This is a genomic window from Hafnia sp. CBA7124 (genome assembly GCF_002355555.1).
Taxonomy (GTDB): domain Bacteria; phylum Pseudomonadota; class Gammaproteobacteria; order Enterobacterales; family Enterobacteriaceae; genus Hafnia; species Hafnia alvei.
The window spans coordinates 2934465-2992135 of sequence record NZ_AP017469.1; the positions used below are offsets into that span (position 1 = coordinate 2934465).

General features: G+C 49.3%; 58 protein-coding genes and 1 pseudogene (2 of these 59 cut by a window edge). 15 read left to right on the forward strand and 44 right to left on the reverse strand.

All coding sequences use genetic code 11. From position 1 onward, the window contains the following. Both CPY98_RS13560 and CPY98_RS13565 read right to left on the reverse strand, forming a co-directional pair. Positions 1–522 carry the 5' portion of a LysR family transcriptional regulator gene (locus CPY98_RS13560; protein ID WP_038502366.1) on the reverse strand. Its footprint begins 429 nt before the window's first position, so 522 of the gene's 951 nt are visible here — the first part of the coding sequence; its start codon is at positions 520–522; its stop codon lies beyond the left edge, outside the window. 364 nt (positions 523–886) lie between these two features. Beyond that, complete coding sequence (locus CPY98_RS13565; RefSeq protein ID WP_096388083.1) at positions 887–1570, reverse strand: TVP38/TMEM64 family protein; 684 nt, start codon at positions 1568–1570, stop codon at positions 887–889. A 156-nt stretch (positions 1571–1726) separates the two neighbouring features. Here CPY98_RS13565 and CPY98_RS13570 point away from each other — a divergent pair, with 156 nt between their 5' ends. Beyond that, a complete protein-coding gene (locus tag CPY98_RS13570; RefSeq protein WP_096388085.1) occupies positions 1727–3037 on the forward strand; it encodes a rhodanese-like domain-containing protein in 1311 nt (436 codons plus the stop codon). 55 nt (positions 3038–3092) lie between these two features. Here CPY98_RS13570 and CPY98_RS13575 read toward each other — a convergent pair whose 3' ends face one another. Further along, positions 3093–3713 carry a CDP-alcohol phosphatidyltransferase family protein gene (locus CPY98_RS13575; protein WP_096388087.1) on the reverse strand — a complete coding sequence of 207 codons (621 nt, stop codon included), beginning with the start codon at positions 3711–3713 and terminating at the stop codon, positions 3093–3095. Then, entirely contained in the window at positions 3706–4296 is a 591-nt protein-coding gene (locus CPY98_RS13580; protein WP_025797884.1) for a carboxymuconolactone decarboxylase family protein, read from the reverse strand. The genes CPY98_RS13575 and CPY98_RS13580 overlap by 8 nt, the downstream gene beginning before the upstream one ends. A gap of 299 nt (positions 4297–4595) precedes the next feature. Here CPY98_RS13580 and CPY98_RS13585 point away from each other — a divergent pair, with 299 nt between their 5' ends. Next, a complete protein-coding gene (locus tag CPY98_RS13585; RefSeq protein WP_025797882.1) occupies positions 4596–5816 on the forward strand; it encodes a pyridoxal phosphate-dependent aminotransferase in 1221 nt (406 codons plus the stop codon). 114 nt (positions 5817–5930) lie between these two features. Beyond that, positions 5931–6536 (forward strand): 5'-deoxynucleotidase, encoded by a 606-nt coding sequence (gene yfbR / locus CPY98_RS13590; protein ID WP_040046426.1) that lies wholly within the window; start codon positions 5931–5933, stop codon positions 6534–6536. Between the two features lie 798 nt (positions 6537–7334). On the opposite strand, the gene CPY98_RS13595 is transcribed toward yfbR, so the two are convergent. The 4 genes from CPY98_RS13595 to yfbV all read right to left on the reverse strand — a co-directional run bounded on the left by CPY98_RS13595 (position 7335) and on the right by yfbV (position 11199). Continuing rightward, on the reverse strand, positions 7335–9167 hold the full coding sequence (locus CPY98_RS13595) for an SLC13 family permease (RefSeq protein ID WP_025797878.1): 1833 nt from the start codon (positions 9165–9167) through the stop codon (positions 7335–7337). Between the two features lie 157 nt (positions 9168–9324). Beyond that, the gene (locus CPY98_RS13600; protein WP_040046443.1) at positions 9325–9978 is read right to left on the reverse strand and encodes a sugar phosphatase; all 654 of its coding nucleotides are present in this window, start codon (positions 9976–9978) and stop codon (positions 9325–9327) included. A gap of 15 nt (positions 9979–9993) precedes the next feature. Then, positions 9994–10488, reverse strand: a complete 495-nt coding sequence (locus tag CPY98_RS13605) for a YfbU family protein (protein WP_025797874.1) — start codon at positions 10486–10488, stop codon at positions 9994–9996. A 255-nt stretch (positions 10489–10743) separates the two neighbouring features. Next, on the reverse strand, positions 10744–11199 hold the full coding sequence (yfbV, locus tag CPY98_RS13610) for a terminus macrodomain insulation protein YfbV (protein WP_025797871.1): 456 nt from the start codon (positions 11197–11199) through the stop codon (positions 10744–10746). A gap of 404 nt (positions 11200–11603) precedes the next feature. Between yfbV and ackA the strand changes: the two genes are divergently transcribed. Both ackA and pta read left to right on the forward strand, forming a co-directional pair. Further along, the gene (gene ackA, locus CPY98_RS13615) at positions 11604–12803 is read left to right on the forward strand and encodes an acetate kinase (RefSeq protein WP_025797869.1); all 1200 of its coding nucleotides are present in this window, start codon (positions 11604–11606) and stop codon (positions 12801–12803) included. A gap of 151 nt (positions 12804–12954) precedes the next feature. After that, on the forward strand, positions 12955–15105 hold the full coding sequence (gene pta, locus CPY98_RS13620) for a phosphate acetyltransferase (protein ID WP_096388089.1): 2151 nt from the start codon (positions 12955–12957) through the stop codon (positions 15103–15105). A gap of 81 nt (positions 15106–15186) precedes the next feature. Here the strand turns inward: pta and CPY98_RS13625 are convergent, their stop codons facing one another. The 5 genes from CPY98_RS13625 to CPY98_RS13645 form a co-directional block, all read right to left on the reverse strand. Further along, entirely contained in the window at positions 15187–16161 is a 975-nt protein-coding gene (locus tag CPY98_RS13625; RefSeq protein WP_096388091.1) for a transketolase family protein, read from the reverse strand. Continuing rightward, a complete protein-coding gene (locus tag CPY98_RS13630) occupies positions 16158–16988 on the reverse strand; it encodes a transketolase (protein ID WP_096388093.1) in 831 nt (276 codons plus the stop codon). Before CPY98_RS13630 ends, CPY98_RS13625 begins: the two co-directional genes overlap by 4 nt. Positions 16989–16997: 9 nt before the next feature. Further along, positions 16998–18383, reverse strand: coding sequence for a PTS ascorbate transporter subunit IIC (locus CPY98_RS13635; RefSeq protein WP_043494179.1), 1386 nt, complete (start codon positions 18381–18383; stop codon positions 16998–17000). Between the two features lie 40 nt (positions 18384–18423). Further along, positions 18424–18693 (reverse strand): PTS sugar transporter subunit IIB, encoded by a 270-nt coding sequence (locus tag CPY98_RS13640; RefSeq protein WP_025797857.1) that lies wholly within the window; start codon positions 18691–18693, stop codon positions 18424–18426. A gap of 85 nt (positions 18694–18778) precedes the next feature. After that, positions 18779–19222, reverse strand: coding sequence for a PTS sugar transporter subunit IIA (locus CPY98_RS13645; protein WP_043494182.1), 444 nt, complete (start codon positions 19220–19222; stop codon positions 18779–18781). Between the two features lie 308 nt (positions 19223–19530). Between CPY98_RS13645 and CPY98_RS13650 the strand changes: the two genes are divergently transcribed. Further along, positions 19531–20550 carry a LacI family DNA-binding transcriptional regulator gene (locus CPY98_RS13650; protein WP_043494184.1) on the forward strand — a complete coding sequence of 340 codons (1020 nt, stop codon included), beginning with the start codon at positions 19531–19533 and terminating at the stop codon, positions 20548–20550. Between the two features lie 19 nt (positions 20551–20569). Here the strand turns inward: CPY98_RS13650 and yfcD are convergent, their stop codons facing one another. The 3 genes from yfcD to yfcF form a co-directional block, all read right to left on the reverse strand. After that, positions 20570–21187 (reverse strand): NUDIX hydrolase YfcD, encoded by a 618-nt coding sequence (gene yfcD, locus CPY98_RS13655; RefSeq protein ID WP_046360224.1) that lies wholly within the window; start codon positions 21185–21187, stop codon positions 20570–20572. A 128-nt stretch (positions 21188–21315) separates the two neighbouring features. After that, positions 21316–21864, reverse strand: coding sequence for a phosphodiesterase (gene yfcE, locus CPY98_RS13660; protein WP_043494185.1), 549 nt, complete (start codon positions 21862–21864; stop codon positions 21316–21318). 154 nt (positions 21865–22018) lie between these two features. After that, positions 22019–22669: a glutathione transferase gene (yfcF, locus tag CPY98_RS13665; RefSeq protein ID WP_096388095.1), complete on the reverse strand. Its 651-nt coding sequence runs from the start codon at positions 22667–22669 to the stop codon at positions 22019–22021. Between the two features lie 211 nt (positions 22670–22880). Between yfcF and yfcG the strand changes: the two genes are divergently transcribed. The 3 genes from yfcG to CPY98_RS13680 all read left to right on the forward strand — a co-directional run bounded on the left by yfcG (position 22881) and on the right by CPY98_RS13680 (position 24966). Continuing rightward, positions 22881–23507, forward strand: a complete 627-nt coding sequence (yfcG, locus tag CPY98_RS13670) for a GSH-dependent disulfide bond oxidoreductase (protein WP_025797844.1) — start codon at positions 22881–22883, stop codon at positions 23505–23507. 101 nt (positions 23508–23608) lie between these two features. After that, the gene (gene folX / locus CPY98_RS13675; RefSeq protein ID WP_040046415.1) at positions 23609–23986 is read left to right on the forward strand and encodes a dihydroneopterin triphosphate 2'-epimerase; all 378 of its coding nucleotides are present in this window, start codon (positions 23609–23611) and stop codon (positions 23984–23986) included. A gap of 74 nt (positions 23987–24060) precedes the next feature. Next, positions 24061–24966, forward strand: coding sequence for a TIGR01777 family oxidoreductase (locus tag CPY98_RS13680; RefSeq protein ID WP_025797840.1), 906 nt, complete (start codon positions 24061–24063; stop codon positions 24964–24966). Between the two features lie 606 nt (positions 24967–25572). Here CPY98_RS13680 and hisP read toward each other — a convergent pair. The 17 genes and pseudogenes from hisP to CPY98_RS13765 all read right to left on the reverse strand — a co-directional run bounded on the left by hisP (position 25573) and on the right by CPY98_RS13765 (position 41394). After that, positions 25573–26346, reverse strand: a complete 774-nt coding sequence (gene hisP / locus CPY98_RS13685; protein WP_046457591.1) for a histidine ABC transporter ATP-binding protein HisP — start codon at positions 26344–26346, stop codon at positions 25573–25575. A 10-nt stretch (positions 26347–26356) separates the two neighbouring features. After that, complete coding sequence (locus CPY98_RS13690) at positions 26357–27073, reverse strand: ABC transporter permease (protein ID WP_046457592.1); 717 nt, start codon at positions 27071–27073, stop codon at positions 26357–26359. Then, positions 27070–27756 (reverse strand): histidine ABC transporter permease HisQ, encoded by a 687-nt coding sequence (hisQ, locus tag CPY98_RS13695; RefSeq protein WP_063586767.1) that lies wholly within the window; start codon positions 27754–27756, stop codon positions 27070–27072. The genes CPY98_RS13690 and hisQ overlap by 4 nt, the downstream gene beginning before the upstream one ends. Before the next feature lie 77 nt (positions 27757–27833). After that, the gene (hisJ, locus tag CPY98_RS13700) at positions 27834–28616 is read right to left on the reverse strand and encodes a histidine ABC transporter substrate-binding protein HisJ (RefSeq protein ID WP_040046410.1); all 783 of its coding nucleotides are present in this window, start codon (positions 28614–28616) and stop codon (positions 27834–27836) included. A 371-nt stretch (positions 28617–28987) separates the two neighbouring features. Continuing rightward, entirely contained in the window at positions 28988–29563 is a 576-nt protein-coding gene (locus tag CPY98_RS13705) for a UbiX family flavin prenyltransferase (protein ID WP_046448594.1), read from the reverse strand. Further along, complete coding sequence (locus CPY98_RS13710; RefSeq protein WP_025797828.1) at positions 29560–29940, reverse strand: type II toxin-antitoxin system HigA family antitoxin; 381 nt, start codon at positions 29938–29940, stop codon at positions 29560–29562. The genes CPY98_RS13705 and CPY98_RS13710 overlap by 4 nt, the downstream gene beginning before the upstream one ends. Next, a pseudogene (locus CPY98_RS13715) lies at positions 29941–30246 on the reverse strand (type II toxin-antitoxin system HigB family toxin). It lies immediately after the preceding gene. Positions 30247–30477: 231 nt separating this feature from the next. After that, a complete protein-coding gene (gene purF / locus CPY98_RS13720) occupies positions 30478–31995 on the reverse strand; it encodes an amidophosphoribosyltransferase (protein ID WP_040046408.1) in 1518 nt (505 codons plus the stop codon). 21 nt (positions 31996–32016) lie between these two features. Continuing rightward, positions 32017–32532 carry a colicin V production protein gene (gene cvpA / locus CPY98_RS13725; protein ID WP_025797824.1) on the reverse strand — a complete coding sequence of 172 codons (516 nt, stop codon included), beginning with the start codon at positions 32530–32532 and terminating at the stop codon, positions 32017–32019. A 278-nt stretch (positions 32533–32810) separates the two neighbouring features. Next, positions 32811–33623 carry a cell division protein DedD gene (gene dedD / locus CPY98_RS13730; RefSeq protein ID WP_025797822.1) on the reverse strand — a complete coding sequence of 271 codons (813 nt, stop codon included), beginning with the start codon at positions 33621–33623 and terminating at the stop codon, positions 32811–32813. Positions 33624–33638: 15 nt separating this feature from the next. Continuing rightward, positions 33639–34913: a bifunctional tetrahydrofolate synthase/dihydrofolate synthase gene (gene folC / locus CPY98_RS13735; protein WP_172863867.1), complete on the reverse strand. Its 1275-nt coding sequence runs from the start codon at positions 34911–34913 to the stop codon at positions 33639–33641. 241 nt (positions 34914–35154) lie between these two features. Then, positions 35155–36063, reverse strand: a complete 909-nt coding sequence (gene accD / locus CPY98_RS13740) for an acetyl-CoA carboxylase, carboxyltransferase subunit beta (protein WP_043494206.1) — start codon at positions 36061–36063, stop codon at positions 35155–35157. A gap of 398 nt (positions 36064–36461) precedes the next feature. Beyond that, positions 36462–37127: a DedA family protein gene (locus CPY98_RS13745; RefSeq protein WP_025797816.1), complete on the reverse strand. Its 666-nt coding sequence runs from the start codon at positions 37125–37127 to the stop codon at positions 36462–36464. 62 nt (positions 37128–37189) lie between these two features. Continuing rightward, positions 37190–38053 carry a tRNA pseudouridine(38-40) synthase TruA gene (truA, locus tag CPY98_RS13750; RefSeq protein ID WP_052439947.1) on the reverse strand — a complete coding sequence of 288 codons (864 nt, stop codon included), beginning with the start codon at positions 38051–38053 and terminating at the stop codon, positions 37190–37192. Next, entirely contained in the window at positions 38053–39063 is a 1011-nt protein-coding gene (locus CPY98_RS13755) for an aspartate-semialdehyde dehydrogenase (protein ID WP_043494208.1), read from the reverse strand. Before CPY98_RS13755 ends, truA begins: the two co-directional genes overlap by 1 nt. Before the next feature lie 308 nt (positions 39064–39371). After that, positions 39372–40499 carry a 4-phosphoerythronate dehydrogenase PdxB gene (gene pdxB / locus CPY98_RS13760; protein WP_096388099.1) on the reverse strand — a complete coding sequence of 376 codons (1128 nt, stop codon included), beginning with the start codon at positions 40497–40499 and terminating at the stop codon, positions 39372–39374. Positions 40500–40617: 118 nt separating this feature from the next. Further along, positions 40618–41394, reverse strand: coding sequence for a helix-turn-helix transcriptional regulator (locus CPY98_RS13765; RefSeq protein ID WP_043494222.1), 777 nt, complete (start codon positions 41392–41394; stop codon positions 40618–40620). Positions 41395–41546: 152 nt separating this feature from the next. On the opposite strand from CPY98_RS13765, the gene CPY98_RS13770 reads away from it, so the two are divergent. Then, positions 41547–42476, forward strand: a complete 930-nt coding sequence (locus CPY98_RS13770; RefSeq protein ID WP_043494224.1) for a DMT family transporter — start codon at positions 41547–41549, stop codon at positions 42474–42476. A gap of 673 nt (positions 42477–43149) precedes the next feature. Here the strand turns inward: CPY98_RS13770 and CPY98_RS13780 are convergent. Genes CPY98_RS13780 through CPY98_RS21025 form a run of 4 tightly spaced genes read right to left on the reverse strand, consistent with a single transcriptional unit; the run spans position 43150 to position 46876 of the window. Further along, a complete protein-coding gene (locus CPY98_RS13780; protein ID WP_043494226.1) occupies positions 43150–43650 on the reverse strand; it encodes a protein disulfide oxidoreductase in 501 nt (166 codons plus the stop codon). Further along, positions 43647–44378 carry a DsbA family protein gene (locus CPY98_RS13785; protein ID WP_226930212.1) on the reverse strand — a complete coding sequence of 244 codons (732 nt, stop codon included), beginning with the start codon at positions 44376–44378 and terminating at the stop codon, positions 43647–43649. Before CPY98_RS13785 ends, CPY98_RS13780 begins: the two co-directional genes overlap by 4 nt. Positions 44379–44418: 40 nt before the next feature. After that, a complete protein-coding gene (locus CPY98_RS13790; RefSeq protein ID WP_096388103.1) occupies positions 44419–46446 on the reverse strand; it encodes a protein-disulfide reductase DsbD in 2028 nt (675 codons plus the stop codon). A 52-nt stretch (positions 46447–46498) separates the two neighbouring features. Next, complete coding sequence (locus tag CPY98_RS21025) at positions 46499–46876, reverse strand: hypothetical protein (RefSeq protein WP_046360212.1); 378 nt, start codon at positions 46874–46876, stop codon at positions 46499–46501. A gap of 202 nt (positions 46877–47078) precedes the next feature. Between CPY98_RS21025 and CPY98_RS13800 the strand changes: the two genes are divergently transcribed. Together CPY98_RS13800 and asr are read left to right on the forward strand one after the other, a co-directional pair. Further along, complete coding sequence (locus tag CPY98_RS13800; protein WP_043494230.1) at positions 47079–47444, forward strand: DUF4186 domain-containing protein; 366 nt, start codon at positions 47079–47081, stop codon at positions 47442–47444. Positions 47445–47612: 168 nt separating this feature from the next. Next, the gene (gene asr / locus CPY98_RS13805) at positions 47613–48050 is read left to right on the forward strand and encodes an acid resistance repetitive basic protein Asr (RefSeq protein WP_040046397.1); all 438 of its coding nucleotides are present in this window, start codon (positions 47613–47615) and stop codon (positions 48048–48050) included. 678 nt (positions 48051–48728) lie between these two features. Here asr and CPY98_RS13810 read toward each other — a convergent pair. Beyond that, positions 48729–49127, reverse strand: a complete 399-nt coding sequence (locus tag CPY98_RS13810) for a VOC family protein (RefSeq protein ID WP_096388105.1) — start codon at positions 49125–49127, stop codon at positions 48729–48731. Between the two features lie 216 nt (positions 49128–49343). Between CPY98_RS13810 and CPY98_RS13815 the strand changes: the two genes are divergently transcribed. After that, a complete protein-coding gene (locus CPY98_RS13815; RefSeq protein ID WP_025797788.1) occupies positions 49344–49565 on the forward strand; it encodes a YgdI/YgdR family lipoprotein in 222 nt (73 codons plus the stop codon). A gap of 64 nt (positions 49566–49629) precedes the next feature. On the opposite strand, the gene fabB is transcribed toward CPY98_RS13815, so the two are convergent. Continuing rightward, a complete protein-coding gene (gene fabB / locus CPY98_RS13820) occupies positions 49630–50844 on the reverse strand; it encodes a beta-ketoacyl-ACP synthase I (RefSeq protein ID WP_025797786.1) in 1215 nt (404 codons plus the stop codon). Positions 50845–51017: 173 nt separating this feature from the next. Between fabB and mnmC the strand changes: the two genes are divergently transcribed. Next, entirely contained in the window at positions 51018–53036 is a 2019-nt protein-coding gene (gene mnmC, locus CPY98_RS13825; protein ID WP_096388107.1) for a bifunctional tRNA (5-methylaminomethyl-2-thiouridine)(34)-methyltransferase MnmD/FAD-dependent 5-carboxymethylaminomethyl-2-thiouridine(34) oxidoreductase MnmC, read from the forward strand. A 142-nt stretch (positions 53037–53178) separates the two neighbouring features. Here the strand turns inward: mnmC and CPY98_RS13830 are convergent, their stop codons facing one another. From CPY98_RS13830 to CPY98_RS13845, 3 genes are all read right to left on the reverse strand, one after another. Next, positions 53179–53454 (reverse strand): YfcL family protein, encoded by a 276-nt coding sequence (locus tag CPY98_RS13830; protein ID WP_025797782.1) that lies wholly within the window; start codon positions 53452–53454, stop codon positions 53179–53181. Between the two features lie 18 nt (positions 53455–53472). Then, the gene (locus tag CPY98_RS13835) at positions 53473–54018 is read right to left on the reverse strand and encodes an elongation factor P hydroxylase (RefSeq protein ID WP_025797781.1); all 546 of its coding nucleotides are present in this window, start codon (positions 54016–54018) and stop codon (positions 53473–53475) included. 257 nt (positions 54019–54275) lie between these two features. Next, a complete protein-coding gene (locus tag CPY98_RS13845; protein ID WP_043494243.1) occupies positions 54276–55088 on the reverse strand; it encodes a sulfite exporter TauE/SafE family protein in 813 nt (270 codons plus the stop codon). Positions 55089–55433: 345 nt separating this feature from the next. Between CPY98_RS13845 and CPY98_RS13850 the strand changes: the two genes are divergently transcribed. After that, positions 55434–56171: an aspartate/glutamate racemase family protein gene (locus CPY98_RS13850; protein WP_043494245.1), complete on the forward strand. Its 738-nt coding sequence runs from the start codon at positions 55434–55436 to the stop codon at positions 56169–56171. On the opposite strand, the gene hypT is transcribed toward CPY98_RS13850, so the two are convergent. Together hypT and iadA are read right to left on the reverse strand one after the other, a co-directional pair. Then, positions 56154–57050 carry a hypochlorite stress DNA-binding transcriptional regulator HypT gene (gene hypT, locus CPY98_RS13855; protein WP_043494248.1) on the reverse strand — a complete coding sequence of 299 codons (897 nt, stop codon included), beginning with the start codon at positions 57048–57050 and terminating at the stop codon, positions 56154–56156. The two genes, CPY98_RS13850 and hypT, sit on opposite strands and share 18 nt — an antisense overlap. Before the next feature lie 78 nt (positions 57051–57128). Continuing rightward, on the reverse strand, positions 57129–57671 hold the end of the coding sequence (iadA, locus tag CPY98_RS13860) for a beta-aspartyl-peptidase (protein ID WP_096388111.1). It continues 621 nt past the right edge of the window; only the last 543 of its 1164 coding nucleotides appear in the window; its start codon lies beyond the right edge, outside the window; it ends in the stop codon at positions 57129–57131.

Sequence of the window (57671 nt, forward strand, 5' to 3'; positions counted from 1 at the left end):
GAACCATACGGTCGGAGAGCGTCTTAAAGTTTCATAAGAGAACTCATCAAACCCCATCGTAGTAACGGCAAGATCAATTTCTCTGTCTTTTAGTAATTGCCTCATGTCTGGACTGCGCTTAACCCTAACGTCGATTTCCAGCTTGGGATACAGGCTGGTAAAGCGACTTAGAAGAAATGGCAGGATGCTATCGGCAGTATCATCAGTGGCGCCGATAATCAGTGAACCCTGTAGATGGTTGTAAATCAATGAACTACAGGCTTCATCGTTGAAGCGCAAAATTTTACGCGCATAACCTAATAGCTGGACTCCGTGTTCAGTCAGTTGTTTGTTACGCCCATGGCGAGCAAAAAGCTCTTTACCCACCAGTTGCTCCAAACGTTGCATTTGCTGGCTCACCGCCGATTGTGTTCTTTGCACCACAATGGCAGCAGCAGCAAAAGTCTTCACATCGGCAACAGCTACAAAAGTTCGTAGCAAATCTAAATCTAAGTTAATCGTAGGACGATGTGTGTTTATCATATCTATTTCTCATTATTAGTCAGCGACTATAAACCCTGGTATTTAAAACGTATTACTACTCAGATAAACGTCATCCTCCCCTCATTACTGTTAGCTGCAACTGAAAATACTTAATTCAAATTTTCCGCAAGTTTAATTATGGCTTAAAAACAAATTTAAAGCATAAAATACGCGAAAAGATTTACATTGTTGAGGATCCCTTATTAATTAGGTCAGATAGTTAACTATCAATCAACTAAAAGATTGTTTTACAATGGCTTTATAATGACAGTAGTTTTATTCTTCTTGTGGTTATCTACCGTGACTAATAAATAAATTAATAAATCTAATGTAAATAAAATAACAGAGACCGGTTTCATTAAGCTTAGCTGTTGTTTCCTCGAGAGTGTTTTTTGTTTTTTAATGCAAAAATCAGAATACTCAAAGAAAACATAATTAATAGCCCTGTGATAAACCACCGTAGACCTCCCGTAAGCATCCCGCCCACATAAGAGTAAACTAGGGTTGCAGGTAGCTGCCCTATTCCGGTGGCCATTAGGAATACACTTACTTTAATTGAGGTTAAACCTGCTGCATAGCTAATAATGTCAAACGAGATGAAAGGTAACAGCCGACATATCAAGATGGTGTGCTTGCCGTAACGTTCAAAAAAACGATCGCTGCTGTTCAAAGCCTTTTCTGAGACGAATTTCTCGATAGTGTCTCGGCCCAACCATCGCGCCAACACAAAGCACAGCCACGCCGCGACCATTGAACTGCACCATGACAACAAAGCACCTTGCCACCAGCCAAACAGAGCAGCGTTCGCAAACGTGATCAAAAAGGCCGGTAGCGGCGCGGCAACTGCCTGAAAAATCATCAACAAAAATGAGACAGCCATTGCCCAAGGCCCGAAGCTGCGCAAATATTCCATCATCACATTCACGTCCAATGATGAAAAAAGTCCCCATAACGTTTTCAGCTGGTGGCGTACAGGCTCAAACCACATCATCGCGCCCCCTATCAGACACAATAAAATGACGATATTCCTCTGACGGCGCTTAAACATGACGACTTCATTTCCTCATTAGTTAAACTATTAATAGAACAGCGAATTTATATTATCACCTACGTAATAATGTAAAACATTGTGCGTTCGCACAAAGAACGCGACAAAATATTCAGCCAAAATAGGTCTCTCACCTTTTCTTCGCTAGGAAACTTAATGAAATTCTCTTTCCAGTTAGCCACTTCTGCGCTTTTGCTCGGCTGGCTACAGGTGGCAAACGCTGCTGCCATCCCCATGACCCAAACCACGCTGGCCGATGTCCAATCTCAAAAAGGTGCGGTTATTGATACTCGCCCTAGCGCATTCTATAACGGTTGGCCACAGGTCGTTGACGGTGCCTCCGGCCATGAGCCTCAGGCAGTCAATCTCTCGGCTGGCTGGTTAAGCGAAATGAACGATCAGCAGTTGCAGCAATGGGCAACTCAACACCAAATCACGTCTGACCGCAAAGTGGCCCTTTACGGGACGGCAGCACAAACGTCTGCGGTGCAAGAACGTTTAGCTAAACTCGGCTATGCCAATATCACATTACTTAGCGATGCATTAGCGCAGCCTAAGCGCTTGCAGCGTATGCCGCACTTTGAACAATTAGTGTATCCAAAGTGGATTTACGATCTCCAGCAGGGTAAAGCCGTTGCCGCCAAACCGGCTGGTGAATGGAAAGTGATTGAGGCTGCATGGGGTGCACCTAAAAAATACCTCATCAGCCATATTCCCAATGCAGGCTACATCGATACCAATGACGTCGAAAGTGAACCGCTATGGAACAAAGTCTCTGATGACAAACTGAAAGCCCTAATGGCTAAACAGGGCATCAAGCACGATACCACCGTGATCCTATACGGTCGCGACGTTTACGCTGCGGCCCGTGTAGCTCAAATTCTGCTCTATGCGGGAGTCAAAGACGTTCGCTTACTGGACGGCGGTTGGCAGACTTGGTCAGCGGCGGGATTACCGGTTGAGCGCGGACTGCCGAAAGAGGCAAAACCAGCGCCAGATTTCGGTGCAGCTATTCCTGGACAGCCTCAGATCATGCTGAATGAAGAACAGGCGCGTGGATTATTACATCGTAAAGATGCTTCTTTAGTCAGCATTCGTTCATGGCCTGAATTTACCGGCGAAACCAGCGGTTACAGCTACATCAAGCCAAAAGGTGAAATTGCTGGCGCGCGTTGGGGACATGCTGGCAGCGATTCCACGCATATGGAAGATTTCCATAACCCAGATGGCACCATGCGCTCAGCCGATGATATTGCTGCAATGTGGAAAGAGTGGCATATCACGCCGGATCAACACGTCTCTTTCTATTGCGGCACCGGCTGGAGAGCGTCAGAAACCTTCATGTATGCCCGCGCGATGGGCTGGCCTTCCGTTAGCGTTTACGATGGCGGTTGGTATGAATGGAGCGCAAATCCGAAGAACCCAGTGGTTACCGGAGAACGTGGGCCGGATAGTAGCTGGAAGTAAGTCGTAAAATGTTTCCCCATCCCTTATGCCGGGGATGGGGCTACCAGAATGAAACCTAAATCTTCTCCACTCTCTTCAACGTGTTATATCCCCCCCAAACGCGAGTCAGCGTCGTAAACCAGCACAGGCCACCAAATAGCCATGCAATCAGCGGAAAATAAGCGGGGAACAGACAAAAAAGAATAAACACCAATATGGTTTCCGCTCCCTCGGTGAGCCCACCAAGGTAATAGAATGACTTATGCGGGTAATCCAGATTTTCTAACCGATACTTATCTGCCACTGCCGCAAAAGCCAAAAAGCTGCTGCCGGTGCCGATAAAGGCGAATAGTAGCCAAGCCCCCGCAACCGCATTCAGCTCGGGAGAAGCCAGCACAAAACCGAACGGAACCAATGCGTAGAACAAAAAATCTAACGCAATATCTAAAAAACCACCGGCGTCTGAAAGTCCTCTTCGACGCGCCAAAGCGCCATCCAATCCATCACATAGCCGGTTGATGACGATGACAATTAAAGCGGCGTAGTACCACTGCATAGCCAGAAAAGGCAGAGCCAAGACACCAACCACAAATCCGCCCAGACTTATTCGATCCGGCGTGATCGCAGGACGATCAAGATGCGCAACCATCTGATTAAGCAGTGGCTTAACCCGAGGATGTAAATAACGGTCAAACACGTGGTGCTCCCTTACGTTTTACCGCGGTTTCAGGCACACAAAGCCCCTGTGAAGGAATGTCCAGCGCAGCATTAAAGCGCGCTGATAAATTCTGAAACGCAATCAGCGCCGTAAGCTCGGTGATCGCTTTTTCATTGAAATGAGATTTCAGCTCTGTTTTCAGACTATCGTCAATGCGCGGCGGCGTCGCCGTCATTCCATCGGCGTACGCTAACGCGGCTCGTTCCTGCTCGTCAAAACAATCCGCGGCCTGCCAGTTCTGAACAGACATTACTTTATCTAGCGAACCACTGCGCTCGGCTAATCTCAAACTATTCGCATCAATACAAAAAGCGCAATCACACTGCTGGGATACGCGCGTCATCACCAAAGCCCGTACCGTAGGCGTTATCCCCGAGCCTCTTCTTTCCAAAAATCCAACGAAAAAAGCCACCAGCCAGAACAGAAAAGGAAATCGCCCCCACCAACGCGTAGGGTTCAAAATTTGCCCATAATGTTTCTCTTGTGCTCGAACGATAGGCGTTAAGACCGTAGGGATTTTTTTCAGCGGTGAGATCCACGGCTGGTTATCGTTATTTTTCACCCAACATCTCCTGTTATGTGGCGTTATTTTTACAACCCCAATGAATTTTCATGGAGTTTTTAACTGCATTTTCATTATTGTTAAGTTTTAAACGCTAACAAACAAGCCATTATTACGCGTTATCGGTTATGGCTAACGGATAAGCTAACGTTTTGCACCAAAAACCGCCTGAACCCTTCAAAACCCCTGCCGCGGGGAGTACATTATTTTACATCGCAGTGTTCTACTCGTATGGACACGCATTTCCACGCGCAATGCCGAATTTTATTCTGGCTACGTATTATTAAGGCTGCTGTTTTATGTCCCCTATTGAAAAATCCCGCAAGCTCGATCACGTTTGCTATGACATTCGTGGGCCAGTGTTGAAAGAAGCAAAACGACTCGAAGAAGAAGGCAATAAAGTCCTGAAATTAAACATCGGCAATCCGGCACCGTTCGGTTTTGAAGCGCCCGATGAGATTCTGGTGGACGTCATTCGCAATCTACCAACGGCGCAGGGCTACTGTGATTCCAAGGGGCTATATTCCGCGCGTAAAGCGATCATGCAGCACTATCAAGCGCGTGATATCCATGATGTTACCGTTGAAGATATCTATATTGGTAACGGCGTTTCAGAACTGATCGTGCAGTCGATGCAAGCACTGCTCAACAGCGATGACGAAATGCTAGTACCCGCCCCAGATTACCCATTATGGACCGCAGCCGTTTCGTTGTCAGGCGGCAATGCCGTGCACTACCGTTGTGACGAAGAGGCCGACTGGTTCCCCGATCTGGACGACATTCGCAGCAAAATTACCCCGCGCACGCGTGGTATCGTTATTATCAACCCGAATAACCCAACCGGTGCGGTCTACAGCAAAGAGTTGCTGGAAGAGATCGTCACTATCGCGCGTGAAAACAACCTGATCATCTTCGCCGATGAGATTTACGACAAGATCTTATACGACGACGCAGAACATATTTCTATCGCCTCATTAGCACCTGACTTGCTGGTTGTCACCTTTAATGGTTTATCCAAAACCTACCGCGTAGCGGGATTCCGTCAGGGTTGGATGGTTCTGAGCGGGCCGAAAAAGCACGCCAAAGGCTACATTGAAGGTCTGGAAATGCTGGCATCGATGCGTTTGTGCGCTAACGTTCCAATGCAACATGCGATTCAAACCGCTATCGGCGGCTACCAGAGTATCAATGAGTTTATCCAACCGGGCGGTCGTTTGTATGAACAGCGTAACCGTGCTTGGGAACTGATTAACGAAATCCCAGGGGTATCCTGCGTGAAACCACGCGGCGCTCTTTATATGTTCCCAAAAATTGACGCTAAGCGCTTCAACGTTCACGACGATCAGAAGATGGTTCTCGACCTGTTGCTGCAAGAGAAAGTGTTATTAGTTCAGGGTACCGCGTTTAACTGGCCTGAGCCGGATCACTTCCGAATCGTCACGCTACCTCGCGTGGATGACCTAGATATGGCGATCCACAAGCTGGGCCGTTTCTTCTCTGGCTACCATCAGAAATATTGATTTTTTCGCATCACCCAACGGCACCTTTTGGTGCCGTTTCTTATTTGCATCCTCCCCCATCACCGCCCACAATAGACTTCGTCTTTCCACTACCTGTTTTATTGAGAGAGCGTTATGAGCCAGAATCAAAGTCACTTTTTTGCCCACCTGTCCCGTTTAAAACTGATTAGCCGCTGGCCGCTAATGCGCAACGTTCGCACCGAGAACGTCTCTGAACATAGTTTGCAGGTCGCGTTTGTCGCTCATGCCCTCGCCATCATTAAAAACCGCAAGTTCAATGGCAATGTGAACCCTGAACGCGTCGCGCTACTGGCGATGTACCACGACGCCAGCGAAGTGCTGACGGGCGATATGCCTACGCCTATCAAATACTACAACCCGCAAATTGCGCACGAGTACAAAAAAATTGAGAAAGTCGCGCAGCAAAAGCTGATCGAAATGCTGCCACCAGAGTTACAAAACGATTTCCGCCCGCTGCTGGATGAGCACTACTACACCGAAGATGAAAAGTTAGTCGTCAAACAGGCTGATGCGCTGTGCGCCTATCTCAAATGTTTGGAAGAACTGTCAGCCGGAAATAATGAATTTAAGCTGGCCAAAGCACGCCTCGAGAAAACATTGGATATGCGCTCAAGCCCTGAGATGGAATACTTTATGGAAGTCTTTATTCCGAGTTTTAGCCTGTCGCTGGATGAGATTAGTCAGGATGAGGTGATGTAGGGTTTCGTTCGCCAAGTGCCTATGCGGCCTTGGTGTAAGATTTCGAGCGCCAAGTGTTTATGCGGCCGTGGTGTAAAGTTTCGTCCGCCAGAATTTACTAAATCGGTGTAAGGTTTCGTTCGCCTGCTCGCAGTTGTGTTTCCATGCAATATCCGAGGTAGGCGACCGATGAGGGGCGCCAGCGCGCGCCCCTTCAATCCTCGCGCTTTTATCCGAGACGCCATCTCCGCACCGGGTCGGCATGCGCCATCCTTGGCGCCTCCTCCCCTCGTGAAAACATCCTGTTTTCACTGCTCTAAATACCAATACTTAAACTAAAAAACAGATAAAGTTTTTGTCTTTTGTCTTTTGTCTTTTGTCTTTTGTCTTTTGTCTTTTGTCTTTTGGGTTTGAGCTTATCCGGCACGTTACCGGACAGCCGAGTGAATCATGCAGGTTAGGATTCGCCTACAGGGATGTAGGCGAAAGAACGGAGGAGCCAGGATGGCGATTGCCGTTCGTTCCGTTAAGACCGGAATGATGAAATGAGGGCACCCGCGTAGCGGGCTGGAAGGGGGTGCCAAGCCGGGTTGTTAGGGGGCGGCGATTGGCCCCCTAACACGGACGCCTGCACGGTTTAAATGTGGAGCTCAATGTTTTAGGCGGACGTAACCTTTCACCACACTTAAGCTATAAAGGCGATTGAGCCGCCTTGCTCGGACGCCTGCACGGTTTAAATGTGGAGCTCAGTGTTTTAGGCGGACGTAATATGCACCGTATCTAAATGATCACTTGCTCCACCAAACAATATCATCCCCATCAAAACGGAAACAACCACGGCACCACAATAACGCTGGCAATCATCACCAAGATAGTGAACGGCACACCGATCTTAACGAAATCACCAAAGCTGTAATTCCCCGGCCCCATCACCAGCGTATTCACTGGCGAGGATACCGGTGTCATAAACGCTGCCGACGCGGATATCGCCACGATCATGGCGAAAGGATACGGCGAAAGGTGCATCGCATGCGCCGTTGCAATCGCTATTGGTGCCATAAGCACCGCGGTTGCCGTGTTAGAAATAAATAGCCCCGTCACCGCGCAGAACACAAACAGGCTTAACAGCACAATCCTTGGCCCCATGCCGCCGACTAAATCCATCAGCACATCAACCGCCAGCGTGATACCGCCGGTTTTTTGTAAAGCCAAAGCAAACGGCAGCATTCCCACAATTAATATCAGGCTTGGCCAGTGGATAGATTTATAGGCGCTTTCCATATCAATGCAGCGGAATTTGCCCATTAACATACAGGCAATCAGCGCAGCGATGGCGTTCGGCACTTCATCCGTCAGCATCATGGCAATCATCAGCGCTAAACAAAATAGCGCATGCGGTGCCTGACTTATCGCCGGAGCAACATCATCCACCTCTGCCGGAAGATGCAACACAATGAAATCACGAGGTTGTAGCTGGAGCTGGCGTATCTGCTTCCAATTACCGATGACCAGTAGAATATCACCGAGCTGGAGCGGTTCATTCACTAGCTTACCTTCCATCGGCACGCCGTCGCGGCGAATACCGACCACATTCAGCCCATAGCGGGTACGAAAAGTCATCTCACGCAGCGTTTTTCCAATCAGATCAGAGTCCGGCACAATCGTAACTTCAGCCATGCCAACGTCACGCGCCTGCTCAGAAAAATACTCGCCACGCAGCACCATCGGTTCAAGCATCTGCTCAGCGCAAAATTCGCGTAAATCCACTTCTGAATCTGACATGTCAATCAGCAATACGTCGCGGTCTTTCAGCTCGGTGTTACCAATGGCGCTCACCATCACGCGACGAAATTTACGCCAGCGCTCAATGCCTACCACGTTGGCACCATAGCGGCTACGTAAGTGCAGCTCATCCAGCGTATGACCGATAAGCGGTGAGCCACTGCGCAGCGCCAAACGGCGGGCTCGCCCTGTAAGTTTATAGTCACGGATAAGATCACGGAAGGTACGGCGTTTCCAGCTGTCTTTATCGTTATCGTCCTTGCCACTTGCCAGCCAATTTCTCGCCACCAGCATGTAACCCACGCCCATCAGCAAAACGATAATCCCTACCGGAGTGACGCTAAAGAAGCTTAAGCCGTGAAATCCTTCACGAACTAATTCACTGCTGACGATCATGTTTGGCGGCGTTGCGACCAGCGTCATCATGCCGCTAATCAGTCCAGCAAAACTCAGTGGCATCAGTAAACGTGCCGGTGATATTTTCATCCTCGCGGCCACGCTGAGCACCACAGGAATGAATATCGCCACCACGCCGGTAGAACTCATTACCGCCCCCAATGCAGCGACGGTGATCATCAGTAAAACCAGCATCTTAGCTTCGCTGTCGCCCGCAACTTTCACCAGCCAATCGCCAACCTGGTAGGCAACACCGGTGCGAACAAGCCCATCACCGATAACGAACAATGCAGCAATTAAAATAACATTGGGATCGCTAAATCCGGCGGTTGCCTCGCTAAGGGAAAGCGTTCCGCTTAGCACAAAGGCAATAATGATCAACAATGCTACGACATCCATGCGTAACTTGTTGGTAGCAAAAAGAACAATGGCAATCAGCAATAACGTCAAAACCCACAATAATTCGCCGTTCACGACATCTCCCTTTGTGAATTTACTCCGGTAAACTTTGTACGCCAGTGGCCGCATTGATGGACAGCAATGCCGATGGCATGGGATAGAAACAGCTTAAGAATGCCATAAAAAAAGCCCCGTAATCACGGGGCTTAATCATATTTCGATCGATTACTATTTATAACGCATGGATTACCGCGTAATCCCCTTCCTTCTCAATACGGATTTGCGTAAGCGAAGTGAGGTTGAGATCGACTAAATCCAGTTTGGGTGCATCCTGAGGTGCATTAACCGCAATCACCTGACAACCCGCTGACAGCCCAGAAAGGATCCCTGCCGCAGCATCTTCAACGACCACGCAATCACTCACCGCCAGACCCAATTTTTGCGCCCCTAGCAGATAAGCATCAGGTTCAGGTTTGCCGCGAGCGACCTGCTCTGCCGTGATGAACACGTCCGGCTTTGGCAACTGGCCTGCAGCGCGGCGGGCGTAGGCCACAGGAATCGATCCCGATGTCACAATCGCCCATGGGATGTTGAGCTCATCTAAACGATCCAGCAATGCCTTCGCGCCCGGCAGCGCCGTAACGCCATCCGTATCGCGTGATTCAATTTCTTCCAACCAATCATATTCTTGTTGAATACGATCTTCGCTCTCACCAGACATAAAATGCCGCAGCGAGGTGATGGCCTGTTTGCCATGGATAAAATCTAGAACCTCTTGTGGGTCCACGCCCTGACGTTTCGCCCAGTTTATCCACGAGCGTTCAACGACCGGCAGCGAATCTACCAGTGTTCCATCCAAATCAAACAAAAAACCTTTGCACTTCACAGGCATTCCTCTGTTTTACGCGTTAATAATTTGTGCAATTTCCACTGCGCTCAGATGATACTGGCGCGGGCATGATTGCCAGATTGACAGCATACGCTGGTATTTGTCCCACATTTTAGTCTGGGCATTAAAGCCGTGCGTACCTGAATCAAAGTGAGTGTAACGCCCTTCGGTACCCACCATAAAGCGTACATAGCTGAGATAGCGTGATTCCGTAGCCGCATCAAAGCCTAAGAACTCAAGACGACGCGGATCAAGGTCTTGTTTTTCTTTTAAATTATTGAAAGACACCTGTAGTGCATGGTGCATTTCCATAATATTGATAATCGTGCGGCAGGTATCTTCGCTCAGCTCGCCAAAATCACGATCGAGTTCGCGCATTTGTAGGCCAAAACCGCGTTCGATGATGGTTTGCAAACGACGATAACGCTCGGCGTTATCCGGATCCATCATGGTCATCATCTTGTATTGGTTAGAAAGAATCAGGCGTTGCGCGTTAGTCATTTCCATCTTTGATATCCTCATCGAGCGGCGAAGGTCTACCTAGGCCGGGGTCAAGTCATGTAAAAGGTGAACTGTATGTTTCGCAGCATGGCATAAGCCTGACATTCTAAATAGTGCTGAACATCACTTTTTTGATTTGGAACGGGGTTTCACGAACGAGAAACTGCGGTAAATTGCTGACTGAGTATTTTTTTAGCAAAAGAAGTGTGTTTTAGCTACAAATCGATAACTCTGGCGCGCAAAAAACACACTTCTTATTGTTCAAATATCATCCAGGAAAGTTTTATCCAGCTGCTTAAATGCGCGCTGCAAAACATCGGCCAGTGACTGATAGGTTGGTGTCCCTTCTACCGGCGCCTGCGCTTTTCCGGCTTCCACCAGCTTAGCGCGAATTTCATGAAACCATTGCAATAAGGTTGGCGGCAGCGGCGTCACAGAACGTTTACCTAACCACCAAAGCCCTTGCATCGGCAAACTACAGGCAAACAGCGCGGTGGCAATCGCAGGGCCCAGTTGGCCACCCAGAGCAATCTGCCACGTTAACGTGAAAATGGCGATCGGCGGCATGAAGCGCACGGCAAATCGCGTCACCTTCGCAATACGATTTTCAGGAAACATCGGTGCCAAGCGCTTATCACTCGGCCACGTCTTCATATATGTCTGGCCGCGTTGAAAAATCTGGAACCACCCTACGTGGCCGGTTGGCTTAGATGTCATAGGAACCTCAACTTCATTTATAAAAAATCAAAAAACAGTGTAAAATCACAACGTATACTTAGCGGTCTTAAATTTATTTTGTTTTTGGCATCCGCAATCGGTATCCTAGCGCGGCCTTGAGGCCTGTAGAAGCAAAAACAACGTTAATAAAGTGTTTCATTAACGACTGCTTCTTAAAGCTAAGTTTTCAGCATTAAGACCCTGTACAATCTGACAGCGTCTGGCGAAAACCTTGCCGGCAACGCAATGCTTTTTCGAGCACCGCGGTTTTTTGATGCGATGTTCTTCATCATGACGAATTAGCACTACGCATGATGTTAATCATAAATGTCGACGACATATTACGCTACGCTTAATGTCTGATTGACTCAATTTCTAACCACGCATAACAAGTAGGTACTTCCATGTCGAAGCTGGTACTGGTTCTTAACTGCGGCAGTTCATCACTGAAATTCGCTATCATCAACGCAGCCAACGGTGAAGAACACCTGTCTGGTTTAGCTGAATGTTTCAGCCTGCCTGAAGCCCGTATTAAATGGAAAATGGACGGCGCTAAGCACGAAGAAGCCTTAGGCGCTGGTGCAGCTCATAGCGAAGCCCTGAACTTCATCGTTAATACTATTCTGGCACAGAAGCCAGAACTGTCTGCATCTCTGACCGCTATCGGTCACCGTATCGTGCACGGCGGCGAGAAATTCACTGAATCAGCACTGATTACTGATGAAGTACTGCAAGGTATTAAAGATGCAATCCCGTTTGCGCCTCTGCACAACCCTGCTCACCTGATCGGTATCGCTGAAGCATTCAAATCTTTCCCTAACCTGAAAGACAAAAACGTTGCGGTATTTGATACTGCTTTCCATACCACTATGCCGGAAGAGTCTTACCTGTACGCCCTGCCGTACAGCCTGTACAAAGACCACGGTGTACGTCGCTATGGCGCACACGGCACCAGCCACTTCTTCGTTAGCCAAGAAGCGGCGAAAATGCTGAACAAGCCCGTTGAAGAGCTGAACGTGATCACCTGCCATCTGGGCAACGGTGGTTCTGTGACTGCAGTTCGTAACGGTAAATGTGTTGATACCTCTATGGGTCTGACTCCGCTGGAAGGTCTGGTAATGGGTACTCGCTCTGGCGATATCGACCCAGCTATCATCTTCCACCTGCATGACTCTTTGGGTATGAGCGTTGAGCAAATCAACAAACTGCTGACCAAAGAATCTGGCCTGTTGGGTCTGACCGAAGTCACCAGCGACTGCCGTTATGTTGAAGATAACTACGAAACCAAAGCTGACGCTAAGCGCGCAATGGACGTATTCTGCCACCGTCTGGCTAAATACATCGGTGCTTACACTGCGCTGATGGATGGTCGTCTGGACGCAGTCGTATTTACCGGCGGCATCGGTGAAAACGCGGCAATGGTACGTGAACTGACTCTGGATAAACTGGGTCTGCTGGGCTTCGAAATCGATCACGAACGCAACCTGGCTGCACGCTTCGGCAAATCTGGCACCATCACTAAAGATGGCAGCCGTCTGGCCGTAGTTATCCCAACCAACGAAGAGTTGGTTATTGCACAAGACGCCTCTCGTCTGACTGCATAAGACGCATCTCAACACCGTCAGCCAAGGCTGGCGGTGTTATTTAAGCTCCAAAGTTTAAATCAAGCGTAGAAATTCTAACCTATCCGACCAAGTTCACCGCGCTGTATCACCCATTGTTCAGCCAGTTGAACAACCGTAAAGAGGTTTTATCGTGTCACGTACAATTATGCTGATCCCCACCAGCACCAGCGTTGGCCTGACCAGCGTTAGCTTGGGTGTCATTCGCTCTATGGAGCAAAAAGGTGTTCGTCTGAGCGTCTTCAAACCTATCGCACAGCCACGCACCGGCGGCGATTCTTTAGACCAGACCACCACCATTATCCGCGCTAACTCTTCTATTCCTGCCGCTGAACCGCTGCGCATGTCTTACGTTGAAACGCTGCTGAGCTCTAACCAGCAAGACGTGTTGATGGAAGAAATCGTTGCTCGTTACCACGAAAATACCAAAGACGCAGAAGTTGTTCTGGTTGAAGGTCTGGTTCCAACCCGCAAACACCAGTTTGCTAACGCGTTGAACTACGAAATTGCCAAAACCCTGAACGCTGAAATCGTCTTCGTTATGGCGCTGGGCAACGACTCCGCTTCTCAGGTTAAAGAGCGTATCGAACTGGCTCGTTCTAGCTTCGGTGGCAGCAAAAACAAAAACATCACCGGCGTTATCATCAACAAGCTGAATGCACCGGTTGACGATCAGGGCCGTACTCGCCCAGACCTGTCTGAAATCTTCGATGATTCCAACAAAGCCAGCATTGCTAATCTGGATACTGCACAGCTGATCGAAAATAGCCCGCTGCCAGTTCTGGGCTGTGTGCCTTGGAGCTTCGAGCTGATTGCAACACGTGCCATCGATATGGCAAATCACCTGAAAGCACGCGTCGTGAATGAAGGTGATATCAAAACCCGTCGTATTAAGTCTGTGACTTTCTGCGCGCGCAGCATTCCTCACATGCTGGAACATTTCCGCCCGGGTTCACTGCTGGTGACTTCCGCTGACCGTCCTGACGTTCTGGTTGCCGCTTGTCTGGCAGCAATGAACGGCGTGGAAATCGGCGCAATCCTGTTGACCGGCGGCTACGATATGGACGAACGCATTGCTAAGCTGTGCGAACGTGCATTCCAGACCGGTCTGCCAGTCTTCATGGTTGATACCAACACGTGGCAGACCTCGCTGAGCCTGCAGAGCTTCAATCTGGAAGTTCCTGCTGACGACCATCAGCGCGTTGAGAAACTGCAAAACTACGTCGCAAGCCACATCGACAGCAAGTGGATTGATTCCCTGTCTGCGGCTTCTGAGCGTTCACGTCGCCTGTCTCCTCCAGCGTTCCGTTACGAACTGACCGAACTGGCGCGTAAAGCATGCAAACGCGTTGTTCTGCCAGAAGGTGATGAGCCACGTACCGTTAAAGCAGCAGCTATCTGTGCTGAACGCGGCATCGCTGAATGTGTTCTGCTGGGTAACCCAGAAGAAATCCAGCGCGTTGCAGCAGCTCAGGGCGTTGTTCTGGGTAAAGGCATCGAAATCGTTGATCCAAACGTAGTACGTGAACAATACGTTCCACGTCTGGTTGAACTGCGTAAGAGCAAAGGCATGACCGAAGTTGTTGCTCGCGAACAGTTGGAAGACAACGTTGTTCTGGGTACGCTGATGCTGGAACAAAACCAGGTTGACGGTTTGGTTTCTGGTGCGGTTCACACCACGGCTAACACCATTCGCCCACCGTTGCAGCTGATCAAAACTGCACCGGGCAGCTCTTTGGTCTCTTCTGTGTTCTTCATGCTACTGCCTGACCAGGTTCTGGTTTACGGCGACTGCGCGATCAACCCAGATCCAACCGCAGAACAGCTGTCTGAAATCGCTATCCAGTCTGCAGACTCTGCGGCTGCATTCGGTATCGAACCTCGCGTAGCCATGATCTCCTACTCAACCGGTAACTCTGGTGCGGGTAGCGATGTTGAGAAAGTTCGCGAAGCAACCCGTCTGGCTCAGGAAAAACGTCCTGACCTGATCATCGATGGTCCGCTGCAGTATGATGCGGCTATCATGGCTGACGTAGCTAAGTCTAAAGCGCCTAACTCTCCAGTTGCGGGTAAAGCGACCGTGTTCATCTTCCCAGACTTGAACACCGGTAACACCACTTACAAAGCGGTACAGCGTTCTGCTGACCTGGTCTCTATCGGACCAATGCTGCAAGGCATGCGTAAGCCGGTTAACGACCTGTCTCGTGGCGCATTGGTTGACGATATCGTCTACACCGTTGCTCTGACTGCGATTCAGGCTGCGCAAGCTGCCGCTGCTAAGTAATCTCGGATTACACGTTAAAAGGCTCCCACTTGGGAGCCTTTTTTATTGTTGGAACAGTCCGCTATTCTGGTAGCAAGCGAATCAGCGTTTGATAGGATTATCTTCCAGCAATCCCATCGCCTGTTTCACAATATCCTCTGCCGTCAGTTCATATTCCTGCATCAGAAAATCCTGTGTCCCCACCTGCCCATAACGTTCTTTAACTCCTACGCGCCGCATCGGCACCGGATGGTTTTCCACCAGCACTTCTGCCACGGCTGAACCAAGCCCGTTATGAATGCTATGGTTTTCGCAGGTAACGATTCGCCCTGTTTTCGCCGCGTATTCAATAATCAAATCTTTATCGATAGGCTTAAGCGTAAACATGTCGATTACCGCAGCGCTGTAACCTTGCTCAGTAAGCATTTGTGCAGCTTGCAGAGCCTCAGCTACCATAATCCCATTGGCGATCAGCGTGATGTCTTTGCCATCTTGTAAAACCTTGCCTTTACCAATGGTAAATTCTGTACCGCTAGGATAAATCGTGTATGCCTGCTTACGGATGGTTCTCACCCAGTGGAAACCTTTTAAATTCACCAGCTGGTGTAGAATATTTTGGAACATCGTGGCATCCGTCATTTCCATCACCACGGAGTGAGCAAGACCGCGCACGATCCCCATATCTTCAAACGACATGTGGGTTCCACCGTTATGACAAGCGCTAACGCCAGCATCTGATGCAATCACCTTCACATTGTTCTTTTGATAATCAACCGACATAAACAGCTGATCAAAACAGCGGCGACTCGCGAAAGCGGTAAAGGTATGCACAAACGGAATACGTCCGGCTAAAGAGAGCCCTGCCGCAGTACCGATAACGTTAGCCTCCATAATTCCGCAGTTGATAACCTGTTGGGGGAAATCACGGTGAACGCTGTCCATGGCCATAGAGCTCATCAAATCGGCCTCTAAGGCTATCACCGGCGTATTAGCGATAAACTGATCGCGCATCGCTTGGGCATAGACCTTGCGCATTTCCATTTTGTCTTTCTGTAACGGCAGGAATTCATGGCTCATAGCGTTGCCTCCAGTATTGCGATCGCTTTCTGCATTTCCGCTTTTATATCGTCAGTTAAGCGCAGGTGATGAGAATTGGGCAGTTGCTCAATATAGGGAACGCCCTGACCTTTGATACTATCGAGAAGCACGACTCTCGGACGCTGTTCACCGCTTCGAACTGGGGCAATAGCCTCGTAGATAGCCGTAATATCATCACCTTTCACGCTGACGACATCGAAACCAAATGCGCTAAATTTCGCGTTGAGATCGAATGGTTTGATGACCTCATCTAAGGTGCCATCCAGTTGTTGCTTGTTGTAGTCAATAAACAGCGTCAGATTGTTCAGGTTATGGTGAGCGATGAACTGGAAGGCTTCCCAGCACTGACCTTCATTCAGTTCACCATCACCCAAAATGCAGAATACGCGGTTTTTACGCCCTGCCAGATGATGTGCCAGCGCCATCCCTGTCGCAATTGAAACTCCCTGCCCTAACGAGCCCGTTGTCGCATCGACGCCACGAGTGAGCAAACGGTCAGGATGGCTGGGGAAATGGGTTCCATTTTCGTTTAGCGTGGCTAACGCTTCGCGAGGAAAATAGCCTTTTAGCGCCAAAGCGCTATATAACGCAGGCCCGGCATGACCTTTAGACAACACAAAATTATCGCGCCCCGGCCATTGTGGCTGGACGGGATCAACCTTCATCACTGCCCCATACAGCACCGCCAGCGTTTCAACCACCGACATTGAGCCACCGTAGTGACCAAAACCCAGATTCGTTAACGCTTTTAAGGTTTCTACGCGAATTTCTGTCGCGTAACGTTGAACCTCTTTCAGGTTAAGCATAGTTACCCCTTATTTGTTGGCGCTATCAGCGGAGGTGGATGGAGAAATCTTGCGAGAGAAGAAGTAGTTATGTGCTACAAGCGCCACGAAGATGGCGATAATGACGGCCATAATCATGTCTTTATTCATAAAGCGCGCCATGTTGCCTAGCACAATACCGATGCCGCCAAAATCGGCGTCTGAGAAGGTGGTATTGGCAAAGCCGAGCGCGCCTAATACCGGCAACAAGAGAACCGGCAGGAAGGTAATCAGCAGGCCATTAGCAAATGCGCCAATCATCGCACCACGACGGCCACCGGTCGCATTGCCGAAGACCCCAGCCGTTGCACCCGTAAAGAAGTGGGGAACAACGCCAGGTAAAATCAGCACCAGATTAAATTGGCCTAAGAGGAACAACCCGACCAGCCCACCGAGGAAGCTGAATAGGAAGCCGATCAACACCGCATTAGGGGCATAAGGGTAAACCACGGGGCAATCAAGCGCGGGACGTGCATTAGGGACCAAACGCTCAGAAAACCCCGTAAATGCAGGAACGATTTCAGCCAAAATCAAGCGCACGCCTTGCAGAATAATGAACACGCCAGCCGCAAAGGTGATTGCCATAATGATGGAATAAACCAAATAGTTCTGGCCGGCGCTATAGGTGGCTTCGACAAAATCGGAACCTGCGCTCACCGCCATAATCAGGTAAATCACCATCATGGTCAGAGAGATGGAAATGGAACTGTCGCGCAAGAAGCTGAGGTTTTTAGGCAGGTTCATCTCTTCGGTTGAGCGCGATCCTTTACCTACTCGCCCGCCAATCCAACCGGAAAGGATATAGCCTAATGTACCAAAATGACCAAACGCGATATCGTCATTGCCGGTAATTTTCCGCATATAACGCTGCGCCAAGGCAGGAAAAAAGGCCATGACTAAACCGAGCGTCAATGCTCCCGTAAAGACTAATTGCACACCTTCAAATCCGGCAACGGTCAATATAATGCCGATCATACACGCCATATAAAACGTGTGGTGCCCCGTTAAGAATATGTATTTAAGCTTGGTAAAACGTGCCACCACAATATTGGCAACCATGCCGAATGCCATAATTAGCGCAGTCGCAGCGCCATATTTTTCTAATGCAATAGAAACAATTGCCTCATTGTTAGGAATGATGCCCTGTATATTAAAGGCATGTTCAAACATACCTCCCAACGGATTAAGTGAGCTGACAAGAACCCCTGCCCCACCGCCTAAAACAATGAAGCCAAGAATTGTTTTTACGGTTCCTTTCACGACATCGCTGAAAGATTTTTTCTGAGCCAATAAACCGACCAAAGCAATAATCCCGACGAGAACCGCAGGAACTTTCAATATATCAACGATGAACTTCAGCGTTTCTTGGATAAACATATCCGCCTCGCTAATTATCTAAGATAAGTTGTCGATTATTTTATTTATTGAAATAAGCCCGTAGCTTTGTTTCAAGTTCATTAATATCAATAATATTGGTAATAACGATTAGCTGGTTATCTGGAATGCTAGCACTGGCAGCAATATCTTTCGCCATCACAAACAGATCGGCTTCGCTAGGGATCGCCGATGAGAGGTCAGAGTGCTCAACGTCTGCCTCAACACCCATCTTCTTGAGCACTTTTTTGATATTCATTTCCACCATAAAACTGCTGCCTAAACCTGAACCACATATCGCCATAATTTTCATTATTTAATCCTCGGTGAGTTTTTTAAAAACAGAGATCCCACAGGGAGTCCTGTTATTTTTATAGAGTGATTGATTTAAATAAGTATTAAAATTTCTCGATGATGGATTTAATCTCCTCTAGGGTAGCGGCACTATGAATTTTTTTTACCGCATCATCATCTGAGAAAAATTCTGCCAGATGAGAGATTAATTCAATATGGCTATGGCTGTCAGGCGCTGAGAGCATCACGACTAAATTAACCGGATCGTTGTCAGCAGAATGAAATAAAACGTCTTGTTTCACGCTCAGCAATGAAAGTCCTAAAGACTTAGCACCTTCTTCTGGCCTTGCGTGTGGCATCGCAATACCCGGAGCCAAGACATAATAGGGGCCCAGCTTTTCATGTTGCTGATAAATAGCGGCAAGATAATCAGGAGTAATAATACCCTTCTGTAATAACGGCTGCGCACTGAGCCTCACAGCCTCTTGCCACGTATCCACACTGTCGCGAATTTGTATGGTGTCATCAGTTAACCAAGTATTCAGCATTGTCTCTCCTAAGCGGATGACCTCTGTCGATAACCATAGCTGCCAGTCTGTTTGACCGTCGATTATCAGCAAATGGGGTGGTGTAAAGAGACATTACCTTTAAAGATAGCGCTACCAAAAACGCTATCTGTTGGATTTGTGATAGCGCTATCAAAAATAGATGTTTATTCTATGACCAGAGATGACGTACATCTCATAACGCCCATAGCGTGGCAATATCGCTAACAAAGCCCGTAGTAGTTTTATGATTAATCGCTTTTTTTAGCTAAAATAGCGCCATTGCAGCCTAGGCTCCGTTAGGAACAAGCATGCCCATCATTAAAAAACGACGTAGTACCGGCAGAGTCACGCTGGCCGATGTAGCCCGCCATGCCGGTGTTGGTTCAATGACCGTATCGCGTGCTCTACGTACGCCCGATCAGGTTTCGGACAAGCTAAGAGAAAAAATTGAGTCTGCCGTTAGCGAACTGGGCTACGTGCCAAATCTTGCCGCCAGCGCTTTAGCATCTGGGGCTGGACGCACGATTTCGGTGGTGGTTCCCTCGTTTACCGAGGCAGGCTGCGCCCAGATGCTGGCAGGGCTGCAAAGCGTACTACAACCGGCAGGATTCCAGCTGACGCTCTCCGAATCCCAACGTGATGAAGAACGCGAAGCTAGCATGCTAGAAAACCTGCTCTCAGCCAGTCTGGCCGCGGTGGTTTTACTCAGCACCGAGCAAAGCGATAACACCCGTCAGTGGCTGAAAAATGCAGAAATTCCGGTGGTGGAAATCGGTGCCATGCGCGAAGACCCTATCGATATCAATATCGGGATAGATTATGCCGATGCGATGTTTAATCTGACGCGCTATGTCATCGATCGAGGATATGAAAACATTGGTTTGCTGTGTGCGAATCAAGAGCCGTGGATATTTCAGCAGCACCTTCATGGTTGGCATCAGGCGCTGCTACGCAGCCATTTCTCACCACATCGGGTCATTAACGCCGCTGAACCCGCCAATTTTTCCACCGGCGCAAACGTATTACCTGAATTTATTCTGGCTTGGCCGGAAATTGATGCGCTGATTTGCGCGTCTGACGAATTAGCCTGCGGAGTGTTGTATGAATGCCAGAGAAGGCATATTCGCGTGCCAAGTCAGCTAGCCGTGGTGGGTTTCGGCAATCGAGATGTCAGTCAGGTATGTCAGCCGCCGTTAACCACCACAGCCGTACCTTTTAAAGAGATTGGCATTCAGGCTGCCAACGCTCTGTTGGCCCGCCTGAATCAACAGACAACCAAAGCGACGATCCCTGTCAGCTCAGTGCTATGCAAACGGAACAGTTGCTAAGCTGACAGTCTACAGATCGCTACTCTTCGCTTTCGTTCTGCGGCGCATCGCTTTCCGCTTCAGCTTCGCTAGGTGCTTTCGCCGATGGTGTGGTCTTTTGGATACACATCGGCTGATAGTGTTTATCGCTGTTACGCGTCATCCACAGAGAGAGCGCTTTCAGTGAATCAGGAGTGAAGCTGTCGCACTCCGCCGTGATTTCCTCAGGGGTCATCCAGCGAACCGACTCAACTTCTTCTTCCTGTAGCGCAAACGGGCCGTGAGAGACACAGCTAAACAACCCTCCCCACACGCGGCAATTGTCTTGTTCAAAATAGAACATGCCGTGATCGGCAAAGGGAACGCCAGCAATACCGAGCTCTTCTTCTGCTTCTCGGCGCGCTGACTCCAACATATTTTCACCACTTTGCACCACACCACCGGCGGTAGCATCGAGCCATCCTGGGTAAAAATCTTTGTTTTCAGTACGTTTCTGAACTAGGATCTGCCCCATTCCATTGTGAACCACGATATAGGTTGCACGGTGACGCAGACATTGCGCGCGCATCTGCGCGCGAGTTGATTGCGCGATGACATCATTGTTTTCATCAACAATATCAACCCACTCCAACCCGGTGTTGAGCGTTTGTTCCACCATCCTCTGAAACCTTTTTCTTAGCGTACTGCTGTACGCGGTTTGTTCATCGCACCTGCTTTATGTTTCACATCTGTACACGCGACAGCGGTGAAAGCAGATCCTACCGAAAATGCCATAAAATAAAACAATCAGTCGATTGCGACTTCTGCCAGTATCTCTGTACCGTACAGGGCGCAGACTTTTAGGACCCCGTTGTCAAATAACCCAAAACTCGGCACATTTCCGCCTTTGGGTAAGCTAACTGAGCCAGGATTGAAACAGTAGATATCACCACGTTGTTCTGCCACCGGCAGGTGTGTATGTCCGTAGACCAGCACATCTTTTGGACTTAATGGCGGTAACTCAGCAGGATGATAAAGGTGACCATGGGTTAAAAACAATCTTTGATTATCGAGCAAAATTTGCTGCCAAGGCGCCATCATCGGGAATTTCAGCAGCATCTGATCGACTTCACTATCGCAATTGCCGCGAACAGCGATGATCTTGTCAGCAAACTTATTTAGCTGCTCTGCGACCTGCGGCGGATTATAGCCTTCCGGTAGCGGATTTCGTGGGCCGTGATTGAGCACATCCCCCAGAATAATCAGCCATTGGCTTTCGCTTTGTTCAAACAACTCAAGCACGCGCTGGGTCGCGGTGAGAGATCCATGGATATCAGAGGCAAACATCAGCTTCATATACGGTTCTCGTTAAATAAGAATAATCCCTATGGCGTAACAAATGCCCATAGTGTAGCGAATGGCCATAGTGTAACGATGGCTATCGTCGCCCGCCAGCATACAACGCACTGTTTGCCTACTTTTAACCTGATTGGTCCATCGGTTGCTGCTTTTAACGTCGCTTGGCCGCCGATAACGCCAGCCATTGGCACACTGAAGCGCGCTGCCATTGGAAATGCGCATAATCCGCAATACGTTCTGGTACTGGATCTCCTGCCATCACTAAACGATTTAGCATTAAAGCTAAGTCTGTATCCGCAATGCACCACTCTCCGAATAAGTTCTGATGCCCATCAATCAACAACCGTTCAACGCCTGCAATTAGCTTGGCTGCCGCATATTCGCCTTCTAGGCTCAACGCGGGCGGCTTGAGCCCAGCAAAAATAACTTCAGTGGAACGCTCTTGCCGAATTGGCATCAGATCGCTGCGCAGCCACGCTTGGATTTCACGCGCCTTAGCTCTTTTTTGCTTATCTCTTGGATAAAGAGAAGCAAAGTCAGGCGCAGCAAAAACCTCATCAAGATATTCAGTGATAGCTGAAGACTCAGAAAGAGAGAAGTTTTCATGTAATAGCGTCGGCACTCTGCGCGTTAGTGAGAGCTCGGCATATGCCTCCTGCTGGTTCTGGTTCTCGCTCTCAGCTAAGTCAACCGGCTCCAGCTCAAACCTAACGCCCTTTTCTTTTAAAGCGACATAAACAGACATCACATACGGGCTGAAAAAGTGACTATCAGAATACAGCGTAATTTTCGGCTGGCTCATCTTCTCTCCTGTCGGCACTTGGCAATCATTGGGATCTCAGTATTACACGTTTGTGTATTTTTGCAGCGCTGAAGTTATCCCGGTTTAGGTGATATTTCACACTGTCTGAATTATACATTTTTGCAACATCACCGCTTTCGCCACCGAGCCTTTTGGACTATAGTCAGAGAGATAAGCTTCCTCTTACCGCTTGATTTTTCTGGGAGACATCATGATCGACCTGTATTACGCACCAACCCCAAACGGCCATAAAATTACTCTTTTCCTCGAAGAATCTGGCCTTGCCTATCAAATTCATCGCGTCGATATTGGCGCTGGCGATCAGTTTAAACCTGAGTTTTTGGCCATTTCTCCTAACAACAAAATTCCGGCCATCGTAGACCGACAACCCGTAGATGGTGGCGCCCCCCTGAGCCTGTTTGAATCAGGTGAAATACTGCTTTATCTCGCAGAAAAAACCGGCAGATTCATGAGCCAAGAATTACGCTCACGTGCCGCCACGCTACAGTGGTTGTTCTGGCAAGTCGGCGGTTTTGGACCAATGCTTGGGCAAAATCATCACTTCAATCACTACGCGCCTCAGCCCGTTCCCTATGCTATTGAACGATACCAGGTTGAAACTAAACGCCTCTATACCGTTCTCGACAAACAGTTGAAAAAGCATGCCTATGTATCGGGCGATGAATACAGCATCGCAGACATGGCGATTTATCCGTGGGTGGTACCACACGCCCGTCAACGCATTGACTTAGAAGATTTTCCTGCCGTACGTAACTGGTTTGAACGCATCTCCGCCCGTCCTGCAACGAAGAAAGCTTACAGTTTGTCGCAAGACTAATCGACAGAGGCCAGCGCTCATGCTGGCCGCTTCTTCTCTATTATCATCGTTATGCTTTCCCTGTATGCTGAATGCGACATCGCATTTGATAAGGACACCCTATGAGCTTTTTACAGCCTGATGCCATTATTCGTATTAAAAACCTGCGGCTGCGCACTTTCATTGGGATAAAAGAAGAAGAAATCAAGAATAAACAAGACGTTGTTATCAACGTTGTGATCCATTACCCAGCAGAACAGGCGCGGAAAAGCGAGAATATTGCCGACGCGCTTAACTATCGTACGATCACGAAACGCATCATTGCCCACGTTGAGGATAATCGTTTCGCACTGCTGGAAAAATTAACTCAGGATGTCCTCAACATCGCTTGTGAACACCACTGGGTCACCTATGCTGAAGTAGAGGTCGATAAGCTTTACGCCCTGCGCTATGCAGATTCCGTCTCGATGACCATGCGCTACCGTAAAGCGAGTGAATAGCGACATATACCCTAAATAACTCGTGTTATATCAAGGGTGAAGGATAGACATATCCCTGATCTTGGAGAAGGCTTATGCGTATTTTTATCACTGGCGGAACGGGGCTTATCGGCAAACCTCTTTGCCAACGTCTGTTGACGCTGCACCACGAGCTCACGGTTTTAACCCGCGATCCGCAGAAAGCGAGGGAAAAGCTCGGCGATAACGTTCACTACGTAACGTCTTTGGAAGCGCTTTCAACGCTGGACGGCTACGACGCCGTGATTAATCTGGCCGGTGAGCCTATCGCAGATAAACGCTGGACGGAAGAGCAAAAGCAGCGTCTTTGTCATAGCCGTTGGGATATTACCGAGCGTCTTGTTGAACTGATTCATAACAGCGCTACGCCACCTTCTGCGCTGCTATCAGGTTCGGCCGTGGGATATTATGGCAACCAAGGTGAAGCGCTGGTCACCGAAGACGATACCCCGCATCATGAGTTTACCCACGATCTCTGCGCACGCTGGGAAGGCATTGCGTTACAAGCTTCCAGCGACAAAACACGCGTCTGTCTAATGCGTACGGGCATCGTTCTTGCGCCCGACGGCGGCGCATTAAGTAAAATGCTTCCTCTTTTCCGCCTCGGTTTAGGCGGTGAAATGGGCAATGGCCGGCAGTATATGCCGTGGATCCACATTGATGACATGGTCAACGCCATTCTCTATTTGTTGGAGTGCCCAACGCTCAACGGCCCGTTCAACATGACTTCGCCCTATCCCGTTCACAATGAACAATTTATCGCCACATTAGGCGAGATTTTGGGTCGCCCTACGGTGGTCCGTACCCCTGCATTTGCGATAAAAACCCTCATGGGTGAAGCCAGCGTGCTAGTCCTCAGCGGACAGCGAGCTATTCCCAAACGGCTGGAAGAAGCTGGATTTGGGTTCAGGTATTTCGAGTTGGAAGATGCGTTAAGGAATGTGTTGGGGAAGGAGTTTTAGGCGTAAAAATACTTTCTAGAACTCTGAATGGTTTCATCTGCCAAGTGTGTATGCTGCTATTGTGTAAGGTTTCGTTCGCCTTTTCATAACGGCATTCACATATAAACTGAGTTGTAGGCGACCGATGAGGGGCGCCAGCGCGCGCCCCTTCAATCCTCGCGCTTTTATCCGAGATGCTATCTCCGCGCCGGGTCGGCATGCGCCATCCTTGGCGCCTCCTCCCCTAGTAGAAACATCCTGTTTCTACTGCTCTATCTACCAAGACTTAAACCATTAAAAGATGAGAAGGCAAAAAATGTCTTTTGTCTTTTCCCTTTTTTATGTTTAAAGAATGCATTTTAGAGCCGCCAGCAGGGACGCTGGTGGCAGGTTGAGGGCGTACAGGATGTACGCTCCGAAACCGGTCGGCCAAACAACTCGGTGAAAAGCGCGAGAGTCGAGAGGTTGCGCGCCAGCAACCTTTCGTCGGACGCCTACACCAACAGCTTCATAAAAATGCAAATGTTAAGAGGCGTACGAAACCCTTCACAGCGATTACATTAAAGGGTCTGGATGTCATCAGCATACGAAACCTTTCACCTTAGCCATATAAACAATCATTGCCCCCTACTTCATTGCCCCCGACAAAAACTGCTGCAACCGCGTACTCTTCGGGCTGCCAAATACCAACTCCGGTGGCCCCTGTTCTTCAATCACGCCCTGATGCAAAAAGATGACGTGGCTAGAGACATTACGGGCAAAACCCATTTCATGCGTCACAACCACCATCGTTTTTCCTTCCTCGGCCAGTTTTTGCATAATACGCAACACCTCACCAACCAATTCAGGATCGAGCGCAGACGTTGGCTCATCGAACAAAAGCACCTCAGGCTCCATCGCTAATGCACGAGCGATGGACACTCGCTGTTGCTGACCGCCAGAAAGATTAATCGGGTATTTACCTCGCGCCCTTTCATCAATCCCCACTTTTTCCAGATAGCGAATAGCCCGCTCGCGTGCTTCTGATTTACTCAACCCAAGCACTTGGATCGGTGCTTCCATCACGTTTTCCAACACCGTCATGTGACTCCACAAATTGAAATGCTGGAATACCATCGTCAAACGCGTACGCAGCAAGCGTAATTGCTTTTTATCACCCACTTTTAATTGACCGTCAGTATCTCTTACTAAGCCGATATCAGTACCGTTGATAGCAATCGATCCTTCGCTCGGTTTTTCCAGAAAATTAATACAGCGCAAAAATGTGCTTTTCCCCGATCCGGAAGATCCGATGATGCTAATCACATCGCCTGCCTGAGCGGTCAGTGACACGCCTTTAAGCACTTCATGATCGCCATAGCGTTTATGCAATTCGATAACGTTAAGTTTTGTTGGATTCATAAACGGCAGCTCAGTGAGTTAACGAAGGATTCACGTGCGCCATCCAGCGTTTTTCCGCTTTACGAAACAGCCGAATGAGCACATAAGAGATGGTCAGATACAGCACTGCGGCAATACCGAATGCGGTAAATGGCTGATAGGTTGCAGAATTGATATCCCGTGCGACCTTGAGCAGATCGGGCACCGTGGCAGTGAACGCCAACGCCGTTGAATGCAGCATCAGGATGACTTCATTGCTGTACGCCGGTAACGCCGTGCGTAATGCCGATGGCAAAATGATGCAGCGGTAAAGTTTAAAGCGCGAAAACCCATAAGCATTAGCGGCTTCGATTTCCCCATGCGGCACCGCACGGATCGCTCCGGCAAAAATTTCCGTGGTATAGGCGCAGGTATTCAAGGTTAATGCCAGCAGCGTACAGTTAAGCCCGCTGCGGAAAAACGCGTTCAGCAGCTCGGTTCCTTTCACAATCTCCAGCGTGTACATGCCTGAATAAAATACCAACAGCTGAACGTACAGCGGCGTTCCGCGAAATATCCATGTGAAACACCAAACCGGCGTTGAAACCCAACGATTCGGAGAGACTCGCGCCACGGAAAGCAAGACGGCAAGTATGCCCCCCATCACCACCGAGGCAATCAGCAACCACAGCGTGATGGCTATCCCTGTAAAACGAAAACCGTCGGTCCAGAGCAATGATTTCCAATACTCATGAATAATCTCGTTCATAGCTCGGCCCTTCTCACGCCCGCTGAATAACGTTTCTCGAGCAGCAACAGCACGCCGTTCGATAGCGTGGTAAATAGCAGATAGATCACGCCAGCCACAATAGCGAAGTAAAACGGCTGCCAAGTTCCCTTGCCTGCAATCTGAGTGGCCTTGACCAAATCATCTAAGCCAAGCAATGAAACCAACGCCGTCGCTTTGAGGATCACCTGCCAGTTATTACCAATCCCCGGCAGGGCATATCTCATCATCGCGGGAAACAAAATACGCCGGAAAATCTTGCTGCTGGAAAAGCCGAGGGAGGTGGCCGCCTCTATCTGACCTTTTGGCACCGCCATAAATGCGCCGCGAAAAGTCTCGGTAAAATAGGCACCATAAATAAACCCCAGCGTGATCACTCCGGCAACCAACGGATCGATATTAAACTGCGACCAGCCTAATAAATCGGTCAGCTGATTTAACATCATCTGTAGGCCGTAGAAGATCAGCAGCATTAGCACCAGATCGGGAACGCCGCGGATCAGCGTGGTATAACCTTCAAAAATCGTCGCAAGAACGGGTGAACGAGAGAGTTTAGCGGCGGCCCCAATTAAACCGATTGCAACGGCAAGCAGCACCGAGCTCACGGCCAGTTCCAGCGTAACGAGGGCACCATTAAGAATTAGTTGGGAGTAGCCTTGTAGCATTATTCAACCTGCCATTTCATAGCGTACCACTTAACTCACAGGCACCCGCCTCAACACGGTGAGTGCCTGACCTCGGATTAACCGCCGTAAACGTTAAAATCAAAATACTTTTTGGCGAACTTATCGTAAGTGCCATCTTTACGCATTGAATCGAACGCTTTATCCAAGGCAACTTTCAAATCAGTTTCATCTTTACGTAATCCCATTCCGGTACCCACGCCAAAAATAGCGTTATCTTTTACCGAAGGCCCCGCAAATGCATAATCCTTACCGGCTGGCTGCTTCAAGAAGCCTTCGCTCGCAGCAACTTCATCCTGAAATGCGGCATCAATTCGGCCCGCGGCTAAGTCAGCGTAGATTAAATCCTGATTTTGATAAGGCACCACGTCAACGCCTTGCGGACGCCAATGCTGGTTGGCATAGGTTTCTTGCGTTGAGCCTTGCAATACGCCTACATGCTTACCTTTAAGAGATTCCAAGGTAGGCTGAATCGGCGACCCTTTTGCTGCCACGAGGCGAGAATCTGCCGCGTAGAGCTTTTCAGTGAAAGCGATTTCTTTCTGGCGTTTTTCGGTAATCGACAGGGAGGAAATGATGGTGTCAATTTTCTTGGCTTTCAGTGAAGGGATCAGCGCGTCAAAATCGCTCTCCACGAAAGTACATTGAGTATTGATTCGTTTGCACAGCTCTTTAGCCAAATCAATATCAAACCCAACGAGCTGACCTTGCGGATTTTTAGAGGAAAACGGTGCATAGGTTGGATCGGTACCCACACGGATATGATCGGGAACCGCAGCAAACACGCTGGAAGAACCTACCATCGCCAAAAACAGAGATACCGCTAGGACATGCTTCTTCATACTTTACCCTCAAGAAAACGGTTTATGGTCGTGATGTTTTTGTGTTGACTGCATCGCAGTGAGGCAGCGTGTCGAACTCAATGGTTAGACTTAAAATTGTTATAGGCTTGCAAGCGAGGCGTGCACCGGAATCTTTAGCAGGTTTCATGCCATACCGCATTTCACGGCGAAACGTTCAGCACGAATGACGCTGAGAATACGCAGCACAACGCGACACAACCGTCTTCAGAGGAGTGAGCTACTCTGCCTCGCTTTAGCAAAGATAGAGCAGCAATAGCAAAACGACAGGTTCAGGAGAGGGAAAAGCAGACTTTATGCACCAAAGGTGATCAATGTTGCAAAAATGCACTAATGTTGCACGAGTGTTACTATTATTTATGCCCACCGCCCCAGCGGGTGAACAGATCTTCAGGCATTTCAATATCAAACTGATCGATAACACGATTGACGGTTTGATCGATAATATCTTGCAGCGTTTGCGGGCGATGATAAAACGCGGGGACCGGTGGCATAACAATGGCCCCCAATTCGGCAGCGGTCGTCATCATTCTCAAATGCCCCAGATGCAACGGCGTTTCTCGCACACAAAGCACTAAGCGACGATGCTCTTTCAACACCACGTCGGCGGCACGGGTTAGCAGATTGTCCGTATAACTATGAACAATGCCCGACAAGGTTTTCATTGAACAAGGCAAAATAACCATACCCGCCGTTTTGAACGATCCTGAGGAAACGCTGGCGGCAATATCACGCGAATCGTGAACCACATCGGCTAAGCTCTGCACATCTCGCAGTTGCAGGTCGGTTTCCAACGCCAACGTCTGGCGAGCAGCATTACTCATGATAAGGTGAGTTTCGATATCAGGTACACTCTGTAGCACTTCTAGCAAGCGTACACCGTAGATTGCACCGCTGGCACCAGAGATACCAATAATTAAACGTTTCATGAGTGTTGGCCTACTTTTGCAGATTTAATCAGGCATTCGGCAGGAATGCCAAACAGCGTGTGTAACCGTCGGATCATCGGTAACGTTAAATTACGTTTACGATTTAATACTTCGTACACTCGATTTGGGTTGCCAATCGCCGCAGTCAGATCGCGAACTGTCAAACCAGATTGCTCCATGCGAAACTTGATTGCTTCAACAGGATCGGGAAGATCAACTGGAAAATGTTTAGACTCATATGCTTCTATCAGAGTAAGCATAACTTCAAAACTATCCCCTTCAGGCGTGTTCGGTTTTGGAGGATTATCAAAAAGGGGCGATACCTCTTTCAACGCAGCTTTGTAATCTTGTTCATTACGGATGGGGCGAATATTCATCTACCACTCCATTTCTACACTGTTAGCATCAACTGCATCATATTGCCGATGTGTACCGATAAATTTGATATAAATTGACTGGTACTAATAGGCAATCGCAACGACTAAACGATATTCATTCCCTTTAATATTGAAAACAACTCGGCGACCTTTCAGTACGCTGGCCGTCGAATAGAGGCGCTTAATATCACTTGGCATTGTCCATTCAGCGTTTTTTACCTCATCAATCCATGACCTTAACGGCTGCTCGACCTCAGGATACCGTTCCCAAAACGATTTTAAACACCCTATTGCGATTATCCGCATTATAACTTCCATGATGTCCCATTTTAGGACAAGTGAATTATATCCCATATTGGGACTATAACAAGGCAAAAAAAAGCCCGCATGATGAAAATCTACTTCAACGTAAATTTCTTCATGCGAGGCATTAGTGTATTTGTAATTTATGGGCCAGCTATCGCGCTGTCAATGCAAGTAAATGCGAGCAGCAACTAAGAATCTGATGCAAAACCCTAACTCTACTTACAGCAGCAATTACCCTTCGTTATGCATCTCAAGATTCTCTGCTTCTTCCTGACCGCGCATCGCTTTTGCATCATCGCTGCGCAGGGACTGCAGGTAATCCAGATAGCCCTGATCCACATCTTTCGTCACGTAAATCCCGTTAAATACCGAGCATTCAAACTGTTCGATATCGGGATTTTCTTCACGTACTGCTTCGATCAGATCGTCGAGATCTTGGAAAATCAAACCATCAGCACCGATGATTTTGGCAATTTCATTCACTTCGCGGCCATGCGCAATCAGCTCATTCGCATTTGGCATATCAATGCCGTACACGTTAGGGAAACGGATTTCAGGTGCAGCAGAAGCTAAATAAACTTTTTTCGCCCCTGCTTCACGCGCCATTTCCATAATTTGCTGTGATGTGGTGCCGCGCACGATCGAGTCATCAACCAAAAGCACGTTTTTATCACGGAACTCTGCGCGGTTCGCATTCAGTTTGCGGCGCACAGATTTGCGGCGCTCCTGCTGACCCGGCATGATAAACGTACGCCCTACGTAGCGGTTTTTTACAAACCCTTGGCGATATGGCTTATCCAGAATACGTGCAATCTCCAACGCGATATCACACGACGTTTCAGGAATGGGAATCACCACGTCGATGTCCAGATCTTCCCACTCACGGGCGATTTTCGCGCCTAATTTCTGCCCCATGCGCACACGAGCGCTGTAGACAGAAATTTTGTCGATAAAGGAGTCTGGGCGAGCAAAATAAACGTACTCAAACAGGCAGGGATTACTCTTCGGATTATCTGCACACTGGCGGGTAAACAGCTGCCCTTTTTCAGTGACATAAATCGCTTCACCCGGCGCCACGTCACGGATGAACTCAAAGCCCAAGGTATCCAAAGCTACGCTCTCAGAAGCCACCATGTACTCAACACGGCCATCTTCTAAATCACGCTTACCAATCACCAAGGGACGAATGCCGTTAGGATCGCGGAAAGCAACCATACCGTGACCGATGATCATCAGCACGCAGGCGTAAGCTCCGCGGATCTGCTGGTGCGTCGCCGCCACGGCAGCAAACACGTTATCGGACTCCAGCGGATAGTGGTCAAAACGATCCAGCTCGTGAGCAAAGATATTCAGCAGAATTTCAGAATCAGACGTGGTATTGACGTGGCGACGCGCACGCTCAAACAGTTTCTGCTTAAGTTCGTGCGCGTTGGTCAGATTACCATTGTGCGCCAAAGTAATACCGAATGGGGAGTTGACATAAAACGGCTGCGCCTCGGATGCGCTGGAGCTGCCTGCCGTTGGATAACGCACGTGGCCGATACCCATATTGCCCTGCAGGCGTAACATATGCCGTGCTTCAAAAACATCTTTCACCAAACCGTTCGCCTTACGCAAACGGAAGCCATTATTGGCATCAATAGTGACAATGCCTGCGGCATCTTGTCCACGGTGCTGAAGCACCATTAACGCATCATAAATCGACTGGTTTACCGGTGTAAAACCGGCGATACCGACAATACCGCACATGTTGTCATTTCCTCATCAGCGTTACCGGAGCGGGAGCGGAATAGAAGGCAAATGCTCCGGTATGAAACTCGACGTGCTCTGCAGGTAGTCAAAGAACCACCTGATGATATAACTGAACTGTGGGATGAGCTGTGACTGTTTCCAGTCAGCACTTTGTGCCATCGAGGTAAAGGTATCCAAAAAGAACAGAATCGCTGAAACAATCAGCACCCCACGCAGCGCACCAAAACAGATGCCCAGCACGCGGTCGGTTCCGCTCAATCCGGTTCGCTCTACCAGCGAACCAATCACATAGTTAACAATGGCGCCGACAATCAACGTTGCAACGAATAGGATTGCAATCGCGATGCCGTTACGCACCAGCGCATCTTCGAAACGAGTGAAGTAGACAGCGAGATAGGTGTAGAAATGGCTGGCGACAAAGAATGCTGCCCCCCACGTAACCAGTGACAACGCTTCTCGCACAAATCCTCGGATCAGGCTCACTAACGCCGAAAATCCGATGATGCCAATAATGACCCAATCAATCCAAACCATGACTATTCCAATTCAAGAATTGCCTCGGCATCCAGTTCGCGGCGAATTCTAACAGAAAAAGAAAACGTTTGCGTAGAGGATTTCCCTTCCTGTTCGCAAATTTTATTCTCATAAAAATTTGACACAGATTCAGCCAGTATCCTCGGCTAAACCAACGCCCAAATGTATCAATCCAAATAGAACAACAGCCCTGCTCTCATTGCTGGGAACAAAGCTGCTGTAAAATCGAACACAATTCATTGTTTAGATGAATTGACGTTCTGAACGCCTATTAACCGCTATTTGCCGCTATAGCTGCGCACCTGACCATTCAAGCCACTAATGCTATTAAGTTCAGGTAAAGCAGACTGTAGTTTTTGTTTAGAGGCATCTGGCCCTACAAACAGACGAGTGATTTCGCCCTGAACCGGCGACGCCGGCACCGTATAAGCACGGTAACCAGACAACCGCAGCTTAGCCACAATCTCGCTCGCTTTAGACGCATTACGTAATGCCCCCAGCTGTACCACATATGCTTGTCCCGCCGGTGCTTTTTCCTCCGGCACCGCAGCTGGCTTGGCTTGCTCTACTGGCTTAGGCTGTTCGACCGGTTTTGGTTGCTCAACCGGCTTCGGCTGTTCAACGGGTTTCTCGACCGGTTTAGGCTTCGCTTCTACCATTTTCGGCGGTTCGACTGGCTTTGGCTTCTCAACAGGTTTCTTCACCGGTTTTGGCTGTTCAACAGGTTTATTTTCCACCGGTTTACTTTCAACCGGCTTCAGCTCAACCATATCTCCACGCCCTTGGTGGGTATTAGGCGAAACCGCCGTGCTTGCGCCTTCACGGTCTTGAGTCGGCACATTGCCATTATCCATCGGCGTCTGAGCATTCGCGCCTTCCTGCGGTATCTGAGGCGTTTCACTCAGCGGCTGAGTTACCGGAGGAATAACGTCAGTAGGATCATCCTCACCTGGCTTTGGCACCAGCGGAATAGCAGCAAACTCATCCTGATAATGTTTTTTCTGCCCGTCTAACAGTCCGGGCAAAACGATTACGCCCAGCGCAACGATAATGACCGTGCCAACCAGTCGATTCTGAAACTTACTTGCCACTCGCTCTCTCCGTTTCTAATGATGCTTTTCTAATACCGCCATAACATGCGCAACGGTATGGAATGAGCCACAAACAATCACGATATCCTGCGGAGCTGCATCGAGCATCGCTTTTCGCCATGCACTTTCGACGTCGGTAAACACGTTTGGTTCATCCAGATGTTCAGCCAAACGCTCTGCTGGTGCACCACGCGGCCCTTCCAGCGGCGCACAGTACCAATCATCGATCAGCGGTTTTAAACATGCCAGCGTGCCCGCAATATCTTTATCTTCCAACATTCCCACAACGGCACGTACGCGCCGTGGCTGCGTAGCCGGGCGCTGTTCTAACAACTGCTGCAAACGGCCCGCTAAATAACCTGCCGCATGAGGGTTATGTGCCACATCCAAAATCAGCAAAGGCTGCTCGCTGACAATTTGGAATCGGCCAGGTAACTGTGCGGTTTCAAGCCCTTGGCGAATCGCCGCTTCATCGACTTTAAGATCACAATGACGCAGCGCAGCCAGCGCGGTAGCGGCATTAGGCAATGGTACTTTCGGTAGTGGAAGATGCGACCACGTGGTGTCTGCATCCTGCCATTGCCAGTCGTGTTGGGTAGCGCTGAAGTTCCAGTCGTGACCACGGCGATAAAGCTGCGCACCCTTTTCTGCGGCAACCTCAGCAATGGTCAGCGGCATATCAGGCTCGCCCACAATCGCCGGAATACCGGCACGGAAAATACCGGCTTTTTCACGCCCAATACTTTCACGATCTGGCCCCAGCCAGTCGGTATGGTCCAGCGCGATACTGGTCACCATCGCTACGCTCGGGTCAACAATGTTTGTGGCATCTAAACGACCACCGAGGCCGACTTCCAAGATCACCACGTCCAGCGCTGACTGTTTAAACAGCTGCAAGGCCGAAAGCGTGCCATATTCGAAATAGGTCAGAGAGATATCGCCGCGCCCTGCTTCTAAGGTCGCAAACGAGCGACAGTGGTCAGCTTCACTGAGTTCTTCGCCCTGAATGCGTACCCGCTCGGTGTAGCGCAGCAGATGCGGGGAGCTGTATACGCCCACACGAAAGCCGGCGGCTATCAGGATAGATTCTAAGGTTCGGCAGGTGGTGCCTTTGCCATTGGTACCGGCAACGGTAAATACGGTAGGCGCAGGTTTGAGCAGGTCGAGATTTTCAGCGACGCGTTTGACGCGATCCAGTCCTAGCTCAATCGTTTTACTGTGCAGGTGTTCTAGATAATGCAGCCATTCGTTCAAGGTCGAGGTGGCTTGGGGGATTGGGAGATTGTTCATAGTCATTGATCGTTCATGAGTCCCGTTCAAACCGGTTCAAGAAGTCAACAAAGCCCCGAATGGGGCTATGATATAAGACTGCTATACCCGTATGACGACAGGCTGCATACACATCGGCTAAGCTATTTTCCCTAGATACATCACGCAAAGTACATCACGCTAGATGCCCTAGGTATCTACACATTAGCCAACTTTCTGCAACCCGAATTGTGAGGGTATACAACCAGATGAGGAGAAAGACTTAGTCTTGAGTCTCGCCTTCAACAGGGATTTCGCGAACGACTTCACTGCTGACAGGTTCTGGTTGCCCTGTCATTTTAGCCACAAGGCTTGCCAATTTGTCGCGCATTTCTGGACGACGGACGATCATATCGATCGCACCTTTCTCGATCAGGAACTCACTGCGTTGGAAGCCTGCTGGCAATTTCTCACGCACGGTCTGCTCGATAACGCGAGGGCCGGCAAAGCCGATCAGCGCTTTTGGCTCGGCGACGTTAATGTCACCCAGCATCGCCAAACTTGCAGAAACACCCCCCATGGTGGGGTCAGTCAATACCGAGATATAAGGTAGACCGCGTTCTTGCAACTTAGCCAGTGCAGCACTGGTTTTTGCCATCTGCATCAGAGACATCAATGCTTCCTGCATGCGAGCACCGCCGCTGGCAGAGAAACAAATCAGCGCACAGTTATCTTCCAGCGCCTGCTCAACCGCACGAACGAAGCGCGCACCGACTACAGAAGCCATTGAACCACCCATGAAGGCAAATTCAAATGACGCCGCAACGACAGGCATACCTTTCAGAGTGCCTTTCATCACAACCAACGCGTCTTTTTCACCGGTTTCTTTCTGCGCCGCAGAGATGCGATCTTTGTATTTTTTGGAGTCCTTAAACTTAAGAATATCCTTCGGCTCCAGCTCGCTTCCCAGCTCAACCTCACTGCCTTCGTCCAGCAGAGTATGCAAACGCATACGTGCTGACATACGCATGTGGTGATCGCATTTTGGGCAAACGTCTAGATTACGCTCCAGCTCGGCACGATAAAGTACCTGACCGCAGCTGTCGCATTTGGTCCAGACACCTTCAGGAATGCTCGCCTTACGGGTTTGCGTGATATTACTTTTGTTAAGAATTCGTTCAATCCAGCTCATCGATGACCTTTCTGTTTGAACCTGGCGAAATGCCAGTCCTCTGTTCATGCCATTATGTAACGTTGTCGCTATAGTCTTTAAAATCACCGTAGCCAATTGGCCGTGGGATCAAAATGCTCAAGACTATACCCTATCTATTCCTTGGTGCAGGAAGGTGAAGCCCGCGGATCCCAATGAGCTGACATCGCTCAGTGATTCGGGAAAACGCGTACGGCCAACACATCTGCAACGTGAAAGATGACGGATATACCAGCAGGAACAGACCATAAATGCCGTTCATTAAACCACAACGGTTCGACTCTGTGGATAAAAAACTGGTCGAACCGCGTGGAGTTTACATTTATTGAACACTCTGGGTGAACAATAAACACAATTTATTTCTCAACTGTGACAGCGACCTATCCGTTAGAGGCTGATTTTTTTGCTGCACGCTTGTGACGCCATACTTCGATCACACCCGGCAGAATAGAGAGCACAATAATCGCGACGATCAGCAGTTTCAAGTTTTCCTGCACCACTGGCACATTCCCGAACAGATAGCCCGCGTAGGTAAATAACAGAACCCACAGCAATGCACCAACCACGTTGAATATCGCAAAGTGGCGATAGGACATATGCCCCATACCCGCAACAAACGGCGCAAAAGTACGCACGATAGGAACAAATCGCGCCAAGATGATGGTTTTCCCGCCATGCTTATCATAGAACGCATGGGTTTTATCCAGATAGCTACGACGGAAAATCTTGGAGTTTGGGTTACTAAACAACTTCTCACCAAACAAACGACCGATGGTGTAGTTCACCGCATCACCAATAATGGCTGCGGCGATCATTAACGCTACCATGGTATGTACGTTGAGATCGTTCGTTGGCAACGCCGCCAGCGCTCCCGCCACAAACAGCAAAGAATCTCCCGGCAAGAATGGCGTCACCACCAAACCCGTCTCGCAGAATAGGATCAAGAACAGAATGGCATAAACCCACACGCCATACTGCGCAACCAACTCGGCCAGATGCACGTCAATGTGCAGAATAAAATCGATTACCCAGTGAATGTATTCCATGGCACTTCACTCTCCAAATAACGCTGGCGGCATCCACCAGCCAAAAAATGGGCCGCAAAAGACTAATCCGCTAAAAACAGCGGCCCCATCGAAACCTTAGGCAAACCAAAGTGTTCAGGATAATCGACAGAGACCAGATACAACCCGGCCGCTTTCGCCGTCGCCGCTGCCAGCTTGCGATCTTTCGCCGCCAGCAGTTCAGCCATCCAGCTTTCAGGTTGATTGCCACAGCCAATTTCCATCAGGCTACCCACGATATTACGCACCATATGATGGACAAAGGCATTGGCTTTGATATCAACAATCACGTAATCACCTAAACGCGTCACCTTTAGGTGCGACACATTACGCCACGGCGTTCGTGACTGACACTGTGAGGCACGAAATGACGTGAAGTCATTTTCGCCCAGCAATGCCTGCCCTGCTCGCTCCATCCGTTCCGCGTCTAAATGATGGTAAAAATGCGTCAGACCGCTTTGTAAAACGGCCTGACGGTAGCGATGATTGTAGATGACATAGCGATAACGGCGAGCCGTAGCGCTAAAACGTGCATGAAAATCTTCGCTGACGCTTTTTACCCAACGTACCGCAATATCTTTTGGCATATGGGTGTTCACACCCATCGTCCACGCCGCATCTTTACGCGCAACATGCGTTTCGAAATGCACAACTTGCCCTGTGGCATGAACGCCCGCATCGGTTCGGCCCGCGCAAGATACCGTGATCGGCTCACAGGCGACCTTACTCAACGCTTTTTCAAGGCATTCCTGCACGCTCGGCGCATCAAGCTGACGCTGCCATCCTGCGTATTGGCTACCGTCATACTCAATACCGAGCGCAATTTTATACACCGGTTTGGCAGGCAGGGCCTCTGGCTCTGCCGCTGCTATATCTGCATCCACACCGGATAACGACACATCAGACATTAGTACATGTACTCCTGAATCAGGCGCTCCGCAGTTTCGATAGCCATCAAAGCACCACCAAAACGCACGTTATCCGCGACCGACCAGAACTGAACCACATCAGGTGAACCGTAGTCATTACGCACACAGCCGATGCTCAGCAGCGGATTACCCGATGCGTCGCCCACCTGCGTTGGATAATCATTCTCTTCGCTCAGCTCGATGTTGTCTAAACGGCCAAACACATCGCGGGCTTCTTCAGAAGATACCGGACGCAGCGTTTCGAGATGCACGGTTTGCGCATGACCATAAAATACTGGAGACTGGATCACGCTAACCGACATTGGCAGGCTTTCATCTTGTAAAATTTTACGCACCTGATCGACCATGCGACGCTCTTCACGTACGCTGCCTTGTGTGTCAGCCACCAGCGGTAACAGGTTAAATGCCAGCTGTTTCTGGAATAAGCCAGGTTCGAAAGGAATGCCGTTTAGCAAACGAGCACTTTGACCCGCGAGATCATCAACCGCCGCTTTACCATGAGCCGAAGCAGACAGTAGGCTGGTAACGTGAATGCGAGACAGACCGGCTTCGTCGGTCAACGGACGAATCGCCGTCAACAATTGGCTCACTAGGCTATCAGCGACAACCACGATATTACGGTTACGATATTCAGACAGCGCTTGTGGATTCACACTTGGTACCACGAGCGGAACATCAGGTTCCATAGCAAACGCATCGCTGCTATCAATCACTAAACAGCCCGCATTTCCGGCTTCTTCCGCATAGCGCAAAGACGCTTCGGTTCCTGCGACGAAGAATGCCAGCTGTACCTGTGACCAATCAAACTCGGCCGCGTTTTCTACCAGAATTTGCTTGCCGTTAAAGCGCACAGATTCACCTGCGCTGCGCTCGCTAGCCAGAGGGAATAATTCTCCTACCGGGAATTCACGTTCCGCCAACTGTTCCATCAGTGCGCTACCTACCGCACCGGTCGCTCCTAACAAGGCGATATTCCAGCCGTCAGTCATGTTCTTCTCCAAAAGCAAAAATACAGAGCGCCCGACATCACTTGATAAAGTAAAACGGGCGCTGGAAAACAAAACGTTTAGTCACTATGAACCAGACCCCCTCCCAACCTCCCCCTTCACAGGGGGAGGGGCGGATCCAAGCCAATGATCGATTTAGATCGTCTCTCTTACTCTCTCCTTCATTATGGAAAAAGTAGAACAGAGATCTCATTCGATAAACTCGATCAGCCCCCTCCCCTGACAAGGGGAGGGTTGGGGTGGGGTCATCTCTCCCATCTCAAAAATGGATAAGAGCTAAGCCACACTCACTAGATTAATTCGGCGCTAAACCCCAGCGCATTCAATAGCTCAACGCTCGCATTGTCGTCACATTTCACGCATAACGAAGACCATTCACGGCGCTCCTGATAATGCTTACGCAGGCGGTCAAACTCACCGGCCTGTCCTGCAACACGACGCAGCGGCGCATCGTCGCGGCGCACATCATACACTAGATGCATCAGACGTTTGAGCTTTGCCTGATCCAGCGCGCCATGAACGGTTACGCTCGCCATTTCTGGCACCGGTAACAGTTCGCTTAACGCAACGTGCTGCGGCTGCCCAATGAACTCACTGTAGGCTTCAAAGACCTGGGTTGTGCCGCGCGCTTTGCCTTCTAAACTATAACCGGCAATATGCGGCGTACCGATATCAACTAAATCCAGCAACGCTAAAGAAAGCTCCGGCTCAGGTTCCCACACGTCTAGGATCACGCTCAGTTTTTTGCCGTTTTTCAACGCGGTTAGCAAAGCCGCATTATCAACAATCGGGCCACGCGCCGCATTAATCAAAATGCGATTTTCAGGCAATGCCGCCAGCAGATCAGCATCGACCAGATGCAGCGTTTTGTCGTCACCCGTTTTATTCAACGGCGTGTGGAAAGTCAGAATATCAGCATCCTGAACCAATTTTTCCAGCGGGTAGAACGTTTCGGCATCGCCCTTAGCCGCACGTGGTGGATCGCAAAGCAACGTTTGCACGCCTAATGCTCGCAGGCGACGATTCAAACGCGAACCCACGTTCCCCACGCCAACGATACCGACGGTTTTTTCACGCAGGTCGAAACCATCGCGCTCGGCCAGCATCATCAAAGCAGAAAAAACATACTCCACGACGGCAATGGCATTACAGCCTGGCGCCGCAGAAAAACCAATATCGTTATCACTCAACCATTTATCATCAACGTGATCGGTGCCCGCAGTGGCGGTGCCGACAAAGCGAACGCTGGTGCCACTCAGTAATTCAGCATTCACCTTAGTGACCGAACGCACCATCAGCGCATCCGCACCGACCAACGCCTCGGCAGGCAATGGGCGCCCGCGTACTGCCTGTACATCTCCCAAGCGACTGAAGAGTTCACCCGCATAAGGCATATTTTCATCGACCAGAATTTTCACGTAATTCTCCCGCCGGCGCAGTGCGCTGCGTAAATAAGAAAATGATTGAAGCGCTATTTTGCCACCAAATAGAGGTGGAGCCCAAATAAGTCCGCACGCTTTCATTGATTAACTGAGATTAACTGACTTTCCGATATCGTTCGGGCGTTGTGCCTGAGATTTGCTGGAACATTACAATAAACGCCGAAGACGAGCTGTATCCCACCTCCAACGCGACTTCTTGCACGGTTTTCCCCTGCTCAAGCAAAGGCAAAGCGTGTAGAAAACGCAGCCGCTGGCGCCATTCGCTAAATGACATACCCAACTCATTCTGACAGCGGCGCGAGAGCGTGCGCTCGGTGGTATATACCCGCTGCGCCCAAACGCTGAGCGGCGTGTTATCTGACGGACAGCTTTCCAATACACGTAACACCGGCGCTAAAAATTTGTCCTGTGAGGTCGGCAAATAGGTTTCATGCACCGGCGCTCGTTTCAGTTGATCCACCAAGACTCGGCAAAGGCGTATGTCCTCACGGGATTCCGGCAAAATCAGATCGCGCTCAAAGCAATCATCCACAATGGCATTAAACAGGGGACTCACATTAAGCAAACAGGCCTGCGGAGGGAGGTCTTGGCACAGTCGAGCACTAATATTGATGGTACGAAACTGTGACAGTTTGCGGTTATAGCTTGAATGTTCAATGCCAACCGGCAGCCAAACGGCAAATTTCGACGGCGCGAGAAAACGCTGGTCGCCAACGTTCAGTGCCAATACGCCGGTTCTAATGTAAATAAGCTGCCCCCACGGATGACTGTGTGGCAGATATTCGGTATCCGCATTGACCTCTTCACAGCGGAAAAACAGATTGCGTACCGAGCTCACCTCGGAGGTCGGAAATGTGCGCTGCTGAGCCATAACGCCTTGCCCCAATCACAGTAAGTGATAATTCAGTTTGTCTGGATTTCATTAAATTTTGTCTGGTTATCACTATATCTAATAAACCAGACACGCGTAAACTAACGCTCGTCGCCACTGTTGTCGACAATAATGTTTTGAGAAGAAATATCATGAATGCACTGTTTCCACTTTTTGCCGTACTGATTTGGTCAATCAACGCCATTGTCAGTAAGGTTTCAGCTGGTGCTATCGATCCAGCGGCCATCTCATTTTATCGTTGGGTGTTAGCGCTGATAGTACTGACGCCTTTTGTGCTGCCCGGCGTGATTCGCAACCGAAAGGCCATTCGACCACATCTCGGAAAACTACTGATTCTGGGGTTGCTCGGCATGGTGCTGTATCAAAGCTTGGCCTATTACGCCGCACACAGCGTCAGCGCTTTGTTTATGGGCATTTTAAGCTCCCTTATCCCGTTGTTAACGGTGCTGATCAGCATTTGGCTGCTACGTATTGTGCCCACGGTCGGTATCGCATTGGGTAGCGTGATGTCATTCTTTGGCCTCGTGTGGCTGGTGAGCGGAGGTAATCCGCAACAGTTGCTGACTCACGGCATTGGTTCTGGTGAGCTGATGATGTTTGCGGCATCGGCTTCTTACGCGCTTTACGGCGTGTTAACCAAACGCTGGAATATCAATTTACCCAACTGGCAGTCGCTCTATATTCAGATCGTCTTTGGCGTGTTGTTACTAATTCCTAACTTCATACTGACCGACAACGTCAGTTTGAACGCACAAAATATTCCATTGGTTCTGTTTGCTGGTATTCCTGCTTCGATTATTGCGCCTTTCCTGTGGATCCAAGGCGTCGTGCGATTAGGTGCCAACAAAGCCTCTATCTTTATGAACCTCACGCCGGTGTTCACCGCCATCATCGCGGTATCGTTCCTGCACGAGCAACTGCACAGCTATCACCTGATTGGCGGCGGTATTGCTTTGCTCGGTGTGGTGGTCGCACAGCGCCTACGTACTCCGCTAACGCGTAAAAAAAAGCCTGAAAGCGTGAAGAACACAGAGAAGGAAGTTTGCTCGTCGGCTGATTAACCTAAGTGTTACTTTGTTTAGATTTAGCACGGTGAAAAGTTTCGCGCGCCGATCGAATATGCTGGTATTGGTGAAAGGTTTCGTACGCCAATCGAATATGCCGCTACTGGTGAAAGGTTTCGCACGCCAATCAGCAAATACATTTCTATGAAACCACTGGCGTAGGCGTCCGATGAGAGTCCCGTTGCGCGGGGACTCTCAACTCGCGCGCTTTTGACTGAGCCGTTTGGCCGACCGGTCTCGGAGCGCACGTCCTGTGCGCCCTCAACCTGCCACCAGCATCCCTGCTGGCGGCTCTAAAATGCGTTCTTTCAACAGGAAAAGACAAAAGGCCTTTTTGTCTTCTCATCTTTTAATAGTTTAAGTTTTGGTAGTGCGAGCCACCGGTACAGGGATGTACCGGTGGAGTTTGGGGCGCCCGGGATGGGCGATACCAAACCGGAGCGGAGATGGCGTCTCGGATAAAAGCGCGCGGGTGTTGGGTGCGCGCGCTGGCGCACCCGACTCGGACGCCTTCACTAAGTTTGCATGTGAATACCGTTGCTGATAGGCGGTCGAAATCTTACACCGTAAGCTCATAGATGATCAGCGGTCGAAACCTTACACCCATTTAGCCATAAATCTGGCGGTCGAAACCTTACATCTATCCAGCATACGAAACCCTACTCCCCCACTAAAGCCCCGCCCACCACATCCTCATTTTAATCCCCCAGCGGCTACTCCATCCACTCGTGCTGCTGACCATGTTGCCCTTATCAAGAATCACAAACGTTGGCGTCGCGCCGATGTCCCACTCGGCTCCTAAGCGCCCCAGTTGATCGTTCACAACGGGGAAAGTTAAGCCTTTCGCCGCCATGCCTCGCATCAGGCGCTCATCATCGCCTGAACGAATCGCAATACTTAGCACGTTCACACCGTCCTTATGCAGCTCTTCAACCATCGGCGAAGTCAGCTTGCATACGCCACACCACGTCGCCCAAAAGTAAATCAGCAGCGGTTTTTCAGCGCTAAGCGCGGCTAAGGAAACCGTTTGACCATTCACTAACGTGATATCAGGCAGATGCGATATCTCCGGCGGCTGCGGTTTGCGCCATTGATCCATTCCCCATGAGAATGCCGCTAAAACCACGATAAAAATGGCCAGCTCCCTCGCCCATTTTTTTAGCCGCATCATGAGGATGCCCGCGCTAATTCAGCTTTAACCACCTGTTCCAGATCGTCATAGCTAATCGCTCCAGGGATCATTTGCTGGCCAATCAGCGTTGCTGGCGTACCTTGTACCCCCATCACATCAGCCAAACGCAGGCTGCTACGAACTTCATCTAAGGTCTTATCATCGATTTTCAGGCCAGCGTTATCCGTGGATTTTAACGCGCTCGCGATGCTGCTGTCGGTGTGATAGCCCTTTTTAGACATCAGCCGCTGATGTAGCGCTGCAAAACGCGCGGGATTTTGCTGCCACAGCGTCAGAGCATATTGCGCAGAGCTTTGCGATGTTTCCCCTTTGAAAGGTAAGAGTTTGATCACAACAGCAACGTCGGGATATTTTTTAACGATCTTCTCAAGCTGTGGATCAAACTGTTTGCAGTAAGGGCAGTTATAGTCGGTGAAAGAAACCAGCGTAAGTTTGGCGTTTTTAGCCCCGATGCGTGGGCTGGCAGCGTCGTTAAACAGTGCATCACGGTTCTGCTCAATCACCTTACCCAACTGGGCACCGGCCTGTTCTGCACTCTGCTGCTGCCATGCGGTTACCGCCTCTTCCAAGATCTGCGGATTATTCACTAAGGTTTCACGAATTAATTCACGCACCTGATTCTGTTGTTCAGTTGTTAACGGTGCGGCCGTCACGGTGAAACTCACGGCGGCCATCGCGAATAACGCACTCTGAAGTAGCGTGGTCATTTTAGTTTTCATGTTGGTTTTCATATTAGTTTTCATGACATTATTCCTTCGCATTCGACAGCGTTTTAAGTAGGGTTTGACGATCGAGCAGTGGGGAAAGCACCTCACCGTTTGGCAGGCTTGGGCCATAAATTTGATTAAACGGCACCGCGACCGCGCCGCGTTGTTTAAGGAATTGATTAATCGCAGGTGATGGCGTCGTCCAGTCACCTCGTAGAGCCACAACATCCGGCTCACTCAGCGCTTTCTGTACATCATCGCGTAGCAATACGTTGTATTTATTGGCTTTGCAGGTGACACACCAGTCTGCCGTAACATCAACAAACACCCTCTTGTTTTGGCTTAACGCCTTTGAAATGGCCTCTTCTGTCAAAGGCTGCCACTGCACACGGTCGCTCATCGGCGTACGCCAATGCTCGGCGGTTAACGCGCCCGCTGCGAGCGTCGCGCCGCTCAGTAAGAGCAATATTGCTCCCCAGATCAGCAACTGCCGACGTCCGTAATGAATTCCCGTGAGGATCAGCAAAGCCACCAGCAGCACCGCCCCCAGAGACCACGCAATCAGCGTTCCAACATGCGCAGTCAACAGGCTAATCAGCCATAGGCTTGAGGCCAGCATCATCATTCCCAGCACGATGCGTAAGCGGTTCATCCATTGTCCCGGCTTCGGCAACATCTTTGCGGCGATCGGGAAAGCGGCAATCAGCAGCCACGGCAAACTCATACCAACACCCAAAGCCGTAAACACTAGCCAGAGATCGGTCATCGGTGCCGCCAGCGCAAACGCCAGCGCCGTGCCTAAGAATGGCGCAGAGCAAGGCGTTGCTAATAAGGTGGCGAAAACGCCCTGCCAGAAATGGCTGCTGTTACCGTTGCCTCCGGCTGTTGCTATGCGCGTGGTGGTATTGCTGCCTAAGCGAATGGAAAAGAAGCCAAGCAAGTTGGCACTAAATAATGCCGTGACCACCACCATCAACCCAATAAACCACGGACTTTGGAATTGGATCCCCCACCCCACCGCTTTTTGGCTTAACCTCAGCGCCGTCATCACGCCGGCTAACGCCCAAAATGACACGAGAATACCGGCAGCCGAGGCCATAAATTGGCGGCGAACGACCCGGCTTTCGCGATTCTCTAACTGTAAAACCGATCCAAGTTTCATGGCTAAAACAGGTAGAACACAAGGCATCAGGTTAAGAATCAGCCCACCCAGCAAGGCGAATAGGATTGCCGTTGAGAGCGCTAAGGAGGGAGTCACTGGAGCGGGTAGTTGATTATCAACGGTGAGAATAGCCTGCTGCGCAATACCCGCATCGCTGAAGACCATACTCAATTTTTGCCCGTGAAGATCGGGCGCATTCCCCTCCCAACCGTCGGTCACGCGCACCGTAGCAACAACACGGCTACCGTCAATTTGGATTTTGGGCTTGGCAAAATCAGCGCCGTCTGGCACATCAAAGAAAATTTCGGGCTTTTGCCATCCCTCTTCTCTTTCGGCACTCACACGCAGTTCACCGCTGTGATAACCGGCCTTAACGTGATTGACCATGCCCTCCGTCAACGGCAGCGTTCCCTGAGCGCGAATAAATGCATGCTCAAACTCTGGAGGTGTCACCTGCGTGAGATCCAGATCAAAAGGGAAATCGCTTAATACACAGACGTTACTGCAGGTAGAAAGTGTCAGCACACCTTGAAGCCGTTGGGCAGATGCTGGGACATTTACTGTGATAGGAAATACGGTATCGCCGTGATATCCCTGAGTTGAAATACCCGAAACGTCAAAGCGCTGCGGCGTTGGCCATCCCCAGTGCATACTTTCGATTGGCGTTTGCCATTTGATTTCAGGCGCAATGCCGCCCTCGCCCGGTGAACGCCAATAGGTTTTCCAACCGTCGTTAAGTTTCACATCAAGCATAAGGCGAACCATACCGTTTTCAGGCTGGCTTGAGCTAATGCGCACCTGCGCATGATCGTTTTGTGGATTCTGCAACCATCCACTATCGGCCGCCCAAGAGATAGGCAACCAGAGGCACAGGCTGAACGCCAGCGCCCTAAAAAATAGGAACATAGATTTTCTCCAAAAATAATTTTGCTACGTTAACAAACCGTCACGTAGAAAGTTATTCTCGGAAGACACACAGCCGGAGATGTACCCGCAAGCGGGGTAAAGACACAGCCCGTAGAGGGGGAATGAGCAATCGCAGCTGCCGCGTAGGCTCAAGCAATAAAGCCACGAACAGCAGCAGCGCAAAAAATAGGTGTTCAATCGCCATGCTATTAGCCGCAAGCAACGACTTAGCACTTAGCTCACAGGGAGAAATGGGGCTTTCTTGGCTATCACCGTTCTGTGATTCGCCCGTAATTTGAGTCGCAGTAACATCAGTGGGAAGGTATTTACTGAGCATGTGCATACCGGCCATGCGCTGAGTTGTACACGTCAGTACAACCAGACAAGCCAATATTAGGAACCACTTAGCCACACGCTGCCGTTCAACCATAAACTGTTTAAATTTTTCGCCACCAATGATAAGTACGTCTTATCTTACCTAGCAAGCGAGGATAAACAACCTATTAGCGGTAACTTTACGTTTGTCTACTTTATACTGCTGGAGAAACGCCCGTTCTGCGTCAAACTTGCATTTTTATCTATGCTAGAGGATCGTAACCCTGTCAGTTACTCGCCAGATTTAGGATTTTGTTGTGTATCAGTCTGCTGAAAATATCTGGGCACGCCTACAGCGCTCCCCTTTTCGCATGAAGTTTCATCTCAACGCCAAAGACAGTGCCTACCTACAACAAAAAGGCACCGCGGTGATTTTGTCCCATGCTTATGATTTTATAGATGCCCGCTTAGCGCCCGCGTTCCCTGAAAACGATGGCAAGCAGACCCCGATGCGCGGACATCCAGTGTTCGTGGCGCAGCATGCTACGGCAACCTGCTGCCGTGGATGTTTAGAAAAATGGCATCGCATTCCACAGGGAAAAGCGTTAAACGAAGAAGAAAAACAGTACGTTGTGAATTTTATCGCGCACTGGATTGAGAGTGAAACCAGCGGCCACCCTTAGCAATTTTCCTTTCTATTTACCTTTTTATTTTCCTTTCAATGTACAGGTTGTACATGCTGTTACGTACCGACACCAAACACTTACGGAAAGTTGACATCCATCCTCCTATTATTCATTCACCGGCTCCACCGAGGGGCTTACGAAAAACAAATTCTTGAGGAATGGAAAATGAAAAAAGTTTTAGCTCTGGTTGTTGCTGCTACTATGGGTCTGTCTTCTGTTGCTTTCGCTGCTGAAACAACCGCTGCTCCAGCTGCTCCGGCTGCGTCTTCAACGACCGCTGCCGCACCTGCTGCCAAAGCAACTAGCACCACTCACCACAAAAAAGCGAAGCACCACAAAAAAGCAACCACCGAGCAAAAAGCTCAGGCCGCTAAAAAAACCAAACACGCTAAAAAAGCAGCGCCGGTAGCTCAGAAAGCTCAGGCTGCTAAAAAAGCTCAGCACCACAAAAAAGCAGCACCAGTAGCTCAGAAAGCTCAGGCTGCTAAAAAAGCTCAGCATCACAAAAAAGCAGCACCAGTAGCTCAGAAAGCTCAGGCTGCTAAAAAAGCTCAGCATCACAAAAAAGCAGCACCAGCTACTGCTGCAGCACCAAAAGCATAAGTCTCAACGCTTAGATATCAGTAAGGCCGCAGATAACTCTGCGGCCTTACTTTTTAAACTCTCCGCTTAAAAACCACAATTGCCGAGCCGTATCACCATATAACGCCACTGACAACCTTCAATCCAAACGCTTCATCCAGACTCTCACCTCATATCAAGAATAAAATTCTTTAGTGCTCTATGCGCTAATCTTTCGCTCTATTTAATTTAGCTAAGAATATACTTATTTATTCTTATTCCATATCTTGATTATGGGTATTGATAATAGATAGAATGTCGGAAAATAATTAATAGATATCACTCAAAAGTAATAACGTTCATTATTTTAATTTTTCAAAATTAAAAACCATTAATCACAGGGATGTCAGAATGATCATTTTAACCAGCTTATTACTTAAGTTATTTTTTAAGCAGCTAACCTTGCGCAGCGCCGCCTACGTTGCGGCTCATATTGTGATTTTGGTTTTTGTCTTCGAAAACTTAATTTTTATTGATATATGATATTTATATATTCAAAAATAAAATCCATTTAAAAAACGCATATTTTATTCTCAAACAAAATACTGCGTCCATGAGTAATTTAGAATCTCATAGTAAATTAGCGCCTATTTTATTATCATTCTGTTACGCATGAGATTCACTTAATTCTCTGCTGAATAAGTTTTGATAAAACTAAAATCATCTATCCCAATCAGTATTCTGTAGCACAACCCGATAGCCATCGAGATCGGTAAACGTTTTACCATGTTGATCCCAATATGGGTTATATGAAACCACCACAAGAAATCCAGCCAACTTCATTTTTGTGCAGGCTGCTCGCCATTCGGCTTCATCAGCAATATAGAACACCAGCAGATTATCCGCCGTTGGTGCATCTGGAACCGTAGTCCCCCGGTGGTGCGTAAACTCAAGGTGGTAGGCATGATGGGGATGCCCCACGATCACGCCGTCAAATCCCTGATGATCGTTAAAATGGCCCAGCACGTCGAAATCGAGTCCTTTGCAGTACATCTGTGCGATAAGATCTAGGCGGTTTGTTGGCCTTGCTATACGTAAGCGATTATTTTTATGTGTCATTATTTCACTCCATGCCTCATGTCATAAGCATAGGCGATCATTCTCTACCTCGCTGGCTGAACGCTTGCCCGCGCTCTTTTGCTACGATAGTTTGTCGGCCTAGCGACACATCTGACATGATTTGTAAGGATTATTTCATTTTTTGCGGGCGAATCGCATTGCATCCACCTGTTATGATCTATGCTTGTAAAAGATTCACTAAAAGGATGACATAAAATGAAAAAAATTCTTTCGATGCTCTGTATCGGCGCAGCGGTTTTAATGGTTGCCGGTTGTTCCAGCGATTATGTGATGTCGACGAAATCCGGGGAGATGATCGTCACACAGGGGAAACCGAAAATTGATAAAGACACAGGGATGACAAGCTACGTCGATCAGGATGGTGTCAATCGCCAGATCAATACCAATGACGTTGCGCAGATGATTGAAAAAGAATAAATCAAAGCCGCTAAAAACAAAAAACCCGCATTTTGCGGGTTTTTTTATGCCATCGGTAAACGAATTACTTCTGGAATTTCTTCATGACCAGCGTGGCGTTAGTTCCACCGAAGCCAAAGCTGTTAGACATCACGGTATTCAGATCGCGCTGAGTTGGCTCAGTTACGATGTTCATCCCCTGAGCCTGCTCATCCAGCTCTTCAATGTTGATGCTTGGCGCCACAAAACCGTGTTCCAACATCAGCAAGGTGTAGATAGCTTCGTGAACACCAGCGGCACCCAGAGCATGACCTGTCATGGCTTTGGTTGAAGAAATCGCTGGGGTGTTGTCGCCGAAGACTTCACGGATCGCACCCAGTTCTTTCACGTCGCCCACCGGTGTAGAAGTACCGTGTACGTTCAGGTAATCCACTGGTGCATCCAGATCTTTCATTGCCATACGCATGCAGCGTGCAGCGCCTTCGCCTGATGGAGCAACCATATCGTAGCCGTCTGAAGTTGCGCCGTAGCCAACGATTTCAGCATAGATATGTGCGCCACGTGCCAGAGCGTGTTCCAGTTCTTCAACAACCACGATACCGCCGCCGCCAGAGATAACGAAACCGTCACGTTTGGTGTCATAAGTACGTGATGCTTTATCTGGGGTTTCATTGTACTGAGTTGACAACGCGCCCATCGCATCAAATTCACAAGCCAGTTCCCAGCACAGCTCTTCGCCGCCGCCAGCAAACACAACGTCTTGCTTACCTAGTTGAATCATCTCTACCGCGTTACCGATACAGTGAGCGGAAGTCGCACACGCAGAGCTGATGGAATAGTTAACGCCACGGATTTTGAACGGTGTTGCCAAGCAAGCAGACACGCCAGAACCCATTGCTTTGGTCACCATGTATGGGCCAACGCCACGCAGGCCGCGTGAACGCATGCCGTCAGCGCCTGCAACCTGATTGCGTGGAGAACCACCGCCGGAACCGACGATCAGGCCAGTACGGTCGTTAGAAACCATATCATCGGCTAAACCAGAATCTTTGATCGCTTCCTGCATGGAGAGGTAAGCGTAAATAGATGCATCACTCATGAAGCGCATCACTTTACGGTCAATCATGCCGGTGGTATCCAGCTTGATGTTGCCCCATACGTGGCTACGCATACCGGCCTCTTTAAGTTCAGGCGCGAAGGTGATACCCGAACGCCCTTCTTTCAGAGACGCCAGAACCTCCTGCTGGTTGTTACCGATGCTGGAAACAACGCCCAAGCCAGTAATTACTGCACGTTTCATGTCTTAACCTCTTACACAGATATTGTTCATTCGGGATTTTGAGACGCACTTTAGCGTACACTTGTACGCCGAGCAAGTCCGATCAGATGTGGTTGAACCAGATGGAGGCATATTTGCCGTCCCTGTCAGAGACCGTTAAAATCCCTTTATATCTGTATTTAGAGTAAAAACCCGTGAGCAATTCAATTATTCAGAATGCAAAATTAAGCTGGAATGAACAGGGAACACCGGTTTCGCAACAGTTTGATGATGTTTATTTTTCCAATCAGGACGGGCTTTCAGAAACTCGTTACGTATTCTTACAGGGTAATCATCTAGCAGAACGCTGGCTGCAAGCACAAGAGCGTACTTTCACCGTGGCGGAAACGGGGTTTGGCACCGGTCTTAACTTTTTAACCCTGTGGCAAGCCTTTGATGCCTTTGAACAACAGCATCCTGACAGCACATTTAAGCACCTTCATTATGTCAGCTTCGAAAAATATCCATTACTGGCTGACGATCTTGCCGCTGCTCACGCTCGCTGGCCTGAATTAAAACATTTCAGTGAACAACTGTGCGCTGTTTGGCCTGCTGCACTGCCTGGTTGTCACCGCGTATTTTTAGCCAATGGTCGGATCACCCTTGATTTATGGTTTGGCGACGTCAATGAGCTTATTCACGTTTTGCCTCACAGCCTTAATGAACAGATCGATGCTTGGTTTCTAGACGGTTTTGCCCCATCAAAAAACCCAGATATGTGGACGCCTGAGCTGTTTGACACCATGGTCAAGCTGGCAAAAAAAGACGGCACCTTTGCCACCTTCACCGCAGCAGGCTTTGTGCGTCGCGGTTTACAGGAGGCGGGCTTTGATGTGCAGCGCGTTAAAGGCTTTGGCCAAAAGCGTGAAATGCTGACCGGGATCCGTGCAGAGAGGGTTTCTGCCTCTTCGCCAGCGCCGTGGTTTGATCGCCCTAAAGCCCAAAACACCCACGATATAGCCCTCGTGGGTGGAGGTATCGCCTCCGCGCTAACGGCCTTATCGTTACTCAAACGCGGCAGCCATGTCACGCTATACTGCGCCGATCCTCAACCTGCGCTTGGTGCATCGGGCAATCGTCAAGGAGCCCTCTATCCGCTGCTTAACGGGCGCAATAATCCGTTAGAACGCTTTTTCATTAGCGCCTTCGCCTTTGCGCGTCGCCAATATGATGAATTGCTAAGCTGTGGTCTTAGGTTTGATCACCAATGGTGCGGCGTTAGCCAACTGGGCTGGGATGAAAAAAGCAGCGATAAAATCACACAAATATTAGCCACTGACTGGCCGCAGTGGCTGGCTGAAAAAGGCGACGCGATCACGCTCACACAGCTTGCAGGATTGGACATTCCTCATGATGGCGTAACCTACGCTGCCGGTGGCTGGCTTTGTCCTTCACAGCTCACCCAAGCCGTGATTGATTTAGCTCAGTCACAGGGATTAGTCACTCATTTTAACGCCGAGCTCACGGAACTGACCCACGATGACAAAGGCTGGCGACTGGCTTTCAGCAATGGTGAGAGCAAACAGCACGGCTGTGTGGTTTTGGCTAACGGACATCGCTTAAATCATTTCACGCAAACTGAGGCGCTACCGCTTTCGGCGGTGCGCGGTCAGGTGAGTCATATTCCGACTAATGCGGTTTTAGGCCAACTCAAACAGGTTCTGTGTTACGACGGCTATCTCACGCCGGTTAACCCTACCAATCAGCATCACTGCATTGGTGCCAGCTATCAGCGTAATCAAACCGATCTGGATTTCTCTGCAGCCGATCAACAAGAAAATCGCGACCGCCTATTAAAATGTCTTCCTCAGGTTGAATGGCCAAACGAAGTCGATATCAACGGCAATGAAGCACGCGTTGGCGTGCGCTGCGCCATTCGCGATCACATGCCGATGGTCGGTGCCGTGCCGAACTACGCCACAACGCTTGCGCACTATCAGGATCTAATGGCGCAAAAATCCACGCCTGAAACCGTTGTTTCAGCACCGGTTTATCCCGATTTATTTATGATTGGTGGGCTAGGCTCGCGTGGCTTATGCAGCGCTCCGTTATGTGCTGAAGTGCTCGCGGCGCAAATTTATGGCGAAGCGATACCTCTGGAACAAGAGGTATTGGACGCATTGAATCCGAACAGAATGTGGGTACGGAAGTTATTGAAGGGAAAAGCGGTTTAATTAGATATGCGTCGGTAATGACCCCCTCCCAACCTCCCCCTTTGTCAGGGGGAGGAGCCGATCAGGTTTCAACTTGCACCGAACAGCCCTTCCTTGCAAAAAGAGGGTTAAGAGAGAGTATGCAGAAGCTTAGCCAGAAAGCTTAACCAGAAACCTTAGCAAACAGCGATTCCCACATATTGTTCACCAGAATCTGGTCTGGTGGCGAAAGCTCACCGGCTTTAATGGCTTTATCCAGGCTGTGCTGAACCGCGTCATTGAGCGCCGCTGGCGTATGTTCGCCTTCAGCTTCCAATTCAGCCACTGCCAACGTTAAATGCCCACGCAGATAGCCTCCGGCAAATAATTCGTCATCGCTGGCGTGTTCAACCATGTCATCAATCAGCGCCAGAATGCGGGTTTCAAAATCTGCGATCATCGTGGGTCCTCGGGATTATTATAAATCTTCCGGATAGGGGAACCTATCAGCGGTTAGCGTTGGCGTATTGTAAAACGATTGTAACGCTTGAATAAAGCGCGCTGGACGCTCTGGAATGCCGTTTTCTAAATACCAGAGAACCTGTTCACGCACTTTTCGCTGGAACGCGATGCGATCGGGATCGAAATCCCCCTCAAGATTGTCGCAACTGACGTTAAACGGATAACCTGCCGCTTCGCAGAATAACCAGTCAAACGCCTGCGGTTTAATCTCTACCACTTCAAATTCACACTGGGTTTTGGCATCGCGACCGTCTGGACAATACCAATAACCATAATCAACCTGCTGACGACGCGCTTCACCGGCAATACACCAGTGAGAAATTTCATGCAGGGCGCTGGCGTAAAAGCCATGAGCAAATACGATGCGGTGAAAAGGTGATGTTTCATCCGCGGGCAGATAGATCGGCTCATCGTCACCGGCTACAAGCTGTGTTTGATAGTCGTCACTGAAGGTCTGATTGAACAGATCGATTAATTGCTGAAAATGGTGAGTTTGAGACATGATGGCCGTCGACAAAAAAATCATTAAAAAGCGGCATCGTTGTAACGATACCGCTAACCCATACCCAAGATAATTGGAGTTGCATCAAGGCGGCAAAGGAGCGAATCCCGATGAGCTTACTCAAGTAAGTGATTCGGGTGAGTGAGTGCAGCCAACGCTGATGCAGCTTCAAATATGACGGATATGAGGAAATTATCTCACGCTCACCGCGAAGGCGCACTATCAATAGCGTTAATACGCAAATAAAGTGTGGTTATTTAGAACCAATGACCTAGCCATTGCATAATTTCTGGCCCATGGTTGTCATACATCAGCTTGCAGGTCATCGCCAACGACACAAACACGATCATCGGCCTTATCAGCTTTTGCCCTTTACTCAGCACCATTTTTGCGCCGGTTCTAGCGCCAATCACCTGCCCCACCAGCATAACCAAACCAATCGACCAAATCACTTTACCGCCGATGATAAAAAACATCAGCGCGGCCACGTTGGAAGTAAAATTCAAAACCTTGGCATGCGCCGTTGATTTGGCGAGATTAAATCCGCATAGCGTGACATAGGCTAACGCATAGAACGAACCCGCACCAGGGCCAAAAAAGCCGTCATAAAAGCCCACGCAGCCGCCAGCCACGATAGCAAACGGGATATACGATAACCGGCGCAGACGATCGGATTCACCTAATCGCGGCGTGAGCAGGAAATAGACACCAATTCCCGCCACCAACAGCGGCAGCATTTGGCGGAGAATATCAGCTCGAATATTCTGCACCAGAATCGAGCCGATCATTGACCCCACAAAGGTCAACGCAATCACCAGTTTCTGGTCGTTTAAATCAACGGCTTTACGGCGGATAAAATACAGGCTGGCAGAAAACGAGCCGCCCACCGATTGCAGCTTATTGGTTGCTAACGCCTGCGCTGGCGGCACGCCCACGGCTAACAGCGCGGGAACGGTTAATAGCCCACCGCCTCCAGCAATGGAATCGATAAATCCCGCCAGCATCGCGACAAAAAAGAGTATCCCTAATAGTTCAGGACTTACCGGTAGCCCACTGATTAAATCCATCATCTATCACCCATATTTCTTGCCAAACATTTGTTCGTTGTTCACGCTGAATCTAGCAGCATGAATTCTTATTATTTAGCGCACCGGTGACGCCGAGTAAGCAGCGCGAAATGGGTGCTGTATTGTGATTCGCCGCACACCTTACGCTGTACGTAACAAAAAATAAACATCACAACCAGCAATGTTCAACTTTCCCTCGCCAATCTTCATTATCATTTTTCATAACCATTTTATTAGCGCTCATTTACCTATGCGTTTTGCGCATTGCGGCTAAGCAATCGGCATTTATCCTTTTAAGTTCAGATTGATAGTGTGTGAAGCAAGTAAACGATCAGTGAGGTTGAATATATGCAACACACAATAGGTATTCTCGGTGGAATGGGCCCCGCCGCCACGGCAGATATGCTGAGTAAATTCGTGCATTTTCGGCATGTAGGGCAAGATCAGCAGCATATTCCGATTATTGCCTGCTCGATCCCGGATATTCCCGACCGCAGCGCGTGTCTGCTTTCCGGTGGCCCTTCGCCCTATGATTATCTTGAACGCTATCTGCATATGCTCGAGGGCGCAGGCGCTGAGTGCATCGTCATTCCCTGCAACACCGCACATTACTGGTTTGAACGCCTTCAGCACAGCGCCCATGTCGAGATGATTAATATTCTGGATGCCACATTGGCCGAACTGCCTCAGCATAGCCAAACCGTAGGATTGCTAGCAACCGACGCCACGCTGGCTACCGGGCTTTACCAACGCAAACTGGTGCAGCAGGGGAAAACGTTATTCGTTCCTGAAGGGAAACATCAGCGCGCGGTGATGCAGGCGATCTATGCCTACAAGGCAGGCGATCTTTTGCTGTCTCAAACATTGTTATTCCCGCAGATTGAGGCGTTGATTGAACGTGGCGTAGATACGCTGATTATGGGCTGTACGGAAATCCCGCTGATTATCAACACCGAGGTAGCGCGATTTAACTGTACCTTTATTGACTCAACCGCCGCACTGGTGAGGGCGGCGATCCGTTGGTACGAAGAAAAAAATGGGGAAACGGTTTCCGCTGAACGCCCTGAATTACTCGGTGTGGAATAGTTTTTTCAGATCGCGCCAAAAGCTTTCCGCCGTCATGCTCATACGCGTATCCATCCGGTACGCGTAAGCATAAATAGGAATAGTGAGCGCCTCTTCGTCCAAACGTATCAACGTTCCCTGCGCCAACTCAGGTGAAATCAAACAATCTGGCAGCCATGCCACCCCAGAGCCATCTAGCGCAACCTGCTTTAATAGCTCGCTCATCGATGAAACAAATACGGTCCGAAAATTTAGATGCGTATTTTTGGCCAACATTCGATTGACCAAACGTCCCATGTACGACGTTTGACTGTAATTTAGCAGTGGAAAATCGTGCTGTTCCAACGAGTAGAGTGGCTGTCCTAGCGCATCACAGGCGCAAACCGGAAACAGTTGGGCTTCGAATAAGCGAATATGTGCGAAAGGTGCTTGCAATAAATACTCGTCGTGATAGGAAAATATAAAGTCGCTTTTCCCTTCACGCAGCGTGTTAACCGCGCTATCCACATCTATCGCTTCAACGGCGTAGGCAAACCGGCTCGGCATTTGTTTCACAATGGAGGGGAGCAGTCCTAAGGATAATGAATGCGCAGCCGCTATTTTAATTTTATGCTCAATAAAATCGCTGCCGCCGCGCAGCTCGGTGAGGTTGCTTTCAAGCTGCTGTAATAAATTTCGTACCTGCGAGTGAAATACCTTACCGGGTTCTGTCAGCTGTAGGGGGGAGACTTCTCGGTTGAATAGCTCGACGCCTGCGGCCTGTTCTAAGGAACGAATTCGACGGCTGAAAGCGGGCTGCGACAGATTGCGCTTTACCGCGGCCTGAGAAAAATTGCGGCACTCCTCCAAGGTTAAAAAATCATACAGCCATTTCGTTTCAATATTGTGCACAATGCTCATCTCAATTCCTGTTGTCGCACCGAGTCTCTTCCCAAACATACTATTAGCATGAGGATCGGCGCGACAACAGACAAACCGTTATTCGAAGGTTCCTTTCACACAGGCTTTGCCCTCTTGCACCATCAGACGCCCGTGGGCGTAAACCTGATGAATTGCCAGCGCCGGTGTTAACACCACGAAATCAGCGTCTTTACCCACCGAAATTTCACCTTTGCTTTCCAACCCAAGGAATTTTGCCACGCTGCGGGTAAAGGGAACTAACGCATCAGCAAGCGGCATATTTTGAACTTGAACCAATGCCACCAGCGTTTCTAACAGGCTCTCAAAGCCCGCCACACCAATACCGGTGAGGTTGCCTTGTGCATCAAAGACGGGCTGGCTGCCATTACCGTCAGAACTCACAGAGAGCAAATCCAGCGCGACGCCTGAGTCTACGGCTCGCTTCACCGCCTGTGACGGCGTAACAGGGCCTGGGATCCCACTGGTGATATCGATATGCCCGCCTTTTAGTGCAAACTCGATGGCTGCATCAAACAGGGTTTCACTGCGATTAACGTGGGTCGGCAACAGCTTGCTCATAGGTACATCGCTGTTCTCCAGAATGGCGTAGAGCGGCGCTAA

Bases quoted from the DNA above. Each gene is read 5' to 3' on its own strand.
- CPY98_RS13565 (WP_096388083.1), bottom strand. From the start codon at position 1,570: ATGTTTAAGCGCCGTCAGAGGAATATCGTCATTTTATTGTGTCTGATA.
- CPY98_RS13570 (WP_096388085.1), top strand. From the start codon at position 1,727: ATGAAATTCTCTTTCCAGTTAGCCACTTCTGCGCTTTTGCTCGGCTGG.
- CPY98_RS13585 (WP_025797882.1), top strand. From the start codon at position 4,596: ATGTCCCCTATTGAAAAATCCCGCAAGCTCGATCACGTTTGCTATGAC.
- yfbR (WP_040046426.1), top strand. From the start codon at position 5,931: ATGAGCCAGAATCAAAGTCACTTTTTTGCCCACCTGTCCCGTTTAAAA.
- CPY98_RS13605 (WP_025797874.1), bottom strand. From the start codon at position 10,488: ATGGAAATGACTAACGCGCAACGCCTGATTCTTTCTAACCAATACAAG.
- yfbV (WP_025797871.1), bottom strand. From the start codon at position 11,199: ATGACATCTAAGCCAACCGGCCACGTAGGGTGGTTCCAGATTTTTCAA.
- ackA (WP_025797869.1), top strand. From the start codon at position 11,604: ATGTCGAAGCTGGTACTGGTTCTTAACTGCGGCAGTTCATCACTGAAA.
- CPY98_RS13625 (WP_096388091.1), bottom strand. From the start codon at position 16,161: ATGAGCCATGAATTCCTGCCGTTACAGAAAGACAAAATGGAAATGCGC.
- CPY98_RS13630 (WP_096388093.1), bottom strand. From the start codon at position 16,988: ATGCTTAACCTGAAAGAGGTTCAACGTTACGCGACAGAAATTCGCGTA.
- CPY98_RS13635 (WP_043494179.1), bottom strand. From the start codon at position 18,383: ATGTTTATCCAAGAAACGCTGAAGTTCATCGTTGATATATTGAAAGTT.
- CPY98_RS13640 (WP_025797857.1), bottom strand. From the start codon at position 18,693: ATGAAAATTATGGCGATATGTGGTTCAGGTTTAGGCAGCAGTTTTATG.
- CPY98_RS13645 (WP_043494182.1), bottom strand. From the start codon at position 19,222: ATGCTGAATACTTGGTTAACTGATGACACCATACAAATTCGCGACAGT.
- CPY98_RS13650 (WP_043494184.1), top strand. From the start codon at position 19,531: ATGCCCATCATTAAAAAACGACGTAGTACCGGCAGAGTCACGCTGGCC.
- yfcD (WP_046360224.1), bottom strand. From the start codon at position 21,187: ATGGTGGAACAAACGCTCAACACCGGGTTGGAGTGGGTTGATATTGTT.
- yfcE (WP_043494185.1), bottom strand. From the start codon at position 21,864: ATGAAGCTGATGTTTGCCTCTGATATCCATGGATCTCTCACCGCGACC.
- yfcF (WP_096388095.1), bottom strand. From the start codon at position 22,669: ATGAGCCAGCCGAAAATTACGCTGTATTCTGATAGTCACTTTTTCAGC.
- yfcG (WP_025797844.1), top strand. From the start codon at position 22,881: ATGATCGACCTGTATTACGCACCAACCCCAAACGGCCATAAAATTACT.
- folX (WP_040046415.1), top strand. From the start codon at position 23,609: ATGAGCTTTTTACAGCCTGATGCCATTATTCGTATTAAAAACCTGCGG.
- CPY98_RS13680 (WP_025797840.1), top strand. From the start codon at position 24,061: ATGCGTATTTTTATCACTGGCGGAACGGGGCTTATCGGCAAACCTCTT.
- hisP (WP_046457591.1), bottom strand. From the start codon at position 26,346: ATGAATCCAACAAAACTTAACGTTATCGAATTGCATAAACGCTATGGC.
- CPY98_RS13690 (WP_046457592.1), bottom strand. From the start codon at position 27,073: ATGAACGAGATTATTCATGAGTATTGGAAATCATTGCTCTGGACCGAC.
- hisQ (WP_063586767.1), bottom strand. From the start codon at position 27,756: ATGCTACAAGGCTACTCCCAACTAATTCTTAATGGTGCCCTCGTTACG.
- hisJ (WP_040046410.1), bottom strand. From the start codon at position 28,616: ATGAAGAAGCATGTCCTAGCGGTATCTCTGTTTTTGGCGATGGTAGGT.
- CPY98_RS13705 (WP_046448594.1), bottom strand. From the start codon at position 29,563: ATGAAACGTTTAATTATTGGTATCTCTGGTGCCAGCGGTGCAATCTAC.
- CPY98_RS13710 (WP_025797828.1), bottom strand. From the start codon at position 29,940: ATGAATATTCGCCCCATCCGTAATGAACAAGATTACAAAGCTGCGTTG.
- purF (WP_040046408.1), bottom strand. From the start codon at position 31,995: ATGTGCGGTATTGTCGGTATCGCCGGTTTTACACCGGTAAACCAGTCG.
- cvpA (WP_025797824.1), bottom strand. From the start codon at position 32,532: ATGGTTTGGATTGATTGGGTCATTATTGGCATCATCGGATTTTCGGCG.
- folC (WP_172863867.1), bottom strand. From the start codon at position 34,913: ATGAACAATCTCCCAATCCCCCAAGCCACCTCGACCTTGAACGAATGG.
- accD (WP_043494206.1), bottom strand. From the start codon at position 36,063: ATGAGCTGGATTGAACGAATTCTTAACAAAAGTAATATCACGCAAACC.
- CPY98_RS13745 (WP_025797816.1), bottom strand. From the start codon at position 37,127: ATGGAATACATTCACTGGGTAATCGATTTTATTCTGCACATTGACGTG.
- truA (WP_052439947.1), bottom strand. From the start codon at position 38,053: ATGTCTGATGTGTCGTTATCCGGTGTGGATGCAGATATAGCAGCGGCA.
- CPY98_RS13755 (WP_043494208.1), bottom strand. From the start codon at position 39,063: ATGACTGACGGCTGGAATATCGCCTTGTTAGGAGCGACCGGTGCGGTA.
- CPY98_RS13765 (WP_043494222.1), bottom strand. From the start codon at position 41,394: ATGGCTCAGCAGCGCACATTTCCGACCTCCGAGGTGAGCTCGGTACGC.
- CPY98_RS13770 (WP_043494224.1), top strand. From the start codon at position 41,547: ATGAATGCACTGTTTCCACTTTTTGCCGTACTGATTTGGTCAATCAAC.
- CPY98_RS13780 (WP_043494226.1), bottom strand. From the start codon at position 43,650: ATGATGCGGCTAAAAAAATGGGCGAGGGAGCTGGCCATTTTTATCGTG.
- CPY98_RS13785 (WP_226930212.1), bottom strand. From the start codon at position 44,378: ATGACCACGCTACTTCAGAGTGCGTTATTCGCGATGGCCGCCGTGAGT.
- CPY98_RS13790 (WP_096388103.1), bottom strand. From the start codon at position 46,446: ATGTTCCTATTTTTTAGGGCGCTGGCGTTCAGCCTGTGCCTCTGGTTG.
- CPY98_RS21025 (WP_046360212.1), bottom strand. From the start codon at position 46,876: ATGGTTGAACGGCAGCGTGTGGCTAAGTGGTTCCTAATATTGGCTTGT.
- asr (WP_040046397.1), top strand. From the start codon at position 47,613: ATGAAAAAAGTTTTAGCTCTGGTTGTTGCTGCTACTATGGGTCTGTCT.
- CPY98_RS13810 (WP_096388105.1), bottom strand. From the start codon at position 49,127: ATGACACATAAAAATAATCGCTTACGTATAGCAAGGCCAACAAACCGC.
- CPY98_RS13815 (WP_025797788.1), top strand. From the start codon at position 49,344: ATGAAAAAAATTCTTTCGATGCTCTGTATCGGCGCAGCGGTTTTAATG.
- fabB (WP_025797786.1), bottom strand. From the start codon at position 50,844: ATGAAACGTGCAGTAATTACTGGCTTGGGCGTTGTTTCCAGCATCGGT.
- CPY98_RS13830 (WP_025797782.1), bottom strand. From the start codon at position 53,454: ATGATCGCAGATTTTGAAACCCGCATTCTGGCGCTGATTGATGACATG.
- CPY98_RS13835 (WP_025797781.1), bottom strand. From the start codon at position 54,018: ATGTCTCAAACTCACCATTTTCAGCAATTAATCGATCTGTTCAATCAG.
- CPY98_RS13845 (WP_043494243.1), bottom strand. From the start codon at position 55,088: ATGATGGATTTAATCAGTGGGCTACCGGTAAGTCCTGAACTATTAGGG.
- CPY98_RS13850 (WP_043494245.1), top strand. From the start codon at position 55,434: ATGCAACACACAATAGGTATTCTCGGTGGAATGGGCCCCGCCGCCACG.
- hypT (WP_043494248.1), bottom strand. From the start codon at position 57,050: ATGAGCATTGTGCACAATATTGAAACGAAATGGCTGTATGATTTTTTA.